Annotated in this window: 58 protein-coding genes and 2 tRNA genes (2 of these 60 cut by a window edge); 38 read left to right on the forward strand and 22 right to left on the reverse strand. The window is 59.7% G+C overall.

From position 1 onward, the window contains the following. From hisG to tatC, 14 genes are all read left to right on the forward strand, one after another. Positions 1 to 291 carry the final stretch of an ATP phosphoribosyltransferase gene (hisG, locus tag IWX87_RS08120; protein ID WP_196863028.1) on the forward strand. It extends 348 nt beyond the left edge of the window, so 291 of the gene's 639 nt are visible here — the last part of the coding sequence; its start codon lies beyond the left edge, outside the window; its stop codon occupies positions 289 to 291. Between the two features lie 30 nt (positions 292 to 321). Beyond that, on the forward strand, positions 322 to 1,668 hold the full coding sequence (gene hisD / locus IWX87_RS08125; protein ID WP_196863029.1) for a histidinol dehydrogenase: 1,347 nt from the start codon (positions 322 to 324) through the stop codon (positions 1,666 to 1,668). Next, complete coding sequence (hisC, locus tag IWX87_RS08130) at positions 1,665 to 2,762, forward strand: histidinol-phosphate transaminase (RefSeq protein WP_196863030.1); 1,098 nt, start codon at positions 1,665 to 1,667, stop codon at positions 2,760 to 2,762. The genes hisD and hisC overlap by 4 nt, the downstream gene beginning before the upstream one ends. Continuing rightward, positions 2,759 to 3,379, forward strand: coding sequence for an imidazoleglycerol-phosphate dehydratase HisB (hisB, locus tag IWX87_RS08135; protein WP_196863031.1), 621 nt, complete (start codon positions 2,759 to 2,761; stop codon positions 3,377 to 3,379). Before hisC ends, hisB begins: the two co-directional genes overlap by 4 nt. A 101-nt stretch (positions 3,380 to 3,480) precedes the next feature. Then, positions 3,481 to 4,164: an imidazole glycerol phosphate synthase subunit HisH gene (gene hisH / locus IWX87_RS08140; RefSeq protein WP_196863032.1), complete on the forward strand. Its 684-nt coding sequence runs from the start codon at positions 3,481 to 3,483 to the stop codon at positions 4,162 to 4,164. Positions 4,165 to 4,246: 82 nt separating this feature from the next. Then, positions 4,247 to 4,987: a 1-(5-phosphoribosyl)-5-[(5-phosphoribosylamino)methylideneamino]imidazole-4-carboxamide isomerase gene (gene hisA, locus IWX87_RS08145; RefSeq protein ID WP_196863033.1), complete on the forward strand. Its 741-nt coding sequence runs from the start codon at positions 4,247 to 4,249 to the stop codon at positions 4,985 to 4,987. 161 nt (positions 4,988 to 5,148) lie between these two features. Beyond that, positions 5,149 to 5,928, forward strand: a complete 780-nt coding sequence (hisF, locus tag IWX87_RS08150; protein ID WP_196863034.1) for an imidazole glycerol phosphate synthase subunit HisF — start codon at positions 5,149 to 5,151, stop codon at positions 5,926 to 5,928. 133 nt (positions 5,929 to 6,061) lie between these two features. Beyond that, positions 6,062 to 6,451, forward strand: coding sequence for a phosphoribosyl-AMP cyclohydrolase (gene hisI / locus IWX87_RS08155; protein ID WP_196863035.1), 390 nt, complete (start codon positions 6,062 to 6,064; stop codon positions 6,449 to 6,451). 6 nt (positions 6,452 to 6,457) lie between these two features. Continuing rightward, positions 6,458 to 6,847: a phosphoribosyl-ATP diphosphatase gene (locus tag IWX87_RS08160; RefSeq protein ID WP_196863036.1), complete on the forward strand. Its 390-nt coding sequence runs from the start codon at positions 6,458 to 6,460 to the stop codon at positions 6,845 to 6,847. 15 nt (positions 6,848 to 6,862) lie between these two features. Then, the gene (locus tag IWX87_RS08165; protein WP_196863037.1) at positions 6,863 to 7,243 is read left to right on the forward strand and encodes a hypothetical protein; all 381 of its coding nucleotides are present in this window, start codon (positions 6,863 to 6,865) and stop codon (positions 7,241 to 7,243) included. Next, positions 7,240 to 7,599, forward strand: a complete 360-nt coding sequence (locus IWX87_RS08170) for a histidine triad nucleotide-binding protein (protein ID WP_196863038.1) — start codon at positions 7,240 to 7,242, stop codon at positions 7,597 to 7,599. The genes IWX87_RS08165 and IWX87_RS08170 overlap by 4 nt, the downstream gene beginning before the upstream one ends. Positions 7,600 to 7,754: 155 nt before the next feature. Continuing rightward, positions 7,755 to 8,009: a Sec-independent protein translocase subunit TatA gene (gene tatA, locus IWX87_RS08175; RefSeq protein ID WP_196863039.1), complete on the forward strand. Its 255-nt coding sequence runs from the start codon at positions 7,755 to 7,757 to the stop codon at positions 8,007 to 8,009. 55 nt (positions 8,010 to 8,064) lie between these two features. Further along, positions 8,065 to 8,532, forward strand: a complete 468-nt coding sequence (gene tatB, locus IWX87_RS08180; protein ID WP_196863040.1) for a Sec-independent protein translocase protein TatB — start codon at positions 8,065 to 8,067, stop codon at positions 8,530 to 8,532. A gap of 64 nt (positions 8,533 to 8,596) precedes the next feature. After that, positions 8,597 to 9,400, forward strand: a complete 804-nt coding sequence (gene tatC, locus IWX87_RS08185) for a twin-arginine translocase subunit TatC (protein WP_196863041.1) — start codon at positions 8,597 to 8,599, stop codon at positions 9,398 to 9,400. A gap of 138 nt (positions 9,401 to 9,538) precedes the next feature. Here the strand turns inward: tatC and IWX87_RS08190 are convergent, their stop codons facing one another. Continuing rightward, positions 9,539 to 10,705: a S1C family serine protease gene (locus IWX87_RS08190; RefSeq protein WP_196863042.1), complete on the reverse strand. Its 1,167-nt coding sequence runs from the start codon at positions 10,703 to 10,705 to the stop codon at positions 9,539 to 9,541. A gap of 191 nt (positions 10,706 to 10,896) precedes the next feature. Here IWX87_RS08190 and IWX87_RS08195 point away from each other — a divergent pair, with 191 nt between their 5' ends. Together IWX87_RS08195 and pdxA are read left to right on the forward strand one after the other, a co-directional pair. After that, positions 10,897 to 11,661 carry a Nif3-like dinuclear metal center hexameric protein gene (locus IWX87_RS08195; protein WP_196863043.1) on the forward strand — a complete coding sequence of 255 codons (765 nt, stop codon included), beginning with the start codon at positions 10,897 to 10,899 and terminating at the stop codon, positions 11,659 to 11,661. Beyond that, positions 11,658 to 12,791, forward strand: coding sequence for a 4-hydroxythreonine-4-phosphate dehydrogenase PdxA (pdxA, locus tag IWX87_RS08200; RefSeq protein WP_196863044.1), 1,134 nt, complete (start codon positions 11,658 to 11,660; stop codon positions 12,789 to 12,791). The genes IWX87_RS08195 and pdxA overlap by 4 nt, the downstream gene beginning before the upstream one ends. Here pdxA and mscL read toward each other — a convergent pair. Then, the gene (gene mscL / locus IWX87_RS08205) at positions 12,782 to 13,201 is read right to left on the reverse strand and encodes a large conductance mechanosensitive channel protein MscL (protein WP_196863045.1); all 420 of its coding nucleotides are present in this window, start codon (positions 13,199 to 13,201) and stop codon (positions 12,782 to 12,784) included. The genes pdxA and mscL overlap by 10 nt on opposite strands. A gap of 261 nt (positions 13,202 to 13,462) precedes the next feature. Between mscL and petA the strand changes: the two genes are divergently transcribed. The 6 genes from petA to IWX87_RS08235 all read left to right on the forward strand — a co-directional run bounded on the left by petA (position 13,463) and on the right by IWX87_RS08235 (position 17,792). Next, positions 13,463 to 14,089 carry a ubiquinol-cytochrome c reductase iron-sulfur subunit gene (gene petA, locus IWX87_RS08210; RefSeq protein WP_196863046.1) on the forward strand — a complete coding sequence of 209 codons (627 nt, stop codon included), beginning with the start codon at positions 13,463 to 13,465 and terminating at the stop codon, positions 14,087 to 14,089. Positions 14,090 to 14,196: 107 nt separating this feature from the next. Further along, positions 14,197 to 15,606: a cytochrome bc complex cytochrome b subunit gene (locus IWX87_RS08215; RefSeq protein WP_196863047.1), complete on the forward strand. Its 1,410-nt coding sequence runs from the start codon at positions 14,197 to 14,199 to the stop codon at positions 15,604 to 15,606. An 18-nt stretch (positions 15,607 to 15,624) separates the two neighbouring features. Continuing rightward, positions 15,625 to 16,380 (forward strand): cytochrome c1, encoded by a 756-nt coding sequence (locus IWX87_RS08220; protein ID WP_196863048.1) that lies wholly within the window; start codon positions 15,625 to 15,627, stop codon positions 16,378 to 16,380. Between the two features lie 118 nt (positions 16,381 to 16,498). Next, positions 16,499 to 17,110, forward strand: coding sequence for a glutathione S-transferase N-terminal domain-containing protein (locus IWX87_RS08225; RefSeq protein ID WP_036806026.1), 612 nt, complete (start codon positions 16,499 to 16,501; stop codon positions 17,108 to 17,110). 42 nt (positions 17,111 to 17,152) lie between these two features. Then, positions 17,153 to 17,704, forward strand: coding sequence for a ClpXP protease specificity-enhancing factor (locus IWX87_RS08230; protein ID WP_196863116.1), 552 nt, complete (start codon positions 17,153 to 17,155; stop codon positions 17,702 to 17,704). Positions 17,705 to 17,716: 12 nt separating this feature from the next. Beyond that, positions 17,717 to 17,792 (forward strand) — tRNA-Thr (locus IWX87_RS08235). 112 nt (positions 17,793 to 17,904) lie between these two features. On the opposite strand, the gene IWX87_RS08240 is transcribed toward IWX87_RS08235, so the two are convergent. Then, the gene (locus IWX87_RS08240; RefSeq protein WP_196863049.1) at positions 17,905 to 18,219 is read right to left on the reverse strand and encodes a hypothetical protein; all 315 of its coding nucleotides are present in this window, start codon (positions 18,217 to 18,219) and stop codon (positions 17,905 to 17,907) included. A 302-nt stretch (positions 18,220 to 18,521) separates the two neighbouring features. On the opposite strand from IWX87_RS08240, the gene secA reads away from it, so the two are divergent. From secA to IWX87_RS08265, 5 genes are all read left to right on the forward strand, one after another. Then, the gene (secA, locus tag IWX87_RS08245; RefSeq protein WP_196863050.1) at positions 18,522 to 21,284 is read left to right on the forward strand and encodes a preprotein translocase subunit SecA; all 2,763 of its coding nucleotides are present in this window, start codon (positions 18,522 to 18,524) and stop codon (positions 21,282 to 21,284) included. Positions 21,285 to 21,353: 69 nt separating this feature from the next. After that, a complete protein-coding gene (argJ, locus tag IWX87_RS08250; protein ID WP_196863051.1) occupies positions 21,354 to 22,595 on the forward strand; it encodes a bifunctional glutamate N-acetyltransferase/amino-acid acetyltransferase ArgJ in 1,242 nt (413 codons plus the stop codon). A gap of 18 nt (positions 22,596 to 22,613) precedes the next feature. After that, the gene (locus IWX87_RS08255; RefSeq protein ID WP_196863052.1) at positions 22,614 to 23,495 is read left to right on the forward strand and encodes an ATP-binding protein; all 882 of its coding nucleotides are present in this window, start codon (positions 22,614 to 22,616) and stop codon (positions 23,493 to 23,495) included. Between the two features lie 26 nt (positions 23,496 to 23,521). Continuing rightward, positions 23,522 to 23,953: an NUDIX domain-containing protein gene (locus tag IWX87_RS08260; protein ID WP_196863117.1), complete on the forward strand. Its 432-nt coding sequence runs from the start codon at positions 23,522 to 23,524 to the stop codon at positions 23,951 to 23,953. A 313-nt stretch (positions 23,954 to 24,266) separates the two neighbouring features. Continuing rightward, a complete protein-coding gene (locus IWX87_RS08265) occupies positions 24,267 to 25,607 on the forward strand; it encodes a hemolysin family protein (RefSeq protein ID WP_196863053.1) in 1,341 nt (446 codons plus the stop codon). Positions 25,608 to 25,628: 21 nt separating this feature from the next. On the opposite strand, the gene IWX87_RS08270 is transcribed toward IWX87_RS08265, so the two are convergent. Next, positions 25,629 to 26,294, reverse strand: a complete 666-nt coding sequence (locus IWX87_RS08270; protein ID WP_196863054.1) for a lytic transglycosylase domain-containing protein — start codon at positions 26,292 to 26,294, stop codon at positions 25,629 to 25,631. Between the two features lie 27 nt (positions 26,295 to 26,321). Beyond that, complete coding sequence (locus IWX87_RS08275; protein ID WP_196863055.1) at positions 26,322 to 28,064, reverse strand: proline--tRNA ligase; 1,743 nt, start codon at positions 28,062 to 28,064, stop codon at positions 26,322 to 26,324. Between the two features lie 103 nt (positions 28,065 to 28,167). Between IWX87_RS08275 and IWX87_RS08280 the strand changes: the two genes are divergently transcribed. Both IWX87_RS08280 and IWX87_RS08285 read left to right on the forward strand, forming a co-directional pair. Further along, on the forward strand, positions 28,168 to 28,875 hold the full coding sequence (locus tag IWX87_RS08280) for an RNA pyrophosphohydrolase (RefSeq protein WP_196863118.1): 708 nt from the start codon (positions 28,168 to 28,170) through the stop codon (positions 28,873 to 28,875). Beyond that, complete coding sequence (locus IWX87_RS08285) at positions 28,872 to 29,384, forward strand: CNP1-like family protein (RefSeq protein ID WP_196863056.1); 513 nt, start codon at positions 28,872 to 28,874, stop codon at positions 29,382 to 29,384. The genes IWX87_RS08280 and IWX87_RS08285 overlap by 4 nt, the downstream gene beginning before the upstream one ends. 41 nt (positions 29,385 to 29,425) lie before the next feature. Here the strand turns inward: IWX87_RS08285 and proB are convergent, their stop codons facing one another. From proB to rplU, 4 genes are all read right to left on the reverse strand, one after another. Continuing rightward, a complete protein-coding gene (gene proB, locus IWX87_RS08290; RefSeq protein ID WP_196863057.1) occupies positions 29,426 to 30,562 on the reverse strand; it encodes a glutamate 5-kinase in 1,137 nt (378 codons plus the stop codon). Positions 30,563 to 30,662: 100 nt separating this feature from the next. Next, positions 30,663 to 31,757 carry an Obg family GTPase CgtA gene (gene cgtA / locus IWX87_RS08295; protein ID WP_196863058.1) on the reverse strand — a complete coding sequence of 365 codons (1,095 nt, stop codon included), beginning with the start codon at positions 31,755 to 31,757 and terminating at the stop codon, positions 30,663 to 30,665. Between the two features lie 99 nt (positions 31,758 to 31,856). Then, positions 31,857 to 32,114 carry a 50S ribosomal protein L27 gene (gene rpmA / locus IWX87_RS08300; RefSeq protein ID WP_036805995.1) on the reverse strand — a complete coding sequence of 86 codons (258 nt, stop codon included), beginning with the start codon at positions 32,112 to 32,114 and terminating at the stop codon, positions 31,857 to 31,859. 27 nt (positions 32,115 to 32,141) lie between these two features. Beyond that, entirely contained in the window at positions 32,142 to 32,453 is a 312-nt protein-coding gene (gene rplU / locus IWX87_RS08305; protein WP_011800165.1) for a 50S ribosomal protein L21, read from the reverse strand. A 166-nt stretch (positions 32,454 to 32,619) separates the two neighbouring features. On the opposite strand from rplU, the gene IWX87_RS08310 reads away from it, so the two are divergent. Next, entirely contained in the window at positions 32,620 to 33,603 is a 984-nt protein-coding gene (locus IWX87_RS08310) for a polyprenyl synthetase family protein (RefSeq protein ID WP_196863059.1), read from the forward strand. A 211-nt stretch (positions 33,604 to 33,814) separates the two neighbouring features. Here the strand turns inward: IWX87_RS08310 and IWX87_RS08315 are convergent, their stop codons facing one another. From IWX87_RS08315 to IWX87_RS08350, 8 genes are all read right to left on the reverse strand, one after another. After that, complete coding sequence (locus IWX87_RS08315; protein WP_196863060.1) at positions 33,815 to 34,045, reverse strand: hypothetical protein; 231 nt, start codon at positions 34,043 to 34,045, stop codon at positions 33,815 to 33,817. 107 nt (positions 34,046 to 34,152) lie between these two features. Beyond that, a tRNA-Arg gene (locus tag IWX87_RS08320) sits at positions 34,153 to 34,227 on the reverse strand. Between the two features lie 76 nt (positions 34,228 to 34,303). Continuing rightward, positions 34,304 to 38,281, reverse strand: a complete 3,978-nt coding sequence (locus IWX87_RS08325; RefSeq protein WP_231374679.1) for a translocation/assembly module TamB domain-containing protein — start codon at positions 38,279 to 38,281, stop codon at positions 34,304 to 34,306. A 98-nt stretch (positions 38,282 to 38,379) separates the two neighbouring features. Continuing rightward, entirely contained in the window at positions 38,380 to 40,248 is a 1,869-nt protein-coding gene (locus IWX87_RS08330; RefSeq protein ID WP_280757348.1) for an autotransporter assembly complex family protein, read from the reverse strand. A 155-nt stretch (positions 40,249 to 40,403) separates the two neighbouring features. Then, positions 40,404 to 41,627: a VWA domain-containing protein gene (locus tag IWX87_RS08335; RefSeq protein ID WP_196863062.1), complete on the reverse strand. Its 1,224-nt coding sequence runs from the start codon at positions 41,625 to 41,627 to the stop codon at positions 40,404 to 40,406. A gap of 14 nt (positions 41,628 to 41,641) precedes the next feature. Beyond that, positions 41,642 to 42,241, reverse strand: coding sequence for a GNAT family N-acetyltransferase (locus IWX87_RS08340; RefSeq protein ID WP_196863063.1), 600 nt, complete (start codon positions 42,239 to 42,241; stop codon positions 41,642 to 41,644). Positions 42,242 to 42,345: 104 nt separating this feature from the next. Then, complete coding sequence (locus IWX87_RS08345; RefSeq protein ID WP_196863064.1) at positions 42,346 to 42,579, reverse strand: hypothetical protein; 234 nt, start codon at positions 42,577 to 42,579, stop codon at positions 42,346 to 42,348. Positions 42,580 to 42,595: 16 nt separating this feature from the next. Continuing rightward, the gene (locus tag IWX87_RS08350) at positions 42,596 to 43,438 is read right to left on the reverse strand and encodes a MoxR family ATPase (protein WP_196863065.1); all 843 of its coding nucleotides are present in this window, start codon (positions 43,436 to 43,438) and stop codon (positions 42,596 to 42,598) included. 133 nt (positions 43,439 to 43,571) lie between these two features. Between IWX87_RS08350 and IWX87_RS08355 the strand changes: the two genes are divergently transcribed. Continuing rightward, positions 43,572 to 44,249 carry a cytochrome c gene (locus IWX87_RS08355; RefSeq protein ID WP_196863066.1) on the forward strand — a complete coding sequence of 226 codons (678 nt, stop codon included), beginning with the start codon at positions 43,572 to 43,574 and terminating at the stop codon, positions 44,247 to 44,249. 89 nt (positions 44,250 to 44,338) lie between these two features. On the opposite strand, the gene IWX87_RS08360 is transcribed toward IWX87_RS08355, so the two are convergent. Further along, complete coding sequence (locus IWX87_RS08360; RefSeq protein ID WP_196863067.1) at positions 44,339 to 44,773, reverse strand: DUF1841 family protein; 435 nt, start codon at positions 44,771 to 44,773, stop codon at positions 44,339 to 44,341. A gap of 195 nt (positions 44,774 to 44,968) precedes the next feature. Here IWX87_RS08360 and IWX87_RS08365 point away from each other — a divergent pair, with 195 nt between their 5' ends. Further along, positions 44,969 to 45,190, forward strand: a complete 222-nt coding sequence (locus IWX87_RS08365) for a hypothetical protein (protein WP_196863068.1) — start codon at positions 44,969 to 44,971, stop codon at positions 45,188 to 45,190. A gap of 51 nt (positions 45,191 to 45,241) precedes the next feature. Here IWX87_RS08365 and IWX87_RS08370 read toward each other — a convergent pair whose 3' ends face one another. Further along, positions 45,242 to 46,078: an IclR family transcriptional regulator C-terminal domain-containing protein gene (locus tag IWX87_RS08370; protein ID WP_196863069.1), complete on the reverse strand. Its 837-nt coding sequence runs from the start codon at positions 46,076 to 46,078 to the stop codon at positions 45,242 to 45,244. 137 nt (positions 46,079 to 46,215) lie between these two features. Here IWX87_RS08370 and IWX87_RS08375 point away from each other — a divergent pair, with 137 nt between their 5' ends. From IWX87_RS08375 to IWX87_RS08395, 5 genes are all read left to right on the forward strand, one after another. Beyond that, positions 46,216 to 46,935: a 3-oxoacid CoA-transferase subunit A gene (locus IWX87_RS08375; RefSeq protein WP_196863070.1), complete on the forward strand. Its 720-nt coding sequence runs from the start codon at positions 46,216 to 46,218 to the stop codon at positions 46,933 to 46,935. 9 nt (positions 46,936 to 46,944) lie between these two features. Continuing rightward, entirely contained in the window at positions 46,945 to 47,598 is a 654-nt protein-coding gene (locus tag IWX87_RS08380; RefSeq protein ID WP_196863071.1) for a 3-oxoacid CoA-transferase subunit B, read from the forward strand. Between the two features lie 55 nt (positions 47,599 to 47,653). Then, positions 47,654 to 48,856 (forward strand): 3-oxoadipyl-CoA thiolase, encoded by a 1,203-nt coding sequence (gene pcaF, locus IWX87_RS08385; protein ID WP_196863120.1) that lies wholly within the window; start codon positions 47,654 to 47,656, stop codon positions 48,854 to 48,856. Between the two features lie 5 nt (positions 48,857 to 48,861). Further along, complete coding sequence (locus IWX87_RS08390) at positions 48,862 to 49,596, forward strand: SDR family NAD(P)-dependent oxidoreductase (RefSeq protein WP_196863072.1); 735 nt, start codon at positions 48,862 to 48,864, stop codon at positions 49,594 to 49,596. A 141-nt stretch (positions 49,597 to 49,737) separates the two neighbouring features. Further along, positions 49,738 to 50,757, forward strand: coding sequence for a tripartite tricarboxylate transporter substrate binding protein (locus IWX87_RS08395; RefSeq protein ID WP_196863073.1), 1,020 nt, complete (start codon positions 49,738 to 49,740; stop codon positions 50,755 to 50,757). An 80-nt stretch (positions 50,758 to 50,837) separates the two neighbouring features. Here the strand turns inward: IWX87_RS08395 and IWX87_RS08400 are convergent, their stop codons facing one another. Next, the gene (locus IWX87_RS08400; RefSeq protein ID WP_196863121.1) at positions 50,838 to 51,479 is read right to left on the reverse strand and encodes a trimeric intracellular cation channel family protein; all 642 of its coding nucleotides are present in this window, start codon (positions 51,477 to 51,479) and stop codon (positions 50,838 to 50,840) included. A gap of 110 nt (positions 51,480 to 51,589) precedes the next feature. Here IWX87_RS08400 and IWX87_RS08405 point away from each other — a divergent pair, with 110 nt between their 5' ends. Beyond that, positions 51,590 to 52,345, forward strand: a complete 756-nt coding sequence (locus IWX87_RS08405; protein WP_196863074.1) for a sulfite exporter TauE/SafE family protein — start codon at positions 51,590 to 51,592, stop codon at positions 52,343 to 52,345. A 55-nt stretch (positions 52,346 to 52,400) separates the two neighbouring features. On the opposite strand, the gene IWX87_RS08410 is transcribed toward IWX87_RS08405, so the two are convergent. Beyond that, complete coding sequence (locus IWX87_RS08410) at positions 52,401 to 53,345, reverse strand: delta(1)-pyrroline-2-carboxylate reductase family protein (protein ID WP_196863075.1); 945 nt, start codon at positions 53,343 to 53,345, stop codon at positions 52,401 to 52,403. A gap of 101 nt (positions 53,346 to 53,446) precedes the next feature. Continuing rightward, positions 53,447 to 54,699, reverse strand: the 3' portion of a protein-coding gene (gene kefC / locus IWX87_RS08415; RefSeq protein WP_196863076.1) for a glutathione-regulated potassium-efflux system protein KefC. Its footprint extends 586 nt past the window's final position; 1,253 of the gene's 1,839 nt are visible here — the last part of the coding sequence; the start codon falls outside the window, past its right edge; the stop codon is at positions 53,447 to 53,449.

Consider the following 54,699-nt stretch of genomic DNA (forward strand, 5'->3'; position numbering starts at 1 on the left):
GTGGCGACAAAGTACGTGGAAATTTCGCGCAGCTTTTTTGCCAGCAAGGGCGTTCACGTTGATTTGGTCAAGCTTTACGGCAGCATGGAACTGGCGCCGCTCACAGGCCTTGCCGACGCCATCGTTGACTTGGTGTCCACTGGCAACACGCTCAAGGCCAACCATTTGATCGAGGTTGAACGCATCATGGACATCAGCTCGCATCTGGTGGTCAACCAGACCGCCCTCAAGCTCAAGCAGGCGCCTATCCGCAAGCTGATTGATGCGCTTTCCCGGGCGGTTTGCGCCTGACATGTTTTTGTTTTCATTATCAGGAATGCTATGAATTTAGTAGCTAGTCCCGCCCGACTGTCGTGCGCTGATGCCACTTTTGAGTCTCAATTCAAGGACCGGCTGCATTGGTCGGCTGATACCGATGCGCAAATCGAGCAGCGGGTGGCCGACATCCTGGCCGATGTACAGCAGCGCGGAGATGCGGCGGTGCTGGAATACACGGCACGCTTTGACGGCCTGAGCGTCGGCGCGATGGCCGAACTCGAACTCACACAGGCTGAACTCAAGGCGGCGTTCGATGCGATTCCCGCTGCCCAGCGGGACGCGCTGCAAGCTGCCGCCCGGCGCGTCCGGACTTATCACGAGGCGCAGAAAAAAGCCAGTGGCGAAAGCTGGAGTTACCGCGACGAAGACGGCACGCTGCTGGGCCAGAAAGTCACGCCGCTGGACCGTGTCGGCATCTACGTGCCGGGCGGCAAGGCAGCGTATCCGTCGTCGGTATTGATGAACGCCATTCCCGCCCATGTGGCCGGGGTTGGCGAGATCATCATGGTCGTGCCTACGCCCAAAGGTGAAAAAAATGCGCTGGTGCTGGCCGCCGCCTACGTCGCCGGCGTGACCCGCGCCTTCACCATCGGCGGCGCGCAGGCGGTGGCCGCGCTGGCCTACGGCACGGCAACCGTGCCCAAGGTGGACAAGATCACCGGCCCCGGCAATGCCTATGTTGCCAGCGCCAAGAAACGCGTGTTTGGCACGGTTGGCATTGACATGATTGCCGGACCTTCTGAAATCCTGGTGCTGGCCGACGGCACGACGCCCGCCGACTGGGTGGCCATGGACCTGTTCAGCCAGGCCGAGCACGACGAACTGGCACAAAGCATTTTGCTGTGCCCCGACGCCGCCTATATCGATGCCGTACAGGAAGCTATCAACCGCCTGCTGCCCACCATGCCGCGTGCCGAGATCATCGCCAAGTCACTGACCGACCGGGGGGCCCTGATCCTGACCCGCAGCATGGAAGAGGCCTGTGAAATTTCCAACCGCATCGCGCCAGAGCACCTGGAAATATCGAGCAGCGACCCGCACCGCTGGGAGCCGCTGCTTCGCCATGCCGGGGCGATTTTTCTGGGCGCCTACACCAGCGAAAGCCTGGGCGACTACTGCGCCGGCCCGAACCATGTGCTGCCGACCAGCGGCACGGCGCGCTTCTCCAGCCCGCTGGGGGTTTACGACTTCCAGAAGCGCTCCAGCCTGATCGAGGTCAGTGAAGCCGGCGCGCAAGTGCTCGGCCCGATTGCCGCCGAACTCGCCTATGGCGAAGGCCTGCAGGCGCATGCCCGCGCCGCCGAATTGCGCCTGAATACTGTGCCTGATATGAGAAAACCCAAGCCATGACCGTGCCTGATTCCACCCTCGATCCGAAACTGAAAAAACTGATTCGCCAGGATGTGCAGTCGATGCACGCCTACGCGATTCAGGATTCCGCCGGCATGGTCAAGCTCGACGCCATGGAAAATCCGCACCGCTTGCCCGCCGCCCTGCAGGCACATCTGGGGCAACGACTGGGTGCGCTGGCGCTGAACCGCTACCCGGACGGCCGTGTCAACGACCTGCGCCGCGCGCTGGCCGACTATGCACAAATGCCCGAGGGCTTCGACATCATGCTGGGCAATGGTTCGGACGAACTGATCGCGCTGCTGGCAATGGCGTGCGACGTGCCCGGCGGGTCGGTGCTGGCGCCGTTGCCCGGTTTCGTGATGTACGCCATGAGCGCGCAGCTGCAGGGCCTGAAGTTCATCGGCGTCGATCTGACGCCCGACTTCGAGCTCGACGAAGCCGCGATGCTGGCCGCCATTGCCGAACACAAGCCGTCCATCACCTACCTGGCCTATCCGAACAACCCCACGGCCAACCTGTGGGACGACGCGGTGATTGAAAAAATCATCGAAGCCGTCGGCGCGCAGGGCGGCCTGGTGGTGATGGATGAGGCCTACCAGCCATTTGCCAGCAAGAGCTATGCAGACCGCATGCCGCGGCACGGCCATGTGCTCCTGATGCGCACCCTGAGCAAGTTCGGCCTGGCTGGCGTTCGCCTCGGCTACATGATCGGTCCAAAAGCGCTGATTGCCGAAATCGACAAGGTGCGCCCGCCCTACAACATCAGCGTGCTGAACTACGAATGCGCGCTGTTTGCGCTCGAACACCGGGATGTGTTTGAGGCCCAGGCGCAGGAACTGATTGCACAGCGCGCTTTTCTGTTCGACACGCTTGCCGCCTTGCCGGGCGTCAAGGCCTGGCCTAGCCACGCCAACATGATTTTGATCCGCGTACCTGACGCGGCACGCACCTTCGACGGCTTGCGAAAGCGTAAGGTGCTGGTCAAGAATATTTCTAAAATGCATTCTTTGCTGGCCAACTGCCTGCGCCTGACTGTCGGCACCGCCGAAGAAAACGCGCAACTGCTGGCCGCGCTTGAAAACTCCTTATGACTAATTCCACCACCGATTCCTTGCCTGTACCGCGCACCGCCGAGGTCTCGCGCGACACCGCCGAAACCAAAATCACCGTCAAGGTCAACCTGGACGGCACCGGCAAGGCTGCGCTGTCAACGGGCATCGGTTTTTTTGACCACATGCTCGACCAGATCGCCCGCCACGGGCTGATTGATCTCGACATCCATGCCGTGGGCGACCTGCACATCGACGGCCACCACACCGTCGAAGACGTCGGCATCACGCTCGGCCAGGCCGTGGCGCAAGCTGTGGGCGACAAAAAAGGCCTGCGCCGTTACGGCCATGCCTATGTGCCGCTTGACGAAGCGCTGTCGCGCGTGGTCATCGACTTTTCGGGCCGTCCCGGGCTGGTGATGAACGTGCCGTTCAAGAGCGGCATGATCGGCACTTTCGACAGCCAGCTGGCCTATGAATTTTTCCAGGGCTTTGTCAACCACGCTTTCGTCACGCTGCACATCGACAACCTGAAAGGCGAAAACGCCCACCACCAGGCTGAGACGGTGTTCAAGGCCTTTGCCCGGGCTCTGCGCATGGCGCTGGAAATCGACCCGCGTTCGATTGGCGTGATTCCTTCGACCAAAGGTTCGCTGTAAACCGAACCTTGTCGCCGTTCGTGCATGTTTAACTGTTTTGCGCAGGCGAAGTCTGCGCTGACAGTTATCAAACCCGTAGCAATTTACTTTTTTCCTTCTGAATGTCCAATTTGAAAACGGTGGCAGTGGTCGATTACGGTTCCGGCAACCTGCGTTCGGTCTCGCAGGCGGTCCGGCATGTGGTGCAGGGCACCGGCTATGAGGTGCGGGTCACGTCCAACCCGCAAGACGTGCTGGATGCCGAGCGCGTCGTGTTGCCTGGACAGGGCGCGATGCACGACTGCATGCTGGCGCTCGAACACTCGGGCATGCTCGGCGCCGTGCTGCATGCCGCTGGCCACAAGCCGCTGTTTGGCGTGTGCGTCGGCATGCAGATGCTGCTCGACAACAGCCACGAGGGGCTGAACGGCGCGCCCACGCCCGGCCTGGGGCTGATCCACGGCGAGGTCGTCAAGTTCGACCTGGCCGGCAAGATCCAGCCTGACGGCAGCCGCTACAAGGTGCCGCAAATGGGCTGGAACCAGGTGTATCAGGCGCATGCTGACAACGGCGCCAAGCCCCATCCGGTCTGGAACGGCGTGCCCGACGCTGCGTATTTCTACTTTGTTCACAGCTTTTACGCCTGTCCGTCTGATAAGCGCCACATCGCAGGCGAAGCAAGCTACGGCGGACGCTTTGCCGCGGCGATAGCGCGCGATAATATTTTTGCCACCCAGTTCCATCCTGAGAAAAGCGCCGACCAAGGGCTGGCGCTGTACCGCAATTTCCTGCACTGGAATCCCTGAACCACTTCGCGCTTTCTCTGATGTGCCCCCAGCCACAGAGAATTTTTCTTCAACCTCGTTAACTGCTTTTCCTTAACCCAACATGCTTCTCATCCCCGCGATTGACCTCAAGGACGGCCACTGTGTCCGTCTGAAACAAGGCGACATGGACCAGTCCACCATTTTCAGCGAAGACCCGGCGGCCATGGCGCGCAACTGGATTGACAAGGGCGCGCGCCGCCTGCACCTGGTGGACCTGAACGGCGCCTTCGCGGGCAAGCCGAAGAACGAGGCGGCGATCAAACGCATTCTGGCCGAGGTGGGCAGCGAAATCGAGGTGCAACTGGGCGGCGGAATCCGCGACCTTGACACCATCGAGCGCTACCTTGATGCCGGCCTGCGCTACGTCATCATCGGCACCGCTGCCGTGAAGAATCCCGGGTTCCTGCAGGATGCGTGCACGGCGTTTGGCGGCCACATCATCGTTGGCCTGGACGCCAGGGAAGGCAAAGTCGCCACCGACGGCTGGAGCAAGCTGACCGGCCACGAGGTGGTTGACCTGGCCAAGAAGTTTCAGGACTACGGCGTCGAATCCATCATCTACACCGACATCGGCCGCGACGGCATGCTCAGCGGCATCAACATGGAAGCCACCGTCAGGCTGGCGAAGGCGTTGACGATTCCGGTGATTGCCTCGGGCGGCCTGTCGAACATGGCCGACATCGAAGCGCTGTGCGCCGTCGAGGACGAGGGCGTGCAGGGCGTGATCTGCGGCCGCTCGATCTACAGCGGCGACCTGGATTTTGAAGCGGCGCAAGCGCGCGCTGACGAGTTGAACGGATGACATGACCCCCACGCTTGCCACTTCGTGTGCTGCGCTGCCCCCCGAGGGGGCTGCTGCGCCTACGGCCCGGCAAAGCCGGTTCCGTGGCCCCTGCTTGCTGCATAGCCATCCCGCACATCCATCGCGCCTTGGTGGCACAAACTGAGCAAAACAATTACCCAATGCTGGCCAAACGCATAATCCCTTGCCTCGATGTAACCGGCGGCCGTGTGGTCAAGGGCGTCAATTTTCTCGAACTTCGCGATGCGGGCGATCCGGTCGAGATTGCGGCCCGTTACAACGAGCAGGGCGCTGACGAACTGACCTTCCTCGACATCACCGCGACCAGCGACGGGCGCGATTTGATCCTGCATATCATCGAGGCCGTGGCCTCGCAGGTGTTCATACCGCTGACGGTGGGCGGCGGGGTGCGCACTGTCGAGGACGTGCGCCGGCTGCTCAACGCTGGAGCCGACAAGACCAGTTTCAACTCGGCCGCGCTGGCCAATCCGCAGGTCATCACCGACGCCTCGGCCAAGTACGGCGCCCAGTGCATCGTCGTGGCAATTGATGCCAAGCGCCGCAGCGATGAGGACGCGCTGTTGCGCGGTGCGGGCTGGGACGTGTACAGCCACGGCGGCCGCAAGAACACCGGGCTGGACGCCGTGGCCTGGGCCGTTGAAATGGCGCAGCGCGGCGCGGGCGAAATTCTGCTGACCAGCATGAACCGCGACGGCACCAAGTCGGGCTTCGACCTCGAACTGACGCGCGCCGTGAGCGACGCCGTCAGCGTGCCGGTGATCGCCTCGGGTGGTGTCGGTACGCTTGACCATCTGGCCGATGGCGTGCAGCAGGGCGGCGCCGATGCAGTGCTGGCCGCCAGCATCTTTCATTACGGCGAATTCACGGTAGGGCAGGCCAAGCGCCACATGGCCAGTCGCGGAATTCCGGTGCGGCTCTGAATTTCAAGCGTTTCAGGCTGTTTGCGCTTGACGGATATGCGCTTGTAGCTATGAAATTAATAGTACCGTTATGCGCTGCATGGACACGCCGGCCGTATCAGGATTGCCTGCCACAATCGCGGACAATACCCTCATGAATTGGTTAGACACAGTCCGTTGGGACGACAAGGGCCTGGTGCCCGTCATTGCGCAGGAAGCCGGCAGCGGCGACGTGCTGATGTTCGCCTGGATGAACCGCGAGGCGCTTGAAAAAACCGCCAAGTTGGGCCAGGCGGTATATTTCAGCCGCTCGCGCGGTCGGCTGTGGCACAAAGGTGAAGAATCCGGGCATTTCCAGGTCGTGCATGAAATCCGTCTGGATTGCGACAACGACGTGGTGTTGATCAGAATTACCCAGCAAGGCCACGAGCCGGGAATCGCTTGCCACACCGGCCGCCACAGCTGCTTTTTCAGCCTTTATCAAAATGGCCAGTGGGTCGCGACCGAGCCGGTCTTGAAAGACCCTGCCAGCATCTATAAATAGCCTGTAATGCACACCCTGAATTCAAACGACACCCTTGAGCGCCTGGCGTCCATCATCGAAAGCCGCAAGCCCTCGCAAGGCGGTGATCCATCGACCAGTTATGTGGCACGCCTGCTGCACAAAGGTCCCGATGCTTTCCTGAAGAAAATCGGCGAGGAAGCCACCGAAACCGTGATGGCTGCCAAGGACATCGATTGCGGCGGCGCCACGCCCGAATTGCAAGGCAAACTGGTCGGCGAAGTGGCCGACCTGTGGTTCCATTCACTGATTGCGCTGGCGCACTATAACCTGCGTCCCGCCGATGTACTGGCCGAACTGGAGCGCCGTGAAGGCACCAGCGGTATCGAGGAAAAGGCACTGCGCAAGGCGCAGCACCGCGAAGCCACCAACGATTGAGGAAGAGAGCCAACCATGCGCGACGACATTGTGACGATAGAGCCCGACGAAGGGCTGAAAACCTGGGGCTGGGTCAGCTATTTGCTGCACCTGGTGGTGGCGGTGGCCGCCGTCTTGCCGGGTGCTCAGGTGTCCATCCTCCTGCTGGTGGTGGCGCTGGTCATTGACCTGGTCAAGCGAGGCGACGCCGCCAACACCTGGCAGGCTTCGCACTTCAGCTGGCGGATCCGGTCCGTGGTCTGGGCCGGCGTGCTGTATTTGCTGACCTCGTGGCTCTGGCTGCTGTTCATCGTGCCCGGCTGGATTGCCTGGGGGCTGATTTCGCTCTGGTTCCTGTACCGAATCGTCAAGGGCATGGTGCGTATGAACGCCAACCGTTCCGTGGAAGCCGCATGAGCCATTCTGACAACTGTATTTTCTGCAAGATCGCCGCTGGCGCCATTCCCAGCCGCAAGGTGTACGAGGACGACGAGGTGTTCGCCTTTCACGACATCAACCCCTGGGCGCCGGTGCATTTCCTGATGATCCCCAAAACGCATATTCCGTCGATGGCACAGCTTGAGCCCGAGCATGCGGCATTGCTGGGTCGCATGATGGTGCTGGCGCCAAAACTGGCAATGGAGCAGGGCTGCAATGCCTACCCGGCGGGCGGTTTTCGCACCGTGATCAACACTGGGGAAGAGGGCGGTCAGGAAGTGCATCATCTGCACATGCATGTGATCGGTGGTCCCCGGCCGTGGCTCAAGGGCTGAGTGCGTCTGGGCAAGGGGCCAGGACGCGGACAGGTGTAATTTTTAAACAACCCTGCAGGCTTGCAGGGTGATCAGCGCTGTCACATGTGGCCTTTAGAATCAGGCTTTGTCGCAAACATGCAGTCCATTGACTGTTTTTAGATTAGGAGATGACTATGGGTGGATTTTCCATATGGCACTGGTTGATCGTGCTGTTGATCGTGGTGATGGTGTTTGGCACCAAAAAACTTCGGAACATGGGCAGTGACCTGGGCGGGGCCGTCAAGGGTTTCAAGGACGGCATGAAGGATGGCAGCCAGTTGCCCGAGGATGAAAAGCCGGAGGCGCCCGCCAGCCAGGTGACCCATGCCCAGGCCAAAGCCACGTCTGAGCGCAACACAGTTGACGTCGAAGCCCGACAAAAGCCCTGATGCATGCCACAACTGTCCCTTTTGCGTGGCCGTTGTCCTGCGGGGCTGAGCTGCCGTGATTGATCTGGGCATCTCCAAAATCGCCCTGATCGGCGCGGTTGCGCTCATCGTCATCGGACCCGAAAAGCTGCCGCGCCTGGCACGCACCGTGGGCATGCTGCTGGGCAAGGCGCAGCGCTATGTGAACGACGTCAAGCAGGAAGTGAACCGTTCCATGGATCTGGACGAGTTCCGGAAAATGAAGGAAACCGTCCAGGATGCGGCCCGCGACGTTGAAAGCTCAATCCGCACCGGTGCAAATGACTTTGAGAAATCGTGGTCTGACACGGCAACATCCACTTCATCCGACACTTTTTCTGGTTTTGAGGTATTTCCCGAATACCGGCACCCTAAAAAGAAGTGGCGGCTCAAGCGCGGCGCCACGCCGCAATGGTTCAAGGCCCGCTCCGGGATTCGCACCAAGGCCCAGTCCGGTGCAGCCCGGGTGGCACGATTTCGTCCGCAGCCCAGCCGCAAGGCATGAAGCATCTCCCTGAATTTTCCTTTGCGCGCAGACCGGCGCAATCCACACAGCGCAAACTTCCTTCATGAGCGATCCCCACTCCACCGGCGGCGACAAACCCGACGAGCTCGCAGGCACCGAGCAGCCTTTCGTCCAGCATCTCATGGAGTTGCGCGACCGGATGTTCAAGGCCGTGATTGCCATCGGCATTGCGGCCGGCATCCTGGCGCTGTTTCCCGGCCCGGGTGCCTTGTATGACCTGATGGCCGCACCGCTGGTGGCCAGTTTGCCCAAGGGCGCGACCCTGATCGCCACCAACGTGGTGTCGCCGTTTGTCGTTCCGATCAAGATTCTCTTCATGGCAGCCTTCATGATTGCGCTGCCCGTGGTGCTTTACCAGGTGTGGGCTTTTATTGCGCCCGGTCTTTATTCGCACGAAAAAAAGCTGGTGATGCCCCTGGTGATTTCCAGCACGTTGCTGTTTTTCATCGGTGTGGCGTTTTCCTACTATGTGGTGTTCGGGCAGGTGTTCAAGTTCATCCAGAGCTTTGCGCCCAAGTCGATCACGGCGGCACCAGACATCGAGGAATACCTGAACTTCGTGCTTGGCATGTTCATGGCCTTCGGACTGGCCTTTGAAGTACCGATCGCTGTCATTTTGCTGGTGCGCATGGGCGTGCTGACGGTTGCCCAACTGCGCGAATACCGTGGTTATTTCTGGGTGGCCGCTGCCATTGGCACCGCACTGGTCACGCCGCCCGATGCCGGCTCGATGATCATGCTGCTGGCGGTGGTAGGCGGGTTGTACGAGGTAGGCATTCTTGCCGCCCAGATGTTCCTCAAAAGCACCAAAGCGCCTGACACCGACACGGAAGTTACAAAATCCTGAAGTCTCAGCGACTCTTGTACAAATAAGATCGTCTGCGCAATACCCATAAGGGTTTATTGCTATCGATTTTATAGTTTCAGATATTCAATGCAAGCCGAACAGGTTCTGGCGTTTGCCAAATGAATCACCAGCGCGCCTTTAGCGCTGCACTCTGGGGCGCTGGCGCTGGGCCGGTGTCACCGAAATATCCACAGGTCCGTCGCCGCGCAGCACTTTCAGCGGTGCAGGCGTGCCCGGCTTGAGCGCAGCAACTGCTGTCAATAACTGACTGACATTGCGCACGGGATGGCCATCGACAGCCATGATCACATCGCCAGGACGGATTCCACCTTGTGCAGCAGGTCCGTTTTGCAACACACCCGTGATGATCACGCCGCCGGCCTTGGCCGCTTCCGGCTTGAGCCTGAAGGCGTCGATCAGTTCGGCATTGAGTTCCTGCGGCTCTACGCCAATCCATCCCCGGGTCACCTGGCCTTCAGTGACGATGCCTTCGAGCACCTGCTTGGCGGTAGACACCGGAATGGCAAAACCAATGCCCATGGAGCCGCCCGAGCGTGAATAGATGGCTGTATTGATGCCCAGAAGGTTGCCGTTGACATCGACCAGCGCACCGCCAGAATTGCCGGGATTGATGGCTGCATCGGTCTGGATAAAATTTTCAAAGGTGTTGATGCCCAACTGGTTACGGCCCAGGGCACTGACGATGCCGCCGGTCACGGTCTGGCCCACGCCAAACGGATTGCCGATAGCCAGCACTGGCTCGCCCACCTGAAGCTCGTCCGAGTTGCCCAGGACAATCACCGGCAGCTTGTCCAGCTCAATCTTGAGGATGGCCAGGTCGGTGTCGGGATCGGTGCCGATCACTTTCGCGCGGGTCTTGCGGGTGTCGTTGAGAACGACCTCGATTTCATCAGCGCCTTCGACCACATGGTTGTTGGTCAGGATGTAGCCACTGCTGCTCATGATCACGCCGCTGCCCAAACCTGCCTGCGCTTCACCCGAGTTCTGGTCGCCAAAGAAAAACCGGAACCAGGGGTCGTTCATTTGCGGATTTTTGACAGCGGCCTTGCTGGTGTTGATGCTGACCACGGCTGCCGAGGCTATTTTTGCTGCCTGCGCAAAGTTACTGACGGAGCCAGTCGAAGTTGTGGAGCGTGGCTGGCTGTTGGCGGGGGCTTCGATCAGTGAAACACCGCCAATCGTGGCGCGTTTGTTCAGCCATTGTGGTTGGAGCGTCGCAACGACGAAATAAGCCGCCACCAAAATAGTGACGGTCTGGGAAAACAGGAGCCAGGTGCGCTTCATGGGACAAAAAAGAGTGGGCTGGTATGAAAAAAAATCAGGTGTGGTCGGTGCAGTCGGCCTGCAGGATGCCAAGCACGTATTGTGCTTTATGCCGGATGTCACCGCGTAGGACGCAAGCCAATGCAAAGCCCTGAACATGGAAAAAAATCCAGAACAAGCGGCAAAATGGTCCTGCCTGAGACAATCCTGTCATGAACACCACGACAAGACAGGAGTTGCTGGCGGCGTTTGACAAACTGCTGCAGCCCGAACGTTTCAAGGACTACGGCCCCAACGGCTTGCAGGTGGAAGGGAAAACCCAGGTGCGCCGGGTGATTTCCGGCGTCACGGCCAGCCGGGCGCTGATCGAAGCGGCCATCGACGCGCAGGCCGACGCCATATTTGTGCACCATGGCCTGTTCTGGCGTGGTCAGGACGGCCGCGTTACAGGCTGGAAGAAGCAGCGGCTCGCGCTGCTGCTGGCACATGACATCAGCTTGTTTGCCTACCACTTGCCGCTGGATGCGCACCCCCAACTGGGCAACAATGCGCAGCTGGGCCTGCGGCTGGGCTTGACGGCCAGCAATTGCTTTGGCGAACAAGACCTGGGATTTCTAGGCGGACGAAGCGACGGTGGCAGTTTTGCCACGGCCAGCGATCTGGCGTTGCATGTTAAAAATACGTTGAAAAGGCCTGTTACCCTGGTGGGAGTTGGGCATGCAGCTATTAAAAAAATAGCTTGGTGCAGCGGCGGGGCGCAAGGCTATTTCGAGCCAGCGATTGCCGCCGGGGCCGACGCCTTCATCACCGGCGAGATTTCCGAACCGCAGGCGCATCTTGCGCGCGAGACGGGCGTGACGTTCATTGCCTGTGGCCACCATGCCTCGGAGCGTTACGGCGCACCGGCACTTGCCTCGCATGTCGCAGCGCAATTCGGCTTGCATCACCAGTTCATTGAGATCGACAACCCTGCATGACCACCCAAACCCGACCTTTCCTCATCACGATGGGCGACGCCGCTGGCATTGGCCCGGAAATCATCGCCAGGGCCTTTGCTCACTCACCACGGGATATGACGGGCTGCGTGGTGGTCGGTGACGTGCCGACGCTGCGCCGCGCTTGCGCCCTTGTGGCCATCGCATGTGGAAGTCCGGCAATGCCGGTAGCCGAACTGGATTCGCTGTCTGACCTGCCTGCCGTGCCGCCGAACTGCATTGGCGTGTTGCAAAAATGCGCGCTGCCTGAATTGGTTTCCTACGGAGAGATCAGCGGCCTGGCTGGCAAAGCCGCTGCGGATTGCATCGTCTGGGCCGCCCGCACCGTGCTGGCGGGCGAGGCTGCCGCCATGATCACAGCGCCAATCCACAAGGAGGCTCTGTCTGCCGCCGGCGGCTGGGCGGCCCGTTTCCCGGGCCATACCGAAATGCTACAGGCCGAAGCTGCGGCGTTTTTGGGCAAACCGGTGAGTGAAGTCCCGGTGCGCATGATGCTGGCCAATGAGGAACTCCGGACGGTTCTGGTGAGCATCCACATGTCGCTCAAAAATTCGATCGACGCCGTGACCTTTGACAACGTGCTGCAGACACTGCGCATTGCGCACCAAGCACTCAAGGCGGCTCTGGGGCACCCGCCACGCATCGCCGTGGCGGGCCTGAATCCGCATGCCGGTGAAGGCGGCTTGTTTGGTTCAGAAGAGCAATTGATCATTGGCCCTGCCATTGCTGCCGCATTGCGCGAAGGTTTGAATGTGCAAGGTCCCTTCGCCCCGGACACAGTTTTCATGCGCGCGCGCAACACCGTCTTGAAGTCGGGCGAGTTTGATGTGGTGGTGGCCATGTACCACGACCAGGGCTTGATTCCCGTCAAATATCTGGGCGTGGAGCAGGGTGTCAACGTCACGCTGGGATTGCCGCTGGTGCGCACAAGTCCGGACCATGGCACGGCTTTCGATATTGCCGGCACCGGCCAGGCAGATGCATCCAGCCTGCTGGCCGCGATACGGATGGCAAGACAGCAAGCTGCCTGGCCAACAATAGAAGGCCGCGTGCTGGAAGCGGAGTCAGCGCTGCGCTTGTCGGTGCGCCAACATGGCGGGAATCATGCTTGACGTTTCAAGCTGTCGCGGATTTCACGCAACAGCACGATGTCTTCCGCCGTTGCTGGCGGAGCGGCGAGCGGACGGGGCTTCCTGAGGCGGTTCATCTGCTTGATCATCATGAAGATGATGAAAGCCAGGATGATGAAGTTCAGCGCCACCGTGATGAAGTTGCCGTAAGCAAAGACGGCCCCGGCCTTCTTTGCTTCGACCAATGAGAGTCCGGCAGCCTGCCCGGCCAGCGCAACATAGTAATTCGAGAAGTCAAGCCCTCCAAAAAGCTTGCTGACCAATGGCATGATCAGATCGCCAACGATGGAATCGACGATTTTTCCAAACGCCCCCCCGATAATCACACCGACGGCCAGGTCCATTACATTGCCCTTGACGGCAAATTCCTTGAATTCCTGCATCATTCCCATAGTTTCACTCCAGTTCCTTCGGGTTGTTGTACGTGCATCTCAGCACAGCTGACGACAAATAATTATGCAGCTTCGGGGTGAATTTCCAAGTTGCTTTGAAGCATTGTTTGCAGCAAACCATGCCAGCCCTTCAATCGCAAACGGGCAGGCCAGGATCGCCGGAAACCGTTGTGAAGCCTTAAAGCATCACTTCCTGCTCCGCTACAATCACGGGTTGATCCCCCACTATTCCTTTTTCAAGCCAGTTCTTGAAGGACTTTCATGACCCAAGCAAGCGTAATAGGCGCGCCACACGGCGCACCTGTTGATAAAGATAAAAGAAACTGGATCGTTGCCACCTGTGCCGTAGGTGGAGCGGGCGTTGCTGCTGTGGCCGTACCGTTTGTCAGCACTTTTCAGCCGTCCGAGCGCGCCAAGGCTACAGGTGCTGCTGTCGAGGTCGATATTTCTGCCTTGAAGCCGGGTGAAAAAATGACCGTGGAGTGGCGCGGAAAACCGGTCTGGATTCTCAAGCGCACGCCTGAGCAACTGGCAACCCTGTCCCAGGTTGACAGCATGCTTGCAGACCCTAACTCTGAACGAAAACTGCCCGAGTGGACGCCCGCATACGCGCGCAACGAAACTCGTTCCATCAAGGCAGACACTTTGGTGGTGGTGGGTATTTGCCCGCATCTAGGCTGTTCACCCTCCGACAAGTTGCAGGCCGGTCCGCAGCCATCGCTGCCCGACGACTGGCATGGCGGCTTCCTGTGCCCTTGCCATGGATCGACGTTCGACCTGGCCGGCCGCGTTTACAAAAACAAGCCTTCACCTGACAACCTCGAAGTGCCTCCCCACATGTACCTGTCGGATGCAAAATTATTGATTGGTGAGGACAAGAAGGCTTGAAGGCCCTCCAACCTTTTATAAAAGACCCTGTCACCTGCGCTTGAAACCCTGCCTTTGCGCACTGTATCAATTCAAGGCCAAAGAAACTCACCGAACCAGGATCAGTCATGGCTGTATTCAAAGAAATTTCCCCAGATGCCCCGCTCGCCGACAAGGCGATGACGTGGGTAGACAATCGTTTTCCCGCCAGCAAGCTCTTCAAAGAGCATATGAGCGAATATTACGCACCGAAGAATTTCAATTTCTGGTACGTCTTCGGTGCACTGGCCTTGCTGGTGCTGGTGATCCAGATCGTCACGGGTATTTTCCTGACGATGAACTACAAGCCCGAAGCATCACTGGCTTTTGGTTCAGTCGAATACATCATGCGCGATGTGCCTTGGGGCTGGCTGATCCGCTACATGCATTCCACCGGTGCATCGGCATTTTTCGTTGTGGTTTATCTGCACATGTTCCGTGGCCTGATCTACGGCAGCTACCGCAAGCCGCGTGAACTGATCTGGGTGTTCGGCTGCGCGATTTTCCTTGCGCTGATGGCCGAGGCCTTCATGGGCTACCTGCTGCCCTGGGGCCAGATGAGCTATTGGGGCGCCCAAGTCATCGTGAACCTGTTTGCCGCCATTCCGTTCATCGGTCCTGACCTGGCCCTGCTGATTCGCGGTGACTATGTGGTGGGCGATGCAACGCTGAACCGCTTTTTTGCTTTCCATGTGATCGCCGTGCCGCTGGTGTTGCTGGGCCTGGTCGTGGCGCACATCATTGCGCTGCATGAAGTTGGCTCCAACAATCCGGACGGTGTCGAGGTCAAGGGTCCTAACGCGCCACGCGATAGCAGCGGTCATCCGCTGGATGCCATTCCCTTTCATCCGTACTACACGGTGCATGATATTTTCGCCGTCAGTCTTTTCCTGATGATTTTCAGCGCGATTATTTTCTTTGCCCCCGAGTTTGGTGGTTATTTCCTGGAGTACAACAACTTCATTCCCGCCGATCCGCTGAAAACGCCACTGCACATCGCGCCGGTCTGGTATTTCACGCCTTACTACTCGATGCTGCGTGCCATCACGAGCGAGATGATGTATGCCTTGATTGCCTGCGTACTTCTGGGTGCCGTTCTGGGTGTGCTGAAGGCCCGGATCGCTGGCTTGTTCAAGGCCGTCATCGTGGGTGCTGCCGTGGCTCTGGTCGGTGCAATGCTGTTGATTGATGCCAAATTCTGGGGTGTCGTGGTCATGGGTGGCGCCGTCATCATCCTGTTTTTCCTGCCATGGCTGGACAACAGTGAAGTCAAATCTATCCGCTACCGTCCAACCTGGAACAAATACCTCTATGGTGTTTTTGTTCTCAACTTCTTTATCCTGGGTTATCTGGGGGTGCAGCCACCTTCCGCTATTGGCGAACGCGTTTCGCAGATCGGAACCCTTTTCTACTTCGGTTTCTTTCTGTTGATGCCTTGGTGGAGTCGCCTGGGAACTTTCAAACGTGTTCCTGACCGTGTTACTTTCGCGGCCCACTGAGAGCAGGAAATTTTGATTATGAAAAAAATAATTTTTGCCCTCATTGCTTCACTGGGTCTACTGACTGGTGCGCAGGCTTCCGAAGGTGGCATGGCCTGGGACAAGGCGCCCAACAAGACAAATGACATGGCTGCCTTGCAAAACGGCGCGAAGCTTTTTGTCAACTACTGCCTGAATTGTCATTCAGCCGCCTTCATGCGCTTTAATCGCTTGAAAGACATCGGCCTGACCGACCAGCAGATCAAGGACAACTTGTTGTTCACGACTGAAAAAGTCGGTGAGACCATGAAGGTGGCGATTGATCCCAAACAAGCCAAGGACTGGTTTGGTGGTACACCACCCGACTTGACCCTGATTGCCCGCTCACGAGCCGGCGCAGGCGGTTCAGGCGCGGACTACCTGTACACGTACATGCGTACTTTCTACCGTGATGAAACCAAGGCAACGGGCTGGAACAATCTGGCTTATCCGAACGTAGCCATGCCGCACGTTCTGTGGGAGCTGCAGGGCATACGCAAGCCCTTGTATGACGAGAAGGAAGAACACGGCCACAAGGTTGCTGTTTTCAAAGGTTGGGAACAGGTCACGCCGGGCTCCATGACCTCTCTGCAATATGACCAGGCCATGGGCGATCTGGTCGGTTATCTTCAGTGGATGGCAGAACCTATTCAAAATACCCGTGTTCGTATTGGTGTGTGGGTGCTGCTGTTTCTGCTTGGTCTGAGCTTTGTGGCATGGCGCCTCAACGCGGCGTTCTGGAAAGACGTCAAATAGTTTTGTGCTGATCAATGCGTTCAGGGCTTGCCCTGGCGGATATTGGCACCTTCGGAGTGGACGGTTCTAAGGTTTGAATCTTAGCCTTCCACTCTTTTGCTTTTAGGAGTTCCGAATCATGATGGTCCTTTATTCAGGTACAACCTGCCCTTTTTCACATCGTTGCCGTTTTGTGTTGTTTGAAAAGGGCATGGATTTTGAAATTCGTGACGTTGACCTGTACAACAAGCCTGAAGACATCAATGTGATGAATCCCTACGGCCAGGTTCCCATTCTGGTCGAGCGCGACCTGATTCTGTATGAGTCGAACATCATCAATGAATATATTGATGAGCGCTTTCCCCATCCGCAGCTGATGCCTGGCGATCCGGTTGATCGCGCACGGGTTCGACTGTTTCTGCTGAATTTTGAAAAAGAACTGTTTGTTCATGTCAGCGCTCTTGAATCACGTGCTTCCAAGGGAAACGAAAAAGCGCTTGAAAAATCACGTGCCCATATTCGTGACCGCCTGACACAACTTGCACCGATTTTTCTGAAGAACAAGTTCATGCTTGGGGACAATTTCTCGATGCTTGACGTGGCGATTGCACCGCTGCTCTGGCGCCTTGACTACTACGGTATCGACCTGTCAAAAAATGCTGCCCCCCTGCTCAAGTATGCGGAACGCATTTTTTCACGACCTGCCTACATTGAGGCACTGACGCCTTCCGAAAAGGTAATGCGCAAGTAACTACCGCATCGAATTTAAAGGAATCAGCACTTGGCCGAATTCATGAATGCTCCTAACGCCACATCAACCCGTCCCTACCTGATTCGTGCCTTGTACGAATGGTGTACCGACAACGGCTTTACGCCTTATGTGGCTGTATCGGTAGACAACACCGTGCAAGTACCGCGTGAGTACGTAAAAGATAATGAGATCGTGCTGAACATCGGTTTTGACGCCACCAGTTCGCTGAGCTTGGGAAATGAGTTCATTGAATTCAAGGCGCGTTTCGGAGGTGCTGCGCGTGAAATTCTGGTACCTATTAGCCATGTGATTGCCATCTATGCTCGTGAAAATGGGCAAGGGATGGCTTTTCCTCTCGAAACAATTTCTCCGGGAGCAACCGATTCTGATGGATCAAAGCCTGCCGCGCCGGTTTTAGAGGTCTTGCAAACTGACAATCCTTCATCGGAAATGCCGGACAACAAAATCATGCAACTTGTGGAAAACATACCAAGTAAAAATACGGGTGGCAAAGGCAAGCCAAAAAATACGGATGCGCCTGAGCCGCCCAAACCGCCAGCACGCCCACGTCCTTCACTCAAGCGCGTGAAGTAGAATACTATTTGTGCCGCTTTAGCTCAGTTGGTAGAGCAACCGCCTTGTAAGCGGTAGGTCGTCAGTTCGATTCCGACAAGCGGCACCATTCAATGGTTCATGCGTAAATGCAGTGTTTGCGAACACCACAAAGTATTTCTTGCTATTTATTAAATAGCACAGCAAAACCCACTTTTCAAATCTCTTTTCAGCACAAACCATCACCGGTTTTTTGCGATCAAAATTTTGAGCCGTATTGACTTGGCCTTCCAGCCTTGGCGCAAAAGGCTCGACTGGATGAGTGGAACCAGTTGTCGGACTTTTGCAGAAGCTGCATTGCCGTTTACCAGAAGACACCAGTTTTCGGCATCAATTGGCCCGGCCTTGACGGACGGCCTCAGAGTCGCCGGAATCAGCGTTTCAATCGCTTTCAATCGTTGATTCGACTCACGAACCAAGTCGGCAAGCCGCGCGAGAGATGGCGAATTGCCGGCTGCCTGATGCAAACTCACTGCGGATTGCAAACGTCTGTGCATTTTCAGTTTTTGATGGAAGTCAACATGGCGGCGTAATTATCATGGATGTCTGTCTCTGGTTTTTTCTACGCCATCGTTTTAAATAGTCACAAACGCTCAGGCTTCGCACAATTTCCCGTTTGCCGATCCGGAAACCGCATTTCTTGGGTGTACATGAAGAGCTGTTTGCCTGTCAGCGCTAAAATCTGCGGTTTGCGCATGGTTGAACTAACCGTTTGTGCCCACAGCTAGGTTCCGTACTCAATAAGGGATTTTGGCCGCATTGCAAGCTCAGGGGAGCAGTCATTCGCGGCTTCGCATTTATGGCTTCCAATATCCTGACAAAAATTTTCGGCAGCCGCAACGACCGGCTGCTCAAGACATACCGCAAAACTGTGGACCAGATCAATACGCTTGAAACGCAGTATGAAAAGCTTGATGACGACCAGTTACGCGCCAAGACGCAGGAGTTCAAGGACCGGGTAGCTGCCGGGGAAGCTCTGGACGCTTTGTTGCCCGAGGCTTTTGCTGTGGTGCGCGAAGGCAGCAAGCGCGTTATGAAGATGCGCCATTTCGATGTCCAGATGCTGGGCGGGATGTCGCTGCACAACGGCAAGATTTCGGAAATGCGTACCGGCGAAGGCAAGACCCTGACCGCCACGCTACCGGTCTACCTCAATGCCCTGACGGGCAAGGGCGTGCATGTGGTCACGGTCAACGACTACCTGGCCAGCCGGGATGCCCGCTGGATGGGCAAGCTGTACAACTTTCTCGGCATGAGTGTCGGCATCAATTTGCCCAACATGTCGCGCCAGGAAAAGCAGGAAGCCTACAACTCCGACATCACCTACGGCACCAACAACGAGTTCGGCTTTGATTACCTGCGCGACAACATGGTGTACGAAGTCGGCGACCGCGTCCAGCGCGGCCTGAACTTTGCGATCGTTGATGAGGTGGACTCCATCTTGATTGACGAGGCGCGTACCCCGCTCATCATCAGCGGCCAGGCCGAAGACCACACCGAGATGTACCTGGCGATCAACAAGGTCGTTCCCTTGCTGACGCGCCAGGAAGGCGAGGCCGATCCGCGAACCGGCGAGGGCGTTACAAAACCTGGCGACTACACGATCGATGAAAAGACCCACCAGGTGTTCCTGACCGAACAGGGCCACGAAAGTGCCGAACAAATCCTGTTTGACCTGGGTTTGATTCCCGAAGGCGCCACGCTTTACGATCCGGCCAATATTTCGTTGATGCACCATTTGTATGCCGCCCTGCGCGGCAACCTGCTGTACCACCGCGATCAGCACTATGTGGTGCAAGAGGGCGAAGTCGTGATCGTGGACGAGTTCACGGGTCGCCTGATGTCGGGTCGTCGCTGGAGCGATGGCCTGCACCAGGCGGTTGAAGCCAAGGAAGGGGTTCAAATCCAGGCTGAAAACCAGACGCTGGCTTCGATCACCTTCCAGAACTATTTCCGTCTGTACAAGACCCTGGCCGGCATGACCGGAACAGCCGACACCGAAGCCTACGAATTTCAGGAGATCTACGGTCTTGAAACCACGGTGATTCCGCCCAACCGCGTGAGCAAGCGTGAAGATCAACTCGACCGCGTTTACAAGACCACGCGCGAGAAATACGAAGCGGCGATCAAGGATATTCGCGAATGCTATGAGCGCGGCCAGCCAGTGCTGGTGGGAACAAGTTCCATCGAAAATTCCGAAATTATTGACCAGCTGCTGTCCAAGGAAAACCTGCCGCACCAGGTCCTCAACGCCAAGCAGCATGCGCGCGAGGCTGACATCGTGGCGCAAGCCGGACGTCCAAAGATGATCACCATTGCCACCAACATGGCAGGGCGCGGCACCGATATCGTGCTGGGTGGCAACCTTGAAAAAATGATGGAACCGGTGGAAGCTGACGAATCACTTGACGCTGCCGCCAAAGAAGCTGAAATTGCCCGCTTGCGCGCCCAGTGGAAGCAGGAGCATGAACAAGTGACAGCGCTGGGCGGTTTGCGCATCATTGCCACCGAGCGGCATGAGTCGCGCCGCATTGACAACCAGCTGCGCGGCCGTTCAGGCCGTCAGGGTGACCCCGGTTCCTCGCGCTTTTACCTCGGGCTGGATGATCCGCTGATGCGTATTTTCGCTGGCGACCGTGTCAAGTCCATCATGGAGCGGCTGAAAATGCCCGATGGCGAAGCGATTGAAGCAGGCATCGTCACGCGCAGCATCGAGTCGGCGCAGCGCAAGGTCGAGGCGCGCAATTTCGATATTCGCAAGCAGTTGCTTGAATACGACGACGTGTCCAACGACCAGCGCAAGGTGATCTACCAGCAGCGCAACGACATCATGGACGCCAGCGACCTGCAGCCGCAAATCGCGTCGCTGCGCGAAGGCTGCTTCACCGACCTGGCGCGGCAGTACGTGCCGGTGGAAAGCGTCGAAGAGCAATGGGACGTGGCAGGGCTGGAAAAAACGCTGCGCGAAGATTGGCATGTCGAGCTGGATCTGCGCAAGGAAATCGAGGCCGCCACAGCCATCACCGACGAGGAGGTGCTGGAGAAGGTCAACGCCGCTGCCGAAGCCGCCTTTGCCGACAAGCTGGAAAAAGTTGGCGCGGAAAACTTCACGCAGTTCGAACGTGTCGTGCTGCTGCAAAGCATCGACAGCCACTGGCGTGAGCACCTGAGCGCGCTGGACTATCTGCGCCAGGGCATTCACCTGCGTGGCTATGCCCAGAAGCAGCCCAAGCAGGAATACAAGCGCGAGGCCTTTGAGTTGTTCGGGCAACTTCTGGACAGCGTGAAGAACGAGGTCACCAAGACCTTGATGACCGTCCAGGTCCAGTCCAATGAGCAACTTGAGCAAGCGGCTGAAGCGCTTGAAAGCCGGGGTGGGAACATCATCAATGTGACCTACACCGAGCCGACTGAAACGGGCGAAACGCAAACCAGGGTTGACGAGGCGACGCGCCGGCAGCAGGCCATTCCTGCTTCGTCCATGCCGCGTGTGGGCCGCAACGATCCATGCCCGTGCGGTTCTGGAAAAAAGTACAAGCTTTGTCATGGCAAGCTGACCTGATTCGCCCAGCAGCCTGATCTTTTAGGGGCGCTCGCGGCGTCCCAACCCTGTTTTACCGGAGTCAATCTCATGCCTGTCAACCTGATGGCCACACCCGCCGCTGACCTCCATGCCGTGCCGGGTGTGCGCTGGGGCATTGCCGAAGCCGGCATCCGCAAGGCCCATCGCAAGGACCTGGCTGTGCTGCTGCTCGATGAAGGCGCTTCGGTCGGCGCGGTGTTTACCCAAAACCGGTTTTGCGCCGCGCCGGTGCAAATCTGCCGCCAGCATCTGGCCGCCCAGGCGGGCCGGAGCCACGGCATCCGGGCCATGCTGATCAACACCGGTAACGCCAACGCAGGGACCGGCCAGGACGGTCTGGTTCGCGCCCAGTCCACCTGCATTGAACTGGCCCGCGCTCTGAACCTGTCGCCAGAGCAGATCCTGCCGTTTTCAACCGGCGTCATCATGGAGCCCCTGCCGCATGACCGGATTGCGGCCGGAATTCCTGCCGCGCTGGCTGATGCCAAAGCAGACAACTGGGCGAATGCCGCCGAAGCCATCATGACCACCGACACGGTGCCCAAGGCGTTTTCAACCCGTGTCAACCTGGGCGGCGCCACGGTCACCATCACCGGTATCAGCAAGGGTGCGGGCATGATTCGCCCGAACATGGCGACGATGCTGGGTTTTCTGGCCACCGATGCCTGTGTGTCGCAAGGCTTGATGGCGCAACTGGCCAGTGAACTGGCCGAAGCCTCTTTCAACCGCATCACGATTGACGGCGATACCTCGACCAATGACTCCTTCGTGGTGATTGCCAGCAACCAGGCGGTGCATGCGCCTGTGACGTCGCTGGAAAGTGCCGACGGCCAGGCCTTGCGTTCGGCCATGATGGGCATTGCGCAGCAGCTCGCGCAAGCCATCGTGCGCGACGGCGAAGGGGCGACCAAGTTCATCACCGTCCGGGTCGAAGGCGGCAAGACCGGCGAGGAATGCCGACAGGTGGGCTATGCCATCGCCCATTCGCCGCTGGTCAAGACGGCATTTTTTGCCAGCGATCCCAATCTGGGGCGCATTCTGGCCGCCGTAGGCTATGCCGGTATCGCCGACCTGGACCCGACGCACATCGACCTCTACCTGGACGATGTGCTGGTGGCCAAAAATGGCGGCCGGCATGCGGACTACGTCGAAGCCGATGGCCAGCGCGTGATGAAGCAAGCCGAGATCGCCGTGCGTGTCGTGCTCGGCCGGGGTGCGGCTGCCGACACGATCTGGACCTGTGACCTGTCCTACGACTACGTCAAGATCAACGCGGATTACCGCAGCTAAACAATCAGGTGATTGCGCATGAATGAACAGTTTGAACGCCTGATGGTGCGTGTCGAGTCGCTGATGGCGCGCATCGAATCTGTCTTGCCGCAACCCCTGGGCGCGCCCGACTGGAGTGCCTCCGTGGCCTACCGCTACCGCAAGCGCGGTTCCGGCCATGCTTCGCTGGAACCGGTTCGGCACCTGGGCACGCTGCAGTTGACTGATTTAAAGGAAATCGAAGACCAGAAAGACAAGATCCGCCGCAATACCGAGCAGTTCGTCAACGGCAAGCCGGCCAACAATGTCTTGCTGACAGGCTCGCGCGGAACCGGAAAATCGTCTTTGATCAAGGCTTGCCTGAATGAATATTCGGCTCTGGGCTTGCGGCTGATTGAGGTGGACAAGGCCGACCTGACCGATCTGCCCGACATTGTTGACGTGGTGTCCGGCCTGCCCGAGAAGTTCATCGTCTTTTGTGACGACCTCAGCTTTGAAGAAGGCGAGCCGGGCTACAAGGCACTCAAGTCCATTCTTGACGGCTCTATTGCCGCAGCCACGCCAAATGTGCTGATCTATGCCACCAGCAACCGCCGCCATCTATTGCCCGAGTACATGATGGAGAACCTGACCTACACCCACACCGAGGACGGCGAAGTGCATCCCGGCGAGGTCGTGGAGGAAAAGATTTCCCTTTCCGAGCGTTTTGGCCTGTGGGTCAGTTTTTACCCCTTCAGCCAGGACGAATACCTGACCATCGTGGCGCAGTGGCTGTCGTCGTTTGGCGTGGGCGCTGAAGCCATTGCCGCGGCACGCCCGGCTTCGCTGGTCTGGGCGCTGGAACGCGGCTCGCGCAGCGGGCGCGTGGCCTACCAGTTTGCGCGCGACTACGCCGGCCAGCATGCGGCCACGATTGGGTGACTGACGTACTGGTGGCGGATGTGGCAATGCCCCGTGAAGGCGGTCCCGAGCGCAAGGTGGTCGAAGTGGCGGTGGGGGTGTTGATCCAGCCCGATGGACAGTTCCTGCTGACCTCCCGCCCGCCCGGCAAGGTTTATGAAGGCTATTGGGAATTTCCGGGCGGCAAGCTTGAGGCTGGTGAAAGCGTTGAGCAAGCGCTGCGCCGCGAGTTGCAGGAAGAAATCGGCATCACCATTGGCGCCGTTCACCCCTGGAAAATCGAGATGGTCGATTACCCGCATGCGCTGGTCCGCCTGAACTTCTGCAAGGTTTTTGACTGGCTGGGCGAGTTGCAGATGCACGAAGGCCAACAGTTCGCATGGCAGTGCCTGCCGGTACAGGTCTCGCCCGTGCTACCGGGAACAGTTCCGGTTCTGGCGTGGTTTGCGCAGGAGCGTGACGTTCAGGCGCCGCCGTGATGCCCTGCAAACACCTATTTTTTATAAAATAGGTGTCTAGCGCACAACTGATATACGCAAGTAGCTATTAATTAGATAGCAAATCTCTGCTTGATTTCTGGAATATCGTGCAGTGGCAGCCGTAAGCTTGCGCCCTTGAGCTCTCAGTGACCAATGGCGCAACCGTCCCACGCTTCCTGCACTTTGTGCAAACCGGCACATCGCGTCTTTGACTGCACCGCGCCCTGGCTTCAAGCGTGCCCGCACCTCTTCATGGACAGCTAAACTCAGTTCCCGGTGCGCTTGTGCTGCCGGCCTTTGCTTATTGCTTTCCATGACCCTCTACCAAAGCCTTTTTGTGATTGGCCTGCTGATTGCAGCCAGTGCATTTTTTTCCGTGGCGGAAATTTCCCTGGCGGCTTCGCGTCGCCTGCGCTTGCGACAGATGGCTGACGACGGCAATGCAGATGCCGAACGCGTGCTGCGTATTCAGGAGCAACCCGGCGACTATTTCACCGTCGTGCAGATTGGCCAGAACGCCGTGGCCATTTTGGGCGGCATTGTGGGCGAAGGCGCGTTAAGCCCGCATTTCAACGCGTTTTTCGAACTCTGGCTGGCAGTGCCAACCGCGCAGACCGTTGGTTTTCTCAGCTCCTTCCTCATCGTCACGTCGCTGTTCATTTTGTTCGCCGACCTTTTTCCGAAGCGCCTGGGCATGGCGATGCCCGAGCTTCTGGCCATTCGCGTGTCGCCGCCCATGACGGTTTGCATGACGCTGATGCGCCCCATGGTCTGGTTTTACAGCCGCTTGGCCGATGCGCTGTTTCGCCTGTTCGGCTTGTCCTCGCTGCGCGACGACCGCATCACCTCGGACGATATTCTGGCCATGATGGAAGCCGGCGCGGTGGCCGGCGTGCTGGCGGCACGTGAGCAGCAGGTGATCACGAATGTGTTTGAACTCGACACCCGTACGGTGGGCAGCGCCATGTCGCCGCGTGACCGGATTGCCTTTTTTCTGCGCGATGACCATGACTCGGTGATCAGGCTGCGCATCGCTGCCGAGCCGTTTTCGACCTATCCGGTGTGCGAGGGCGATATCGACCATGTGGTGGGTTACGTCGATGCCAAGGACTTGTTTCAGCGCGTGCTCAACGGCCAGCCGATTTCGCTCGCCGACGACACCCTGGTGCGCAAGGTGCTGGTCGTTCCCGACCGGCTGACGCTGTCCGAAGTGCTGGAACAATTCAGGCAGGTGCATGAAGACTTTGCCGTCATCGTGAACGAGTACAGCATGCTGGTTGGCGTGGTCACGCTCAACGACGTGATGAGCACGGTCATGGGCGACCTGGTGTCGCCCTTCGATGAAGAACTGATCGTGCGGCGCGACGAGAATTCCTGGCTGATCGACGGCGTCACGCCCATCGAGAACGTGCTGCGCACCCTGGGGCTTGACCATTTGCCGCATGCCGAAGACTACGAAACCCTGGCCGGTTTTTTGATGGTGATGCTGCGCCGCGTGCCCCGGCGAACTGACAGCGTGAGCTGGGGCGGCTTCAAGTTCGAGGTGCTCGACGTTGACAGCTACCGCATTGACCAGGTGATGGTGTCGCGGCTGGCCGATGGCACTTCCGGCACGACCTTGGCCACTGTGGATGCCATTGCGGTTTCAACGTGACGCGCTGGCAGCTTGAGTGCTTCAGCCGATGGCGCGGTCTTCTGGCAGCCAGCTGCGCTGCGCGGCAAATACCGCTTCGGGGTAGGGCGCCCGGCCCCGGCTGCCGTTGTAACGGCCCAGTCCCAGAAAAGGATCGCCGCGCTCCCGGTCCAGGTAATGGCGAAGAATCACGCAGCCGAAGCGCAGGTTGGTCTGCATGTGGAACAGCTTGCCCGGGTCGCCATCGCCAATCACGCGCGTCCAGAACGGCATGACCTGCATGTAGCCGCGCGCGCCAACGCTGCTGACGGCGAACTTGCGGAAATTGCTTTCGACCTGGATCAGGCCCATCACCAGCGTCACGTCCAGCCCGGCGCGCCTGCTTTCGTACCAGACCGTTTGCAAAAATTCCCTGCGAATCTGCAGTTCGGGTATTTTGCGTTTCAGGCGCTCGCTCATGGTGCCCAGCCAGCGCAGATACGCCAGCTTGGATTCGGTGCTGCCGAATTCGGGAATCGGCGGTGCATGGTTGGCAATGGCCGAGCCCAATGCCGTTCGCACCGAGTCGATCAGCGGTTCCTCAAGCTGCCCTCCAGCACTTGCGTGCTTCGAAAAAAATAGCAATAACCCACCGCCAGAAAAGCGGTAGAGCCATTTTCTCCTTGAAAAAGTCAATGGTGCTTTTGTAGCCGACAGGAGCACAGTCATAAGCGGATCAACACGATTTGCCAGCGTTCACAACGCCAGTTTGTTTTTGAGAAAGTCGAACACGTTCGCCGCATCGACCTTGCTGGCGGCCGTGTCGCGGCGGTGCTGGTATTCGATATGGCCTTCTTTCAGGCCCCGGTCCCCAATCGTGATGCGGTGCGGCACGCCAATCAACTCCCAGTCGGCAAACATGGCGCCCGGCCGCTCGTTGCGATCGTCCAGCATTACATCGACGCCTGCGACCAGCAATTCGGCATGCAGTTTGTCGGCAGCCGCTTTCACGTCAGGAAAACGGTCCGGGCTGATCGGGCAGATCACCAGCGTGAAAGGGGCAATCGCATCCGGCCAGATGATGCCGCGCTCGTCATGGTTCTGCTCGATGGCCGCTGCCGGCAGGCGGGTGATGCCAATGCCGTAGCAGCCCATTTCCAGGAATTGCGGCTTGCCGTTCTCGCCCAGGAAGGTGGCGTTCATGGCTTTGCTGTACTTGGTGCCGAGGTAGAACACATGGCCGACCTCGATGCCGCGCTCAATGGCCAGCACGCCCTGGCCGTCAGGCGACGCGTCGCCGGCGACCACGTTGCGGATATCTGCGACCAAGTCGGGCTCGGGCAGGTCACGGCCCCAGTTCACGCCTGTGATGTGAAAATCGGCTTCATTGGCGCCGCAGACCCAGTCGGCCAGCACGGCGACTTCGCGGTCCACCACCAGCTTGACCGGCTTTTTCAGGTTCAGTGGTCCGAGGTAGCCCGGCTCGCAGCCAAAGTGCTCGTCAATCTCGGCCAGTGTGGCGAAGCGAAAACCAGCCAGACCGACCACCTTGCCGACCTTGATTTCGTTCATTTGGTGGTCGCCGCGCAGCAGCAGCAGCCAGACCTGTGCCTTGACGACTTCGCCAGCTTCGTTGGTCTGGTCCGTGGCCAACACCAGCGACTTCACGGTCGTTTCCAGCGGGATGCCAAGCAGCTCTGCCACATCGGCGCAGGTGGCTTTGCCCGGCGTCGCCGTTTTGGTGAGCGGCTGCGAAGCCTGCTGGCACGGGCCGGCAGGAGCCAGCGCCTCGGCTTTTTCCATGTTGGCCGCGTAGTCGCTGGTGGGGCAGTAGACGATTGCGTCCTCGCCGGTGGCGGCAATCACCTGGAACTCTTCACTCAGGTCGCCGCCGATGGCGCCGCTGTCGGCGGCCACGGCGCGGTAGGTCAGGCCGAAACGGTCAAAGATACGGCGATACGCCTGCGCCATGTTCTGGTAGCTGACCTTCGCGGCGGGGGGGTCGCGGTCGAAGCTGTAAGCATCCTTCATGATGAATTCACGGCCACGCATCAGGCCAAAACGCGGACGGCGCTCATCGCGGAACTTGGTCTGGATCTGGTAGAGGTTTTTGGGCAGCTGCTTGTAGCTGCGGATGTCCTGGCGCATCACGTCAGTGACGACTTCCTCGCTGGTTGGCTGCACCACGAAGTCGCGGCCATGGCGGTCCTTGATGCGCAGCAGTTCAGGCCCCATGCTTTCAAAGCGGCCGGTTTCCTGCCAGAGTTCGCCGGGCTGCACCACCGGCATGCTCATTTCAATCGCGCCGGCCCGGTTCATCTCCTCGCGGACAATCGCTTCGACCTTGCGGATCACGCGCAGTCCCATGGGCATGTAGTTGTAGATGCCGGCGCCCAGTTTCTTGATCAGGCCGGCGCGCATCATGAGCTGGTGGCTGACGATTTCTGCGTCGGCCGGGGCTTCCTTGAGAGTGGAAATGAAGAACTGGGAGGCTTTCATGGGCTATTTTTCTGGGTTTGGAGACTGTCGTCCGGCCGGGCGCTTGGCGGGTGCGCCTTCGCTGTGCATAATGGACTCAGTTTAAAAATTTTGAGGTTTGATTATGCTTGACAGGGACGGATTTCGGCCCAATGTCGGCATCATCTTGCTCAACCAGAGAAGTCAGGTATTTTGGGGCAAACGCATCCGTACCCACTCGTGGCAATTTCCGCAAGGCGGCATTGATCGGGGCGAAAACCCTGAACAAGCCATGTTTCGCGAGTTGCATGAAGAGGTTGGCCTGCACCCACAGCACGTTCAGGTGTTGGCCCGTACCCGAGACTGGTTGCGCTATGAGGTGCCCGACCGATTCATCCGGCGCGATGCGCGCGGACACTACAAAGGCCAGAAACAAATCTGGTTTCTGCTCCAACTGGTCGGTCACGACTGGGATCTGAACCTGCGCGCCACCAACCATCCGGAGTTCGATGCATGGCGCTGGAACGACTATTGGGTGCCGCTTGATGTGGTGGTCGAGTTCAAGCGTGGCGTTTACGAAATGGCGCTGACCGAGTTGTCCCGGTTCGTGCCACGCTGCGAATTCCGCTTTGATGTGCGTCCTGAGCAGCGCAACCGCTTCTTGCGCGGCGGACTGCACCAGCGCGACCTGCTGGCCGGCCAGTCGGCGGAGTCTGCGTCGTTCCTTGCCGGGGTTGGAATTCCTGCTTGCGCCAGTCGTCCGGGAGTTCCTTTCGAGTTGCCACCCGGCGCTACTTTCGAGCCTGATCCACAAACCAGTCATGGCCTGGATGTACCCTCGAAAAAAATATGAAATTCAAGTCCGTCTCAATAGTTGCAAGTATCTTGCTGCTTGGTTTGACCACCCCGGTCTGGTCACAATTTGACGTCGATGAACCCGAATGGAAAGAGTCCGATGCACCGCCGCCGCCTGCTTTTGATGTGGACAAGCTGGTCAGTGTGGATGTTTCACCCAATTCATCACTGGTGTACGGCGTTGATCCTGCGTCCATCAGCATCACCCAAAGCGATGGTCTGGTGCGTTATGTGATGGTGGCGACCAGCGCCAGCGGGGTGCGCAACGTGATGTATGAAGGCATACGCTGCGCCACCGGTGAGTTCAAGACCTATGCCCGTTATTCGACTGACAGGAAGTGGACGCCGGTCAGCACTCCGGAATGGCGCTCTATGTATGGCAATGCACCCTTCAAACATCCCTTGCGCCTGGCAAAGGCGGGTGCTTGTGACAATGCAGCACCGGCAACGTCCGTCAGGGAAATGGTGAACCGGTTGAAGAACCCGAATTACGGCGTGACGCCATAGGCCCAGGGTCGCAAGCCTTTGCTGGCAATGCCTGCGTCAGGCTAGCGGCTGAGGATCAGGTTGGTGCGATGGACCATTTCGGATTCGCCTGTGTAGCCAAGCAATCGTTCGAATTCCGACGAAACCTTGCGGCAAATCAGCCGGGCTTCCGAACTGGAATAGTTGGCCAGGCCGCGCGCAATTTCAATTCCATCTGTGTCCTTGATGGCAATCACGTCGCCGCGTGAAAAATAACCCTGTACCCCGGTCATGCCGATGGGCAGCAGGCTCTTGCCGCTGATCTTCACCATGCTGGCAGCGCCCATATCCACCGTGACGGAACCGCGCAATTGCAGATGATCCGCCATCCATTGCTTGCGCGCCTGCATTTTCTGGGTCTGGGCCACCAGCAGCGTGCCAATCGCCTCGCCACGGGTCAGCCGAATCAAGGCTTGGGGTTCACGGCCCCAGGCAATCACGGTCGAGGCCCCAGAACCCGCCGCACGCTTGGCTGCCAGGATTTTGGTGATCATGCCGCCGCGGCCAATGCTGGAACCCGCGCCGCCCGCCATGGCTTCGAGCGCTGTGTCGCCGGCCTTGGCTTCATGAATGAATTGCGCTGCCGGGTTTTTGCGTGGATCGGCGGTGTACAGGCCCTTCTGGTCGGTCAGGATGATCAACGCATCGGCTTCGACCAGGTTGGCCACCAGCGCACCGAGGGTGTCATTGTCGCCAAACTTGATCTCGTCATTGACGACCGTGTCGTTCTCGTTGATTACTGGCACCACGCCAAGCTGCAGGAGCGTCAGCAGGGTGGATCGCGCATTGAGGTAGCGCTCCCGGTCGGCCAGATCGGCATGGGTCAACAGCACCTGCGCGCTGCCGATGCCGTTTTCGCGGAGCTTGGTTTCATACATCTGCACCAGGCCCATCTGACCCACGGCGGCTGCCGCCTGCAGTTCATGAATGGCTTTGGGACGTGTGCGCCAGCCCAACCGCTTCATGCCTTCGGCAATCGCGCCGCTGCTCACCATGATGACTTCGCGTCCATCCTTGACCAGGGCGGCCAGCTGCTCGGACCACTGGCCGATGGCCTCGGCATCCAGTCCCCGGCCTTCGTTGGTCACCAGGCTGGAACCGACCTTGACCACAATGCGCCGGGCGTTGCGCAAAACAGGAGAACCTGAAGGATCGTACATTTTTCAGTGTTTCAAGGCTCTGGCGCAAGGTGGGTGCGCGTAGTCAGCTATTATTTACAGAGCAACCGACAGGCTTCGGTTGCAGGGGAGTGAACCGTCATCAGTCGGAGGACGCCGGGCTTTTGGGCTCGGGCGGCAGTTCGATGAAACGTGGATCGATTTCTTCCTCGGGCTGCTCGCTCTTCTGGACTTTCTTGACATGCTGGTAAATCGTCTTGACAAGCTGCTCGCAGCCTTCGCGGGTCAGCGCAGAAATTTCAAAAACCGGGCCTTTGAACTTGAAACGCTTGACAAAATCTTTGACGACTTCAACACGCTTGTCGCCATCGACCATGTCGAGCTTGTTGAGGACAAGCCATCGCGGCTTTTTGTGCAGTGCCTCGTCGTACTTCTTGAGCTCGCCGACGATGGCCTTGGCCTGCGCCACCGGATCGACGTTTTCATCAAACGGCGCCAGATCGACAATATGCAGCAGCAGGCGGGTGCGCTGCAGGTGCCGTAAAAACAGGTGCCCCAAGCCCGCACCCTCCGATGCACCTTCAATCAAACCGGGCAAGTCAGCCACGACAAAACTCTGTTCAGGCCCGACCCGGACCACGCCCAGATTCGGGTGCAGCGTGGTGAACGGGTAATCGGCAATGCGCGGTCGGGCATTCGAGACCGCCGAGATGAACGTCGATTTGCCGGCATTCGGCATGCCCAGCAGGCCCACATCGGCCAGCACCTTGAGTTCGAGCTTCAGGCTTTTGCGGTCGCCGGGCCAGCCGGGCGTCTTGCTGCGCGGCGCTCGATTCGTCGAGCTTTTGAAGCGCAGGTTGCCAAAACCGCCGTCGCCACCCTTGGCGATCAGGATCTGTTCGCCGGGCACCAGCAACTCGAAAAGAACTTCGCCGGTTTCGCCATCGGTCAGGATGGTGCCAACCGGCATTTTTAAGATGATGTCGTCGCCCTTGGCTCCGAACATGTCCGAACCCATGCCGTGGCCGCCATTGCGCGCTTCGTGCCGGCGTGAAAACCGGAAGTCGACCAGCGTGTTCAGGTTGATGTCCGCCACTGCGTACACATGGCCGCCGCGCCCGCCGTCCCCCCCGTTCGGACCACCGAATTCTTTGTATTTTTCGTGGCTGAACGAGACGCAGCCGCTCCCGCCATCGCCGGCGGCAATGTCAATATAAGCTTCGTCAACAAATTTCATGATGGAGTGGTGTGCAGGAAGGAAAGGAAATCAGGAGGGCGTTTGACAAACAAAAAAGCCCCGACTGGTCGGGGCTTCGATGCCATCGAAGTGATCGGCTTACGCCGAGGTCACATTGACAGTGCGCTTGTTCATCGAACCCTTGACGCAAAAGGAGACTTGACCGTCCACCAGTGCATACAGGGTGTGGTCTTTGCCGATGCCGACATTGACGCCCGGGTGGAACTGGGTACCACGCTGGCGCACGATGATGCTGCCGGCGTTGATTACTTCGCCGCCAAATTTCTTGACGCCAAGCATCTTGGGCTGTGAATCACGCCCGTTTCGCGTAGAGCCGCCGCCTTTTTTCTGTGCCATTTTTCGTTACTCCTGGTACTGGACTGATTAGCCGACGATCGCGCCGATTTGCAGTTCAGTGAAGTTCTGCCGGTGACCCTGGCGTTTCTGATAGTGCTTGCGACGGCGCATTTTGAAAATGCGAACCTTGTCGTGCCTGCCGTGAGACAGCACCGTGACAGTAACAGTTGCGCCGGAAACCAAGGGCGTACCAACCTTGATTGAACTGCCTTCGCCGACAGCCAATACCTGGTCAATAACGATCTCTTGGCCTACGTCCGCAGCAATCTGTTCTACTTTAATTTTTTCTCCAGCAGCAACTTTGTATTGTTTGCCGCCGGTTTTTATGACCGCGTACATGTAAACCCTCGTAAATTGAGTTCTGCGGACGGATTTCCACAGAGCCCAAGATTCTAGCATTGCGCTTAAAAAATGTACAGTCAAACCTGTCCTGCTTCGGTTTGATGGCCTGCAAGGCATGTCTGGCTTTCTATAATCTGCCCAAACTTAATGTCGGGATTTATCTTTGTCTGCCAATTCTTCCAGTACCGCTGCTGCGCTTGCCCTGATCGCCGACGACATGAAAGCCATGGATGCCATCATTGCCCGCCGGCTTGAATCCGATGTGCCTCTGGTCGCACAGGTGTCGCAATACATCATTGCCGCCGGTGGCAAGCGTCTGAGGCCAGCCCTGGTCCTGCTGATGTCCGGCGCATTGGGCTACCACGGCCCGCAACGGCTGAACCTGGCTGCCGTGGTGGAATTCATTCACACTGCCACCTTGCTGCATGACGATGTCGTCGATGAATCGACGCTGCGCCGGGGCCGCTCCACCGCCAACGAGGTATTTGGCAACCCCGCAAGCGTGCTGGTCGGCGACTTCCTGTATTCGCGCGCCTTCCAGATGATGGTGGAAGTCGGCGAGATGCGCATCATGGAAACGCTGGCAGAGGCCACCAACGTGATTGCCGAAGGCGAGGTGCTGCAGCTCATGAACATGCATGATGCCGACCTGACCGAAGAGGGTTATCTGCGCGTCATCCGCTCCAAGACCGCCAAGCTGTTTGAAGCCAGTGCCCGGCTGGCCGCCTTGCTGGCCCGTTCTTCAGCCGCTGTCGAGCAGCATTGCGCCGAGTACGGACAGGCGCTGGGCACGGCGTTCCAGGTGATTGACGATGTGCTGGACTATGACGGCGACGTGCTGGAAATGGGCAAGAACCTGGGGGATGACTTGCGCGAAGGCAAGGTCACGCTGCCCCTGATCATCGCCATGCAGCGCGGCACCGAAGCCGAGCGCCTGACCATCCGGCAGGCGATTGAAACCGGCGGCACCGGGCAGATGGCAGAAATCATTGCCATTGTCCAGCAGACCGGCGCCCTGCAGGCCACCCGGGACGCTGCTGCCGGAGAAGCGCTGCGTGCGCTGGATGCTTTGCAAGCCTTGCCTAAAAATCCTTACAGTCATGCGCTGGAGCAACTTGCTTCGCAATTGCTGGTGAGGCGTTCCTAGGATTGGCGCCAATCGGGGTGCGGCTTGGTTTGGGCAAGCGCCGCATCTGGGACTCAAGATTGAAACTTCAAACCTTCTCGACGTCCGCCTGTGTTCATCAAAGGATTCCAGAGTCCAGAGCGAATCCGCCATAACCAGGAAATAATTTTTATCATTAAAAATGCCTTTTCCGCATACCATTCATATGTTGGTAGCTATCAATAGAATAGCGTTAGTGCTGAATTTTTTGAATGGTGAGATTGCCAGAAAAACGCGTTCCGCTATTGCTTGAAACGCAACAGGCAACACCGGCTATAGCCAACTGAACAAGGAAAGCTACACCAGCTTCATGCCAAATTTTGACTGCAGCAAGATTCTGGCGCCTGCGCTTGAAAACGCTGAAATTTTTACTTTTCGCGTGTTTCAGAGTATTGAAATCAGCCCGGAAAATTTCAGAACTCATTCAGTTTTTGGTATCTCTTGAAATGCCGTTTGATACAACAAAAAACCCGCTGTAGTTATGAGCTACGCGGGTTGTGAGAATGTATGACACTGCTCGATTTGATCAGGTGGTGCCACCAACAGGAATCGAACCTGTATCTAGCGCTTAGGAGGCACTCGTTCTATCCGTTGAACTATGGCGGCACATCTTGGCAACAAGCAAATAGCCGTCAATTGTATGCGCTGACCAGCCCTTTTTTAAATGCCGGTGGCGGCTGAATCAGTCGTAGGGAATGGTAAAAATCAGGTCCACCGCGCTTTGCTGGCCTGCCTGGGCGCGGATCGTGAAGCGCTGCGACAGGTCGTAGAAAACAAACAGCGTTCCGAGGGCGCCAGAAATGCTGCGTTCGTAGGCTGCGTAAAAATTGTTCGAAAAGCGCTTGCCCAATGTAATTGCGCCACCGGAGGCCGTGCCGTCCGCATTGCTTGATGCGCCCCGGAACGACAGCTCGTCCAGACCCAGCGACGCGGCCAGACCGCCTGACATGCCGCCGCCTTTGCTGCCCAGCAATGCAAGTGCCGCCTGCTGGAGCAAGGCAGCTTCAGCGCCGCCCGAAGCCGACGCCCGGCCCACGACCAGCCACGACAGCTTCTCAGCATCCGGCAATTCGGGTTGCGCATACAGGCGGACACTGGGCAGCAAGGCGGTGCCGGTGATTTGCACGCCGACACGCTGGGTGAGGTTGGGACGAATGGCCAAAATGTCGAGCGTCGGGTTGTCGATGGCTCCGGTGAAACGAATCAGGCCCTGTTCGACATCCAGCCGCTGACCATAGGCGCGGTATTTACCGCCAGCGGTCCTGACCGTGCCCAGCAGGCGCGGACCGGTCAGCGAGTCGCCGCTGAGGGTGAGCGTGCCTTGAATTCGCGTGTCAATGCCCTTGCCCTGAATCTGGAAATCGCGTCCCAGGTCGATCTCGACCGCCAGCTTGAGGGGCCTTGGCGCCTTGTCGGCAGTCTGGGCGCTGGTTTTCTCGGGGGCCTTCTGCCCTGCTGCCGCACCGCTGGCGGTGCGCACCACCACGTCATCGCCCAGTTGCGGCGTGCCTTCTTCGGGTAAGAGGATGCGCGCCTGATCGATGAGCAGCTTGCCAGTGAGTTCAGCCGCGTTGCCCTTTAGGCTGGCCTGGATATCACCCGAAACCGTCACTTTACGGTCGGTGCGGATGCTGGCGCGCAGCTTTTTCAATTTGGCGGCAAGCTGCACCTGCGGCTTGCCGTCTATCCAGCCCGCTTCGCCCTGGGCGTCAAGACTGCCACCGGTGCCTTTTTCGCCTGCGCCCTGAAGGGTAAATTCGTCGATGCGCATGCGGGTGCCGTCGAGCCGGGCGCGCAGGCGGCCATTGCCGAACTCGATGCCATCGACCACTGAACGCAATGACAGGTCATTGGCCTGCAAATCGCCTGCCAGGCGAGGGTTTGCGCGTGTTCCGCTAATGGCGACGGCCGCGCCCAGCGAGCCGCGCAGGCGCCAGCCAGGCGGCGCCAGCAAGGACCAGACGCCGATGCGCGGCAGTTGCGCCTTGAACTGGCCGCTCAATGGCGCATCTTCGGGCCAGAGCCATCCGCCGATGGCTTCTTGTCCTTCAGCGGCGCGAGTCAGCCGCGTCCTGAACTGGCCGCTGGCCGTGCCGGCACGTTCGCTGTCCCAGACCAGTGCAAGGCTCAAGGCGTCGCCTGCGGTTTCCAGCGAAAGCCGGGCTTGCCTGATGCCGGCTGCCACGCGCGCCGAATTTCCTTGAACACCTTCGGCCTGCACGGTAATATCGCCGCTGCTGCGCGCCAAGCTGGCTTTGAGCTGCAGGGTATTGCCAAGCACGACGTCCCATTGACCGTCAAACACCAGGCTGCCGCCCAGCCCGGCATCTTTCATTTGTGGACCGGCGATCAATTCAACCCAGGTGATCGGCAGGCCGGTTATTCTTCCAGCGGTCACGAGTTCACCCGAGCGCCAGCGCACGGGTTGCCATGAGATTGCGGCTTGTGATGGCGCAGCGATTGACACATTGGTAGATGGCGCCGTCAACAGGGCTTCGCCAGCGCCACTTTCAAAAGCGCCGCCATTGCGCGTGGGGGTCCACTTGAGGGGCAGCGGACCGCGCGTGGCCAGTCGCCAGGCACCAGCGCCCAAGGCGGGGTCTTCCACGCTCAGGCTCAATTGTCTGACCACGGCTTGCCAAGGCGCCTCGTTCAGCCCGTCATTGGCTTTGCCCGCCGTTTGCATGCGCCCGCCATCGCCTGCCATTTGCAGCGCATAGCGGCGCTGGTCGATTTCAACGCGGCCCTGCGCTTGCAGCTGCGCCTGGCTCAGGCGGCCTGACAGCGTGGCCCGAAGTTCGCGGATTTTCAACAGGGTTGCGGTAGCAGCAACCGGCGCTGTGGGCGTTTCTAGTGTTACTGGTGTTACTGGTGTTACTGGTGTGACTTTTACCTTTTTCACGGCCTTGGGGCTGGCCGCGATCCAGTCCATTGACGGGACTTGCAGTGTCGCCTGCACTGCCGGGTTCTGCCAGCCGCCTTGCCAGAGTGCCTGAAGTCCGGCGTTGCCACTGGCGGAGGCGTTCAACGCGGCAGCCGGCATGCCGGGAAGTTTTTGCAGCCAGCGCAAGGCTTGCGCTGCGTCGCCGGCCTGCAGTTGCAACTCGCCATCGCCAGTGGTGGGCCGCAACGCGCCCTTGAACCGGGCGTTCAAGCCAGGCGCCGTCAGGTCCAGTGCGCCCTGACCGGCTTTTTCCGTGGGTTGGACTTCGAGCTGGCCCTTCAATTCGGCATCGTCGGTGCGGACCCGCAGCGCCGAAAGCGCCAATGTGCCGCCCGCTTGCTGTGCGTCCCAGGTTCCCGTGGCGCTGGCATCGCGCAGGCGCAATTGCTGCAAAAAGTTATTCTGTCCGGAATGGGTTCGGGGCGCTGGCCGGCTGCCGGCTGCTTTCGTGCCGGACACGGTTTGTACGCTGGCATCGAAACGCAGGTTGGCGCCTTGGCCGCTGGCTTCGGCTTTGCCGTTCAGCGGCAGGGGCGCCAGCTGGGTGTGCAGTTGGGCAGGGTTAATGCCCTTGAGCGTGGCATCGACTTTCCAGGTCGGGTCGGACATAGCCTGAACTGCCGCAGCGTTTTCGCCAACGGGGGGTAGCTGGGTCCATTGGCCGTTGGCCAGAAGTTCACCGTCAGCAAGTTGCGCCTTGAGGCTACGCACCATGGCAGCCCCATTGCGCCATTCGCCCTGGGTGTCGAGTTGCTCCAGCGGCAGGCGCTTCTGGTCCCAGGGGCCGGGCAGTGCGTTGACAAGTTTTAGCTGCAGTGCCCAGGCCTGCAGGGCGGAAGATGGCTTGCCGGGGTCAACCGGTCTGCTGGCTTCGAGCGGCCTGACGCTGGCGCTGCCTGTCAGCAGCGTTTGCGGCATGTCTGGAAGCAGGGCTGCGATATCCAGGTCACGGAAGGTGGCATCGGCTTGCGGCAAGGGCTGTGCCGCCCAAGGCATGACGCGAGCAGTCGCGCTCGCCTGGGGCTGCCCGGATGGTTTTTGTTCACCGGTGGCTGGCGTGGTGACTTGCAGTTCGGCCTTGACCAGCAGTTCGGTCAGGGGTCCCTTGACGGTCCCCTGGAATGCCAGCGGCACGGACAGTGCGCCGTTGGGGATGGCCGCATCGAGCGTGCCTGACAGACTTGCATCGAGTGTCAGCGGGCTGGTGGCTGTCAATGCGGCACGTCCGCTGTAGCGGCCCTTGTCAATGGACACGCTTTTCAGGTCAAGCTGATGCGCCAGCCCGGTGTAGACATAACCGCCTGCAATTTTGAAGGCGGTGAATGCGGTGTTGCCTGCAAGCTTGAACTGGCCCACCGAGAACTCGTCGAGCGCAATCCGCAAGGGAAGGCCCAAAGCATTGGGCGGTGCCGCCGGCGTGGGACTTGGGGGGCGCACGTCGGTCACGTCAATGCTGGCAGCGGCAAAGCGGTCGAGCTTGAGCGTTCCCTGAAGCAGCGACCAGGGCTGCCAGGCCAGGCTGACGTCGCGGGCATCGACAGAGATGCCGTCCTGTTGCCAGCGCAACTGGTCGATATGCCCGCCAGACCGCAAGGAGCCCGTTGCCGATTCAAAGGTCAGCGGCTGGGACTGGCCGACCCAGCGCAGACCCTTGGCCAGCGAGCCTTCAGTGCCAGCCCACCACCACAGCCCGCCCGTCGTGCCAACAGCCAGCATGACAAGGCCGGCGGCTGTCCATGCAGCCGCTTTCAGCCATGGCCTTGATGGCTTGGCAGCAACAGCGGGCTGGTTATGGGAAGTATTGGGGGCAACCATCAGAAAACGAAGCCGACGCTGATATGCAAGCGTGCCTGCTTGACCTTCAGGCCATAGGCCAGGTCAATCTGCAGGGGACCGATCGGGCTTTTCCATCGCAGGCCGGTTCCGACGCCGAAGGACGGCCGCAGGTCTTGCGGCTTGTCAGCCACTGCGCCGGCGTCGACGAACACCGTGTGTTCGAATTCGTTGGATTGGCCACGAAGGGTGATGGGACGCTGCCACTCGACACTGCCAATGGCCAGGTACCGGCCGGGACCAATCACGCCGTTGGCCAGCGCAATGCCGATGTCGCGGTAGCCATAGCCCCGCACCGTGTTGTCGCCTCCGGTGCGAAACAGCTGGGTGGCCGGAATATTCGCCGTGTCCTTGGCGAGTACTGCGCCGGCTTCGGCGCGCATCGCAATCCGGCCGTTTTCCAGGGGCTTGATCCCCAGCCAGCGGCCGACTGTGCGGGTAAAGGGCTGGCGGTCCTGGCCCAATGTGGTGCCGGCTCCCAGTTCAACGCCCAAGGCATAGCCACGGCTGGGAAAAGGCAGGCTGTCAAAGTACCGACCGGTCCAGACGTAATTGGCCGTCAGTGCCGAGCCGTCGCCGGTAGCAGCCGCTGAATTGCCCAGAAGCCCCGCGCCTTGCACGTTGGCCCGGTCGTATTGAAGATAAATATTGCGGTCAATCCGGTCGCCAACTTGCGATCGGCCAAATCGCAGGCGCTGCGCCTGAGTGATCAACTCGTTGTCATTGATCCGCTCGGCACGCGCCAGGACGCCCCAGCGCCAGTTGGCTTCGTCTGGAATGGAGGTCCATTCGGTCTGGACAAACGGCGAATTTTTCTCCAGCTGGAGCTTGGTCACAGCGCGCCAGTCAGTGCCGGGTACCCGGAGATGCGTGTGCTCCACCGAGGCGCGTGGCCCGCTGTCGGTGGTCACGCCAACGCCAAGAATGATTTTTTGAAGCTTTGCTTCACGCACCTGTACTTGCACGGGAACCGCCAGCGGGTCGTTGTCGGGATTGATGAAAACATAGGCCGAGTCAAAGTAGCCACTGGACGCCAGTCGCAACTGTGCCTGGACCAGCCGGTTCAGGTCGTAGACCTCGCCCTCATTCAACCGCGCCAGGCGGGGCACCAGCACCGGAGCGAAACGCTCGACGCCGCTGACCTGCATCGGGCCCAACCGGTACAGCGGGCCGGAATCCAGATCCACCCGCAAACTGGCCGTGTGGCTCGGAGCGTCCACGTCGGCCAGGCTTCCCGCTAACTTGCCCGCTGGATAGCGGCGGGCGACCAGCTGACGTAAAGCCTGGGTCTTGGCGCTGCTCCAGGCGTCCTGGGTGAAAGACTGGCCTGTTGGCAAGCGCCAGTCGCGCTGAATTTCAGTGCGTTGCGCCATCGCGTCGGCGTCAGATGATTCGGCAATCTCACCGGCAAAGGTTATGGCCACCGGGCCGATGGTCGTGGCTTGACCCGGCTCGACTGCGACCACGATGACGGCTCGCTCATCAGCACTGCCTTCGCGCGTGATGCGGATTTCGGGGCTGAAGTAGCCCAACGTGCCCACCAGATTGCGCACATTGCGTTCGGCCAGCACGATCAGGCGCGCCAACTCGGCAGCGTCCAGATCGGTGACGGCGCGGTAGCGCTGCAGTTCAAGGTGCTTTTCGAGCATTTCACGAACTTCTGACGGCGCGCGAACCACTATGTCAAAAGCAGTCACTTCGGGCTCGGCGCTGGTCGGGCCGACAGCGCCTTGCGGTGTATTTTCGGGTTCGACTTGTTCGGGCGGAGGTTCAGGCGCGGGTGCTGTTTGCTGGACGCTGGAAGGGGGTGTGGAAATAGACGATATCGACGGATCTGCTGGCGGAGCCACAGACGCGGCCGTTTGTGCATTGGCCGCCGAAACGATAAACAACGCTGTCAGTGCAAAAGAGGAGAGCGCAGAACGGGCAGAGGTTGGAAATGTACCAAAGGCTGTCCGCAGGCAGTGGGTACTGTTGTGAATCACGGCGCCAGTTTACTTTGACATTATTTCGAAAGCAGCCGAATGGCTTCTTCAAGCCCTTTCAGGGTCAGGGGATACATGCGCTGGCCCATCAGCTGCTGGATCACGCTGATGCTCTGGCGGTATTGCCAGATGCCCTGCGGCTCGGGGTTGATCCAGGCAAATTTTGGAAACGCGTTGGTGAGCCGCTGCAGCCATTCGGCGCCGGCTTCCTCGTTGTTGTATTCGACGCTGCCGCCCGCCTGCAGGATTTCGTAGGGACTCATGGTCGCATCGCCGACAAAGATCAGTTTGTAGTCCTTGTTGTACTTGCGGATGATGTCCCAGGTCGGAAACTTCTCGGCAAAACGGCGGCGGTTGTTCTTCCACATGAAGTCATACACGCAGTTGTGGAAGTAATAGAACTCCAGGTGCTTGAACTCGGCCTTGACAGCGGAAAACATTTCTTCAACACGGTGGATGTGGTCGTCCATGGTGCCGCCCACGTCCATCAGCAGCAGCACCTTCACGTTGTTGTGGCGCTCGGGCACCATCTTGATGTCGAGCCAGCCCGCATTGGCGGCGGTCGAGCGGATGGTGTCGTCCAGGTCCAGCTCTTCCTGGTTGCCCTGTCGGGCGAACTTGCGCAGTCGACGCAAAGCAACCTTGATATTGCGCGTGCCGAGTTCCTGCGTGTCGTCGTAATCCTTGTAGGCGCGCTGGTCCCACACCTTGACCGCGCTGCGGTTTCGGCTTTTTTCCTGGCCGATGCGAATGCCTTGCGGGTTGAAGCCGTTGGCGCCAAAGGGAGAGGTGCCGCCGGTGCCAATCCATTTGCTGCCGCCCTCGTGGCGCTCTTTTTGCTCTTCAAAACGCTTTTTCAACGTTTCCATCAGCTCGTCCCAACCCATTTTTTCAATCTTCGCCTTGTCCTCGGGGCTGAGTTCGAGCTCCAGGTTCTTGCGCAGCCATTCGAGCGGAATGTCCTTGGTGAAGTCGGCCACCATTTCCACGCCCTTGAAATAGCTGGCAAAGGCGCGATCAAACTTGTCGTAGTGTTTTTCGTCCTTCACCAGGACCGTGCGGCTCAGGTAATAGAAGTCGTCAATCTTGTAAGCGCCTTCGCTGATGTCGCCATCGAGGCCGTCAGCCTGGCCGCTGTTGGGACCGACCACGCCGGCCTGCAACGCTTCGAGCAGCATCAGGAATTCCTTGACGGAAACCGGCAGCTTGGCCGAACGCAAGGTGTAGAAAAAATCGATCAGCATGGTGTATTTAACAATCAGTCGCGGGGTTTGCCAAGTTGATGCAACAGGTGCACCTTGACCGTGGGCCACTCACTGGCAATGATGCTGAACACAACCGTGTCGCGCAGCGTGCCATTGGGCGAGATTTGGTGGTTGCGCAGTACGCCGTCTTGTTTGGCGCCCAGTCGGGCAATGGCTGCCCGACTGTCGAAATTGAACCAGTGGGTGCGGAATTCCACCGCAATGCAGTTCAGTTTCTCAAATGCGTGCTTCAGCAAAAGCAGCTTGGCCTCGGTGTTCAATCCGGTGCGCTGAACGCTTTTGCTGTACCAGGTGTGGCCAATTTCCAGCCGGCGATTTTTAGGGTCGACATTGAAGAAACGGGTGGCGCCGACAATTTTCCCGTCCGGCTTGCGGCGCACGACGAACGGCATGGCGCCGGATGCATCGCGCATTTTCAGGGCGTCGTTCATGTAGTTGATCACGGCGTCAGGGCTGGCAATTGCGGTGTACCAGAGCTTCCAGAGTTCGCCGTCCCTGGCTGCATCCAGCAGTTCGGACTCGTGCCTGCTTTCCAGCGGCTCCAGGATCACCCACTCGTGGCCTGTCAGGGTAATGGGTTCAATGAATCGCATTCAGTGTGCATCCTTTTGCCAGGCGATTGTTTTGCTCACCAACCGACAGATATTGAACAAGGCTGACTTGCCATGAACAGGGCGGGGACGTCATGTTCACGAGGTCACTGGTTTTCATCGCGTTTTCTTGCCAGTGTGCAACGCCAGCGCCGCGCGAGCTGCAGACCCAGACCTCCGCCCAGCCCGACCAGCAAGATGGCGCCAATGGTGCGGTTGCCGTAGCCCGGCGCAAAGATCTCCAGTCCCAGCAGATGACCGGCCCAGAAACCCAGCAGCGCGCCGCCCAGAAAACCAATGGCATCTGACACGCCTTCTATCCACAACGACCGCTGGTTCATGCCGTAGCTTTCGGGATTAACGGTTGTTGCGCTGCATGAACACCAGCTTTTCAAACAAAGTCACGTCCTGTTCATTTTTGAGCAGTGCGCCGATCAGCGGTGGCACGGCAACCTTCTGGTCGGTGCTTTGCAGCGCTTCAAGCGAAATGTCTTCGGCCACCAGCAACTTGAGCCAGTCGAGCAGTTCGCTGGTGGACGGTTTCTTTTTCAGGCCGGGCAGGTTGCGTACGTCGTAAAACGTTTTCATCGCTGCGGCAAGCAGTTCTTTCTTGAGCGTCGGGAAGTGCACGTCCACGATTTGCTTCATGGTGTCGGCATCGGGGAACTTGATGTAGTGAAAAAAGCAACGGCGCAAAAAAGCGTCCGGCAATTCCTTTTCATTGTTCGACGTGATGAACACCAGCGGCCGGTGTTTGGCCTTGATCAGCTCGCGCGTTTCATAGACGTAAAACTCCATGCGGTCGATTTCGCGCAAAAGGTCGTTCGGGAACTCGATGTCGGCTTTGTCGATTTCATCAATCAGCAGGGCCACCGGCTCGTCGGCGGTAAACGCCTGCCACAGCACACCCTTGACAATGTAGTTGTGGATGTCCTTGACCTTTTCGTCGCCGAGTTGCGAATCGCGCAGGCGAGACACAGCGTCGTATTCATACAGGCCCTGCTGTGCCTTGGTGGTGGACTTGATGTGCCACTGGAGCAGCGGAAGGTTCAGGGCCTGGGCCACTTCCTCGGCCAGCATGGTCTTGCCAGTGCCCGGCTCGCCTTTCACCAGCAGTGGCCGGGTCAGCGTCGATGCGGCATTCACCGCGAGCATCAGGTCGGGCGTGGCGACGTAGTTTTTTGAGCCTTGAAATTTCATGGGTTTTGCGATGAACGTATTGACATGGATGGGGTGTTCGGTGAGATTATCGGCAACGGTCTGGATGCAGACAGGCCCAGATATAATCCACCGTTGTTTAAACGATGACTTTTCACCGGATTGTGCGCGCAAAATGAATAAGCTGTTCACCTCGATAATTGCCTTGGCCCTCTCTTCAGTGACGGTCGCGAGCTTTGCCCAGGACATCAAGGGCGATGCCAACGCCGGCCAAACCAAGAACGCGATGTGCATTGGTTGCCACGGTATCAAGGGCTATCAGGCCTCCTTTCCCGAGGTTTACAAAGTGCCCATGATCTCGGGCCAGAGTGCCGCCTATCTCTCTTCTGCGCTGTATGAGTACAAAAAAGGCAGCCGCAAGCACCCCACCATGCGCGCCATTACTGCCACCCTGACGGACCAGGACATTGCCGACCTGTCAGCCTATTACAGTGTGCATGGCCTGGTAGCCGATGCCCAGTTGCCTGACAAGCCCGCCAAAGAGGCCGGCGCAGAAGTTCAGGCGTTGCTGAACAAGGCCAATTGCGCCTCCTGCCACGGCGCCAATTTCAACAAGCCCATCGATCCTTCCTACCCCAAGATTGCTGGCCAGCATGCCGACTATTTGTACGTGGCGCTGAAGGCCTACAAGTCAGACAACGGCACCAATCCCAACGCCAAGGTTGGCCGCGCCCATCCCATCATGGGTGTCATGGCCAAGCAGTACACCAATGCCGAACTCAAGGCCATGGCCAGCTACCTGTCCTCTGTGCCAGGTGACCTGAAAGTGGTTCCCGAGAGCCGTTTTCGCTGATTTGGCGAACCCGCCAGTACGTTAAAAAGCCGCTGAACAAGCGGCTTTTTTTATGGGTGTGTGGCAAACCGGCAATGGCCTGCCCGTAATCAGTCTCGCGTGGCGTGTCGCTGGACACACTCGATATAGGCGGCGCCATCGGGCGGACGGCCTGAACGCTGGCTTTCCCAAACCATGCTGCCCAGACATTCCATGGTTTCATGGTGCGCTGCATGCAGGGAATCGCGCCGGGCTGTCAGCAGCTCGACCGCCTGTCGAATGCCGCGGGGCTGGTCAATGGAGCATTGCTCGCTGATCGAAAGGTGCATCGACAAATGCAGGAAGGGATTGGTTTTGCCGCCTTCCACGTCATACGTTTTTTCCAGCGCTGCGTCTGCGTCCTTGAAGTCCGCGTGGTATTCGGGATGCTCGTCCATCCATTGACTTGCTATGGTTTCGATAGCTTCCAGTGGTTGAACAGTCAACGATTTGGCATAAACAGAGCAAAAAAACCGGCGAACATCGGCTTGGGAGGGCGTAAACATGGCCGTAGCGTATCACGGGGTCTTTTTCCGTGAATTTGCGGGTTTTTCCTGCGCTGAAGTTACCGGTCCATTGGAAATTTACCGCTGGTAACGTCCTACAGACAAATTCAGTGCAAGTCCTTACATTACTCGAAGGGTGGCGCAGTTCCGGGGCGGTACCGCCTAAAGAACCACAAGCCCGGCAAGGAAATTTCGATGAACGCAGCACGCATTGCAGGCATTATTTTGATCGTGGCCGGTTTGGCCGGATTTTTTACCGGTGGTTTCAGTTTCAGTCAGGACACGACCGCTGCAAAAATCGGTACCATGGAACTGACCGTCACCGAAAAGAAAGCCGTCAACATTCCCCAGTGGCTCAGCCTTGGCGCCATCGTCCTGGGTGCCGTTGTCCTGGTGATGGGGTCGCGTAAATCCTGAGTCAGGTTTCCTTTTTCAAACGGGCTTGCGCTCCCTGTTTTGCGCAAGCTGTCAGCTGCGCTGCAAGCTGAGTCTTTGGGAGATGCTCCGCGCTGTTCCCAGTAGTGCGGGCAGCATGGTGTCCTGCATGACCCTCGTGCTGGTCCGGTTGGCCTGGCCACTGATATTGAGCGCGGCCACCGTCTGGCCGTTTCGGTCGGTGATCGCTGCCGCCATCGACACCAGACCCTCTTCCAGTTCCTGATTGACCAGTGACCAGCCCTGCTTGCGAACCAGCGCGATTTTGGCGGCCAACTCGTCGAGGTCGGTCACCGTGTAGCGGGTACGGGCGCTGCGTTCCGACGCCTGCAGCACCCGCGTCATTTGATCCGGCGGTAAGGCCGACAGCAACATGCGGCCCATCGAGGTGCAGTAAGCCGGCAGCCGCGAACCGACGCCCAGGCCGATGCTCATGATCTTGTGGGTCGATACGCGCATGACATAAACAATGTCGGTGCCGTCCAGCACCGCTGCCGAACACGATTCCTTCACCTGGCCAGCCAGCGTTTCCATCAGCGGCTCGGCCAGGTTCCAGATCGGCAGCGACGACAGGTAAGCAAAGCCCAGGTCCAGCATGCGCGCTGTCAGGCGAAACAGCTTGCCGTCGCTTTCAACATACCCCAGCGTTTGCAGCGTCAGCAAGATGCGCCGTGCGCCGGCGCGCGTCAGGCCGGTTCGCCCCGCCACTTCGGACAGCGTTTGCCGGGGCGACTGCGCACTGAAGGAGCGGATCACCTCCAGGCCGCGTGCAAAAGACTGCACATAGCTGTCGCCGGGGGCGGGTGACGTGCGCTTTGTCGCAAACGAGACAACCGTGCTGGCAAAGGGTGGGGTTGTGGTGGTTGCCATCGCGGTTTAAATCTCCTAGAATTCATTATACGAACAATTGTTCTTATTGCGAACAAATTAAATCAAGGTTCGCTTTGTCGTTTCATGGCGTTTGCCATGACGTTGCCAAATATTCCTGAATTTTGGAGCCCCCCTCAATGATCAACAAGATTGCCCTGTCGGTGGCCGATGCCCTGGCCGATGTCAAAGACGGCTCGACAGTATTGATTGGCGGCTTCGGCACGGCCGGCAACCCGACCGAACTGATTGACGGCCTGATTGCGCAGGGCGCCAAAGACCTGACCGTTGTCAACAACAACGCCGGCAATGGCGAGGCCGGGCTGGCCGCCTTGCTCAAGGCCGGGCGCGTGCGCAAGATCATCTGCAGCTTTCCGCGCCAGGTCGACAGCCATGTGTTCGATGGCCTGTACCGCAGCGGCCGCATCGAGCTCGAACTGGTGGCGCAAGGCAATCTGGCCGAACGCATTCGTGCAGCGGGTGCCGGCATTGGCGCCTTTTTCTGCCCGACCGCCTACGGAACCGAATTGGCCAAGGGCAAGGAAACGCGCGAGATCAACGGCAAGCATTACGTGCTCGAATACCCGATTTATGGCGATGTGGCGCTGATCAAGGCCGAGCAGGGTGACCGCTGGGGCAACCTGACCTACCGCATGTCGGCGCGCAATTTCGGACCGGTCATGGCGATGGCGTCACGCTACACGGTGGCCACCGTGCATGAGACCGTCGAACTCGGCGCGCTCGACCCCGAAGCCATCGTGACGCCGGGCATTCATGTCAGGCATGTGGTGCGCATCGCGCGTGTCGCCACCCAGGCCGGCGGCATAAAAATAAGTGCCAAATTGGCCTCTGGCGCATAAGGAGAAAGCATGAGTAGCTATCAAAAAAGAAGCAAAGACGAGTTGGCCAAACGCGTGGCGCTGGACATTCATGACGGCGCTTGTGTCAACCTTGGCATCGGCATGCCGACGCTGGTGGCCAACCACATTCCGGCCGGCCGCGAGGTCATCCTGCAGAGCGAAAACGGCATTCTCGGCATGGGGCCGGCGCCTGCTGCGGGCCATGAAGATTACGACCTCATCAACGCCAGCAAGCAGCCCGTCACGCTGCTGCCGGGCGGCGCTTATTTTCACCATGCCGACAGCTTCGCGATGATGCGCGGCGGCCACATTGACATCTGCGTGCTGGGCGCGTTTCAGGTGTCCAGCACAGGCGACCTGGCCAACTGGAGCACCGGCGAGCCGGGCGCGATTCCGGCTGTGGGCGGCGCGATGGACCTGGCCATCGGTGCCCGGCAAACCTGGGTCATGATGGATTTGCTGACCAAACAAGGCGAAAGCAAGGTGGTGGCGCAGTGCAGTTATCCGCTGACCGGCATCGGCTGCGTCAAGCGCATTTACACCGAACTGGCCACCTTGCAATGCACACCGCAGGGATTGCAACTCATCGACAGGGTCGATGGGCTGGCGCATGCCGAACTTGAAAAGCTGGTGGGCCTGCCGATTCTGGCAATCGCCGCCTGAGCTGACAACCCTTTTCACTGTACCGACCTTTCATCAGGAGACAAGCCAAATGACCATGAACCAAGCCTTCATCTGCGACGCCATCCGTACCCCCTTTGGCCGCTACGGCGGTGCCTTGAGCAGCATCCGCACCGACGACCTGGGCGCAATTCCCATCCGGGCGCTGATGGCGCGCAACCCGAACGTCGACTGGCAGGCCGTGACCGACGTGATCTACGGCTGCGCCAACCAGGCCGGCGAGGACAACCGCAACGTCGCCCGCATGTCCAGCCTGCTGGCCGGCTTGCCGGTTGAAGTGCCGGGCGCCACCCTGAACCGCCTGTGCGGCTCCAGCCTGGACGCGCTGGGAACTGCCGCGCGCGCCATCAAGTCCGGCGAAGCGGGTTTGATGATTGCCGGCGGCGTTGAAAGCATGAGCCGCGCACCGTTCGTCATGCCCAAGGCCGAAAGCGCTTTTTCCCGCGCCAATACCGTGTACGACACGACCATCGGCTGGCGTTTTGTCAACAAGCTGATGAAAGCGCAATACGGCATCGATTCCATGCCCGAAACCGCCGAGAACGTCGCCACCGAGTTCGGCATTGAGCGCGAAGCCCAGGACCGCATGGCCATGAACAGCCAGCTCCGGGCCGTGGCCGCGCAAAAGGCCGGCCACCTGGCACGCGAAATCGTGCCGGTGAGTGTGGCGCAGCGCAAGGGCGACCCGGTCATCGTCAGCCAGGACGAACACCCGCGCGAGACCAGCCTCGAAGCGCTGGCCAGGCTCAAGGGCGTGGTGCGCCCCGACGGCAGCGTGACCGCCGGCAATGCGTCGGGCGTGAACGATGGCGCCTGCGCCCTGCTGCTGGCCGATGAAGCCACCGCCGCCAAAAACGGCCTGGTGCCGCGTGCCCGCGTGGTCGGCATGGCAACAGCCGGCGTGGCGCCGCGCATCATGGGCTTTGGGCCAACGCCTGCGACGCTCAAGGTGCTGGCGCTGACCGGATTGACCCTTGACCAGATCGACGTGATCGAACTCAACGAAGCCTTTGCCGCGCAGGGCCTGGCCGTGCTGCGCGCCTTGGGCCTGCAAGACGACGACGCCCGGGTCAACGCCTGGGGTGGCGCGATTGCGCTGGGCCATCCACTGGGCGCCAGCGGTGCGCGCCTGGCCACCACCGCGGTCAATCGCCTGCATGCCACGGGCGGGCGCTATGCGCTGTGCACCATGTGCATCGGCGTGGGGCAGGGCATTGCCGTGATCCTGGAAAAGGTTTGAACACCATGCGTGCAGCCACGGATGACGTCACGGTCGTCACCGGCGCCAGCTCGGGCATTGGCCGCGCCATTGCCGAAGCCCTGCTGGCCCAGGGCTGCACGGTGGTCAACCTTGACTACGTGATGCCGGACTGGAGTCATCCGCAACTGAAGTCCTACCAGGTCGACCTGACGCAAGAAGCGCCCACGCGCGAGCGCGCCGCCGAGATTGCTGCCCTTCACAACGTCACCGCGCTGGTCAACAATGCCGGTGCCACGCGACCCGGCACCATCGACTCGGCGACGACGGCCGCGCTCGACGACGTGGTCGGCTTGCACCTGCGTGCGCCCATGCTGCTGACGCAGGCCTTTTTGCCGAGCTTGCGCGCCTGCGGCCACGGCCGCATCGTCAACATGTCGTCGCGCGCTGCGCTCGGCAAAGGGGACCGCATCGTGTATTCGGCCACCAAGGCCGGGATGATCGGCATGACGCGCACGCTGGCGATGGAACTCGGCCGCGACGGCATCACCGTCAATGCCATCGGCCCGGGACCGATTGCCACCGAGCTGTTCCGCAAGAGCAACCCCGAGGGTGCGCCGCAGACGCAGCGCATCCTGGACAGCATTGCCGTGGGCCGCATGGGCACGGCGGGCGACGTGGCGCGCGCGGCGATGTTCTTTTTGTCGCCCGACAACGGTTTTGTCACCGGGCAGGTGCTGTACGTCTGCGGCGGCACCACGCTGGGCACGGCGCCCCTCTGATTTTGCTACTGAATTAATAGCTGAAAGCGTATATGCATCATGCGCAAATGGTCAATTTGACTAAAAATTTGTTTATTGGCCTGAGCCAATGCGTTCCAGCCACCAACTTTCCACCAATCCCATTTATCGAGGACTATTTCAATGTCGCATTTATCTGATTTCACCCAATCTTCACGCCGTCAGTTCAGCCTTGGCGCGCTGGCGTCTGCGGCTTTGCTGGGCGCCGGCCTGCTGGCTGCTGTGCCCGCAGCGGCGCAGGCGGCCTACCCGAACAAGACCGTCACCATCATCGTGCCGTTTGCGGCCGGTGGCACCACCGACATCCTGGCGCGCATCGTCGCCCAGGGCTTGACGGCCGAACTCGGCCAGACCGTCATCGTTGACAACCGCGCCGGCGCGGGCGGCAACATCGGCGCCCAGGCGGCGTCCCGGGCGGCAGCGGACGGCTACACGCTGTTCATGGGAACGGTCGGCACGCATGCCATCAATGCGGCGCTGTACAAAAAGATGCCCTTCGATCCGGTCAAGGACTTTGCGCCCCTGACCCGCGTGGCCAATGTGCCCAACCTGCTGGTCGCCAACCCGAAGCAGCCCTTCAAGACCGTCAAGGAACTGATTGCCTATGCCAAGGCGAATCCAGGCCAGGTGAACTTTGCATCGGCGGGCAACGGCAGTTCCATCCACCTGTCGGGCGAGTTGTTCAAGTCAATGACCAACGTCGACATGCAGCACGTTCCCTACAAGGGCAGCGCGCCGGCCGTGACCGATTTGCTGGGCAACCAGGTCGGCATCATGTTTGACAACATGCCCTCGGCGATCCAGCATGTGCGTTCGGGCAAGCTGCGCGCCATTGCCGTCACCACGGCCAAGCGTTCGCCGGAATTGCCTGACGTGCCGACCATCGCCGAAGCCGGCGTGCCCGGCTATGAAGCAACGTCGTGGTTCGGCATGTTTGTGCCGGCTGCCACGCCGCCCGCCGTCATCACCACGCTCAACGCGGCCATCGTCAAGGTGCTGGCCAAGCCGGACGTCAAAAAGCAGATCAATGACCAGGGCGCCGAGGTCCACACCGAAACGCCGGCGCAGTTTGCCGACTTTATCCAGAAGGAGTCGCTCAAGTGGAGCAAGGTGGTGAAGGATTCAGGCGCCAGCATGGACTGAACGGTGGTTGCAGCGCTCGTGCCGCTTGGGCCCGGTGCGCTGCTTGACCGCAGCCTGGATGCCACCGGAACCGCATCGCTTCAGACCTGCCAGGCGGGCAGTTCCCAGTTGCGCCAAAGTGCCACTAGGCGCAGCCCGGCGGTCACGGCGACGCAGGCCACCAGCGCCAGCCAGCCGGGCGCGTCGAGCATCTCCAGGCCCACATAGGCCCAGCCGCCGGCAAAGGCGCAGACGGCATACGGCCGGTGGTCCCTGAATGCGGTGGGCACTTCATTGCAGACCATGTCGCGCAGCACGCCACCGAACACGCCGGTGGTCAGACCCATCAGCACCGCCACCAGCATCGGCATTTGCGCATCCAGCGCCAGATGAACGCCAGTTGCCGTGAACAGGCCCAGCCCCAGCGCGTCAGGCCACTGGATGGACTTTTCAGTCACTTCAAAATGGTGCTGGCGCAAGAACAGCATCGCCAGCACGCACAGCGCCATCACGCCCCACAGCAGTTCGACATGCAGGACCCAGAAAAACGGCCGCTGGTCGAGCAGCAGGTCGCGCAGTGTGCCGCCGCCAAAGGCCGCCAGAAAGGCGACCACGCACACGCCGACGGCATCGAGCTTTTTGCGCGCCGCTTCCAGCAGGCCCGACACGGCAAAAGCGGCCGTGCCCGCCAGTTCGACCAGCAGGCGCAGCGTTTCTCCCCAGGATTGAATGTCCACCAGCATGCGGCCATTGTCGTGCGTCCAGCACTTGCCATGCGGCAGGTAATATGGAAGATTTTTGTTCTTGCCATCCCCGCCTTGCCACACGATGCGGGCCAGAAAGACCTGCCGCCGTGGACTTCCCGCTGATCACCGACCCCTTCTTTTACGCCGTTGCCGTGCCGGCCGTGCTGCTGCTGGGCATCAGCAAAAGCGGCTTTGGCGCCGGCTTTGGTTCGCTGGCGGTGCCCATGATGGCGCTGGCCATCACCGTGCCGCAGGCCGCGGCGATCCTGATGCCGCTGCTGCTGCTCATGGACCTGCTCGGCATCGCCGCTTTCCGCAAGGATTTTGATTTCCAGCTCCTGAAGTTTCTGGTGCCTTTTGGGCTGGCGGGAACGGTGGTGGGCGCACTGCTGTTCCGGGTGCTTGATGCCCAGACGGTCGCGGCCCTCGTGGGCGCTTTCACGCTGCTGTTCCTGGCGCAGCGCCTGCTGTTTCCGCCCCGGCCTGACAGTGCGCCGCCGCCAAAATGGCTGGGCGCGCTGCTGACCATCACCTCGGGATTCACCAGTTTTGTCGCCCATGCCGGCGGCCCGCCGATCAGCGCCTATGTCATTCCACTGCGCCTGAGCCCGGTCAAGTTCACCGCCACCATGGCGTTTTTCTTCTTTGTCATCAACCTGTCCAAGTGGATTCCCTACGCCTGGCTGGGCTTGCTCGACTGGCGCAACATGGCGACCTCGCTGGTGCTGCTGCCGCTGGCGCCTGTTGGCGTGTGGGTCGGCGTGCGCATGGCCCGAACCATCAGCCCGCTGTGGTTTTACCGGATTTTGTATGGCGGCATGTTTTTGACGGGGGTCAAGCTGCTGTGGGACGGATTTCATTAGGCGCCGCTGATTTATCAGGGCAGCAAGCGGGAAACGGCAGAAAACCCGCTGGTTTTCAGGCGGACGGGTCGGCCATGCAGCGGGCAGCGGCCAGGTCCCAGCCGCCCCAGCCGCAGCTTTTGAAAAACACCGGGCCGCTGGCCAGCCGGCCGGCCTGACGCGTCCAGGCTGGGGTATTGCTCACCACGTCGGCCAGTGTCGGCAGGGCGGTCACGTCGATGCCTGCCTGCAGCAGGTCGCCGGCTTCATGGTCGGCGTCGCGGGTATCGACCACCAGCGTGCCTTGTGTGGCCAGACGGCGGCAAATTTCGGCATCCCACTCAACCATCGCAGGCGTGAAGGCGCCCACGGCTGCAACAAACGCATCCGGCCGCGGCATGGCGCGCAAGACGACCTGCTGGGCCGGCGTGGTGCTGACGACCAGCGGGCAGTCGGCCATGGCGGCATCGGCGTCATCGACCCGCCGGGCGCGCAGGCCCAGTGTCCGGGCGTGTTGCACCAGCGCATCCGCACTGGCCGGGTTGCGCGAAGCCACCCACACTTCCTGCAGGCCCAGGCCGGCTTGAAAGGCCTCCAGGTGAGAGCGCCCCTGCACGCCCGCCCCGACGATCAGCAAAGGACCGTCGGGGCGCCTGGCCAGCTTTTGCGCGGCCAGCAGCGACACGGCCGCCGTGCGGCGCGCGGTCACGGTCGGGCCATCCAGAATCGCCATCCGTCTGCCGGTCACCACGTCGAACACCACGATGTCGCCCTGGATGCTGGGCAAGCCGCGGCTGGCGTTGCCCGGCGTGAAGGTGATGAGCTTGGTGATGGCAACGCGGGCGTCGGTTGCCGGCATGACGAACAGGCTGCCACCACCCGGCAATGGCTGCACGATGCGCGCCGGAACGACCACAGCCGGGTCGCGCAGCACGGCTTCAATCTGCCGCGCCAACGCCGGGTAGGGCAAGGCAAGGGCGGTTTCGGCAGCGCTCAGAACAGTCGGGGTCGGGTGGGTCATGGGCGAATCCTTGGAGTTTTACAGGGCAGGCAGCGGCTACGTTGTGAAATTATGCTATTTAAATAATAGCTGATTACGTCCACCAGTATTGCGCAAGAAGCCTATTTGATTACTATTTCAGCCCGCGCATCCTGCGCCTGCCGCACCAGTTGCTCGCGCTCCAGCTTCATCTGCGCTTCGAGCTGCATGCGCCCCTGTTTGGCCACGGCGATGAACTGCTCGCGGTCGTTGCGGTGCGGGTACATCTGCTCGAACAGCGCCAGGTTGTGCTGGCGAAAGCGTTCGGCGGCCTGCTGTGCGGCAGGGGCTGGCTGGCCCAGCAGTTCGAGCACGGTGCGGGCGCTGCGCAGGCTGGAGTCGAACAGTTCGCGCTCGACGCGCATCACGCCCCGGTCGCGCAACGCGTTCCAGTGCGGCACGTCCCGGGCGCGGGCGACGATTTGCAACTGCGGAAAATGCGCATGGACGATATCGACGATTTTCAGCGACTGCTCCACGTTGTCCACCGACAGCACCAGGATTTTGGCCTGCGCCGCGCCCGCCGTGCGCAGCAGGTCCAGCCGCGTGGCGTCACCGTAGAACACGCGGTAGCCAAAGGTGCGAATGGTCTCGATCATGTCGGCATCATGGTCCAGCACCGTCGCCGAAATGCCCTGCGCCAGCAGCATGCGGCCGACGATCTGGCCGTAGCGGCCAAAGCCGGCAATGATGACCGGCGCTTCCTGCGGCTCGGAGATTTCTTCAAGCGTTGGTTTCTTGCCCTTGGCATAGCGCGGCAGCAGCAGCTTGTCGATGGCCACCAGCAGCAGTGGACTGATGAGCATCGACAGCGCCACGGCGCCAATCAGCAGCGAGGCAGTTTCCGAAGAAAACACCCGGGCGCCGGCCGCCGCCTGGAACACCACGAAGGCAAATTCGCCGCCCTGCGCCAGCAGCAGCGCAAACACCGGCCGCTCCTGCCAAGGCAGCTTCATCGCCGTCGCCAGAGCGTAGATGGCGAGCAGTTTCAGGCCCAGAAAGCCGGCCAGGATGGCGAGCATCTGGCCCGGAAATTTCCACAGCACGCCAAAGTCGATGCTCATGCCGACGGCGATGAAAAACAGGCCCAGCAGCAAGGCCTTGAATGGCTCGATGTCGGTTTGCAACTCGCGCCGGTATTCACTTTCCGCCAGCAGCACACCGGCCAGAAAAGCCCCCAGCGCCATTGAAAGCCCGACCAGTTGCATAAGGGCGGCAATGCCGACCACCAGCAGCAGCGACGCAGCGGTGAAGATTTCGGGTGTGCCGCTGTTGGCGATCCAGCGCAGCACCGGGCGCAGCAGCAACCGGCCGCCGAGGATGATACCGGCAATGA

Origin of the sequence: Polaromonas sp. CG_9.7 (assembly GCF_015752205.1) — a bacterium.
Lineage (GTDB): Bacteria > Pseudomonadota > Gammaproteobacteria > Burkholderiales > Burkholderiaceae_C > Polaromonas.

Excerpts from the sequence above, each read along its gene's own strand:
- hisD (WP_196863029.1), top strand. The coding sequence starts at position 322 with ATGAATTTAGTAGCTAGTCCCGCCCGACTGTCGTGCGCTGATGCCACT.
- hisC (WP_196863030.1), top strand. The coding sequence starts at position 1,665 with ATGACCGTGCCTGATTCCACCCTCGATCCGAAACTGAAAAAACTGATT.
- hisB (WP_196863031.1), top strand. The coding sequence starts at position 2,759 with ATGACTAATTCCACCACCGATTCCTTGCCTGTACCGCGCACCGCCGAG.
- hisH (WP_196863032.1), top strand. The coding sequence starts at position 3,481 with ATGTCCAATTTGAAAACGGTGGCAGTGGTCGATTACGGTTCCGGCAAC.
- hisA (WP_196863033.1), top strand. The coding sequence starts at position 4,247 with ATGCTTCTCATCCCCGCGATTGACCTCAAGGACGGCCACTGTGTCCGT.
- hisF (WP_196863034.1), top strand. The coding sequence starts at position 5,149 with ATGCTGGCCAAACGCATAATCCCTTGCCTCGATGTAACCGGCGGCCGT.
- hisI (WP_196863035.1), top strand. The coding sequence starts at position 6,062 with ATGAATTGGTTAGACACAGTCCGTTGGGACGACAAGGGCCTGGTGCCC.
- IWX87_RS08160 (WP_196863036.1), top strand. The coding sequence starts at position 6,458 with ATGCACACCCTGAATTCAAACGACACCCTTGAGCGCCTGGCGTCCATC.
- IWX87_RS08165 (WP_196863037.1), top strand. The coding sequence starts at position 6,863 with ATGCGCGACGACATTGTGACGATAGAGCCCGACGAAGGGCTGAAAACC.
- IWX87_RS08170 (WP_196863038.1), top strand. The coding sequence starts at position 7,240 with ATGAGCCATTCTGACAACTGTATTTTCTGCAAGATCGCCGCTGGCGCC.
- tatA (WP_196863039.1), top strand. The coding sequence starts at position 7,755 with ATGGGTGGATTTTCCATATGGCACTGGTTGATCGTGCTGTTGATCGTG.
- tatC (WP_196863041.1), top strand. The coding sequence starts at position 8,597 with ATGAGCGATCCCCACTCCACCGGCGGCGACAAACCCGACGAGCTCGCA.
- IWX87_RS08190 (WP_196863042.1), bottom strand. The coding sequence starts at position 10,705 with ATGAAGCGCACCTGGCTCCTGTTTTCCCAGACCGTCACTATTTTGGTG.
- IWX87_RS08195 (WP_196863043.1), top strand. The coding sequence starts at position 10,897 with ATGAACACCACGACAAGACAGGAGTTGCTGGCGGCGTTTGACAAACTG.
- pdxA (WP_196863044.1), top strand. The coding sequence starts at position 11,658 with ATGACCACCCAAACCCGACCTTTCCTCATCACGATGGGCGACGCCGCT.
- mscL (WP_196863045.1), bottom strand. The coding sequence starts at position 13,201 with ATGGGAATGATGCAGGAATTCAAGGAATTTGCCGTCAAGGGCAATGTA.
- petA (WP_196863046.1), top strand. The coding sequence starts at position 13,463 with ATGACCCAAGCAAGCGTAATAGGCGCGCCACACGGCGCACCTGTTGAT.
- IWX87_RS08215 (WP_196863047.1), top strand. The coding sequence starts at position 14,197 with ATGGCTGTATTCAAAGAAATTTCCCCAGATGCCCCGCTCGCCGACAAG.
- IWX87_RS08220 (WP_196863048.1), top strand. The coding sequence starts at position 15,625 with ATGAAAAAAATAATTTTTGCCCTCATTGCTTCACTGGGTCTACTGACT.
- IWX87_RS08225 (WP_036806026.1), top strand. The coding sequence starts at position 16,499 with ATGATGGTCCTTTATTCAGGTACAACCTGCCCTTTTTCACATCGTTGC.
- IWX87_RS08230 (WP_196863116.1), top strand. The coding sequence starts at position 17,153 with ATGAATGCTCCTAACGCCACATCAACCCGTCCCTACCTGATTCGTGCC.
- IWX87_RS08240 (WP_196863049.1), bottom strand. The coding sequence starts at position 18,219 with ATGCACAGACGTTTGCAATCCGCAGTGAGTTTGCATCAGGCAGCCGGC.
- secA (WP_196863050.1), top strand. The coding sequence starts at position 18,522 with ATGGCTTCCAATATCCTGACAAAAATTTTCGGCAGCCGCAACGACCGG.
- argJ (WP_196863051.1), top strand. The coding sequence starts at position 21,354 with ATGCCTGTCAACCTGATGGCCACACCCGCCGCTGACCTCCATGCCGTG.
- IWX87_RS08255 (WP_196863052.1), top strand. The coding sequence starts at position 22,614 with ATGAATGAACAGTTTGAACGCCTGATGGTGCGTGTCGAGTCGCTGATG.
- IWX87_RS08260 (WP_196863117.1), top strand. The coding sequence starts at position 23,522 with ATGCCCCGTGAAGGCGGTCCCGAGCGCAAGGTGGTCGAAGTGGCGGTG.
- IWX87_RS08265 (WP_196863053.1), top strand. The coding sequence starts at position 24,267 with ATGACCCTCTACCAAAGCCTTTTTGTGATTGGCCTGCTGATTGCAGCC.
- IWX87_RS08270 (WP_196863054.1), bottom strand. The coding sequence starts at position 26,294 with ATGACTGTGCTCCTGTCGGCTACAAAAGCACCATTGACTTTTTCAAGG.
- IWX87_RS08275 (WP_196863055.1), bottom strand. The coding sequence starts at position 28,064 with ATGAAAGCCTCCCAGTTCTTCATTTCCACTCTCAAGGAAGCCCCGGCC.
- IWX87_RS08280 (WP_196863118.1), top strand. The coding sequence starts at position 28,168 with ATGCTTGACAGGGACGGATTTCGGCCCAATGTCGGCATCATCTTGCTC.
- IWX87_RS08285 (WP_196863056.1), top strand. The coding sequence starts at position 28,872 with ATGAAATTCAAGTCCGTCTCAATAGTTGCAAGTATCTTGCTGCTTGGT.
- proB (WP_196863057.1), bottom strand. The coding sequence starts at position 30,562 with ATGTACGATCCTTCAGGTTCTCCTGTTTTGCGCAACGCCCGGCGCATT.
- cgtA (WP_196863058.1), bottom strand. The coding sequence starts at position 31,757 with ATGAAATTTGTTGACGAAGCTTATATTGACATTGCCGCCGGCGATGGC.
- rpmA (WP_036805995.1), bottom strand. The coding sequence starts at position 32,114 with ATGGCACAGAAAAAAGGCGGCGGCTCTACGCGAAACGGGCGTGATTCA.
- rplU (WP_011800165.1), bottom strand. The coding sequence starts at position 32,453 with ATGTACGCGGTCATAAAAACCGGCGGCAAACAATACAAAGTTGCTGCT.
- IWX87_RS08315 (WP_196863060.1), bottom strand. The coding sequence starts at position 34,045 with ATGAGTTCTGAAATTTTCCGGGCTGATTTCAATACTCTGAAACACGCG.
- IWX87_RS08325 (WP_231374679.1), bottom strand. The coding sequence starts at position 38,281 with ATGCTGGCTGTTGGCACGACGGGCGGGCTGTGGTGGTGGGCTGGCACT.
- IWX87_RS08335 (WP_196863062.1), bottom strand. The coding sequence starts at position 41,627 with ATGCTGATCGATTTTTTCTACACCTTGCGTTCGGCCAAGCTGCCGGTT.
- IWX87_RS08340 (WP_196863063.1), bottom strand. The coding sequence starts at position 42,241 with ATGCGATTCATTGAACCCATTACCCTGACAGGCCACGAGTGGGTGATC.
- IWX87_RS08345 (WP_196863064.1), bottom strand. The coding sequence starts at position 42,579 with ATGAACCAGCGGTCGTTGTGGATAGAAGGCGTGTCAGATGCCATTGGT.
- IWX87_RS08350 (WP_196863065.1), bottom strand. The coding sequence starts at position 43,438 with ATGAAATTTCAAGGCTCAAAAAACTACGTCGCCACGCCCGACCTGATG.
- IWX87_RS08355 (WP_196863066.1), top strand. The coding sequence starts at position 43,572 with ATGAATAAGCTGTTCACCTCGATAATTGCCTTGGCCCTCTCTTCAGTG.
- IWX87_RS08360 (WP_196863067.1), bottom strand. The coding sequence starts at position 44,773 with ATGTTTACGCCCTCCCAAGCCGATGTTCGCCGGTTTTTTTGCTCTGTT.
- IWX87_RS08365 (WP_196863068.1), top strand. The coding sequence starts at position 44,969 with ATGAACGCAGCACGCATTGCAGGCATTATTTTGATCGTGGCCGGTTTG.
- IWX87_RS08370 (WP_196863069.1), bottom strand. The coding sequence starts at position 46,078 with ATGGCAACCACCACAACCCCACCCTTTGCCAGCACGGTTGTCTCGTTT.
- IWX87_RS08375 (WP_196863070.1), top strand. The coding sequence starts at position 46,216 with ATGATCAACAAGATTGCCCTGTCGGTGGCCGATGCCCTGGCCGATGTC.
- IWX87_RS08380 (WP_196863071.1), top strand. The coding sequence starts at position 46,945 with ATGAGTAGCTATCAAAAAAGAAGCAAAGACGAGTTGGCCAAACGCGTG.
- pcaF (WP_196863120.1), top strand. The coding sequence starts at position 47,654 with ATGAACCAAGCCTTCATCTGCGACGCCATCCGTACCCCCTTTGGCCGC.
- IWX87_RS08390 (WP_196863072.1), top strand. The coding sequence starts at position 48,862 with ATGCGTGCAGCCACGGATGACGTCACGGTCGTCACCGGCGCCAGCTCG.
- IWX87_RS08395 (WP_196863073.1), top strand. The coding sequence starts at position 49,738 with ATGTCGCATTTATCTGATTTCACCCAATCTTCACGCCGTCAGTTCAGC.
- IWX87_RS08400 (WP_196863121.1), bottom strand. The coding sequence starts at position 51,479 with ATGCTGGTGGACATTCAATCCTGGGGAGAAACGCTGCGCCTGCTGGTC.
- IWX87_RS08410 (WP_196863075.1), bottom strand. The coding sequence starts at position 53,345 with ATGACCCACCCGACCCCGACTGTTCTGAGCGCTGCCGAAACCGCCCTT.